Consider the following 57,671-nt stretch of genomic DNA (forward strand, 5'->3'; position numbering starts at 1 on the left):
CATGAAGCGAAGCTTGGCGGCCTGGTTCATCATGCCGTCGAGGCAGACCCCGATGAAGTCCATGTACATGATCTCGACGACGGGCTTCATCCCGGCCATGGCCGACCCGACCGCGGTGCCGATGATTGCTGACTCAGAGATTGGCGTGTCGCGGACCCGTCCGGGGAACTGCTCGAAGAGCTTGCGGAACAGCGCATAGACGTTGCCGCCCTTGCCGACGTCGATCCCCGCCATGAACACCGTCGGGTCGTCGGTCATTTCCCGGACGACCGCGGCCCGGACCGCGTCCATGGTCCGCCACTCGCCCTGGGGTTCGAGCGCCGGCTCGTCGGCGTCGTCCTCCTCGACCATGACGTGGTCGAACAGTGACGCTTCCGACGGGAACGGCAGTTTGCGAGCCTCCACGACGGCTGTTTCCACCTCGGTCCCGACCTCGGCGTCGACGGCAGCAGTCGCCGACTCCGGGACACCCATTGCGTGCAGCCTGCGCCGGGCGATGAGCAGGGGATCGCGCTCCTGTGCCGTCTCGAGCTCACCCTTCTCGCGGTACTTCAGGGGGTCACCCTCGTAGTGACCGTGCCACCGGTAGGTATCGGCCTCCACGAGGACCGGTCCTTCACCAGCCCGAAGCCCCTCGACGAGCGTGCGCATCAGGTCGGCGACCGCAACGACGTCGTTGCCGTCGACCCACGCGTAGCGGATGCCGTAGCCGGCTGCCCGCTCCTTCAGCGTCGCTCGATGCTGATCGGCCTCCGGGGAAAACTCGGAGTAGTGGTTGTTCTCGCAGAAGAAGACGACCGGGAGATCCCACACGGCCGCCAGGTTGATCGACTCGTGGAACATGCCCTGCGCGACCGCACCGTCACCGAAGAACCCGACAGCGACGCGCCCGTCCCCTCGAAGCTGGGCCGCCGTCCCCACGCCCGCGATGATCGGAAGACCTGCGGCGACGATGCCGTTGGCCCCGAAGACCCCCAACTCGGGGTCGGCGATGTGCATGGACCCTCCACGGCCGTGGCACGTTCCGCCCTCGCGGCCCATCAGCTCGGCGAACATCGGCATCGGATGCAGCCCCTTCGCCAAGCAGTGGCCGTGACCGCGATGAGTCGACGTGATGCCGTCGTTGTCACCGAGGTGCCAGCATGCGCCGACCGCGGTCGCCTCCTGACCGATCGAGAGGTGCAGGAAGCCGGGTATCTCCGTGTCCGCGTAGAGCTTCGAGGCCGCCTGCTCGAATAGGCGTATCCGTACCATGCGGCGGTACATCTCGGTTACCTCGTCAGTGCTGACACCCGGTGCTTGCCTGCTCTCGTCGACGGCAGTCATGTCCGTTCCTCCGTCGCAAGGACTCGGAGCGATCGCTTGACGACCTTGCCCGACGCTGTGCGTGGGAGCTCGTCCAGCACCGTCGTGTACTTCGGCGTCTTGAACCCCGCGAGCCGTGCCCGACAGAATTCGTTGATCTCGACCTCGTCCAGCGTGGTCCCGGCGCGCAGGACGATGAACGCGTGCGGCACCTCGCCCCACCGCTCGTCCGGATGACCCACTACGGCAGCCTCGACGACGTCCGGATGCTCGTAGAGAACTCGCTCGACCTCCGGACTCGCGATGTTCTCACCGCCGGACACGATCATGTCCTTCTTGCGGTCCTCGATGTAGAGGTAGCCGTCCTCGTCCATCCGGCCCAGGTCTCCTGTGCGAAACCAGCCGTTCACGAACGCCTCTTGGGTCGCCTTTGCGTCTCTCCAGTAGCCACCGAAGACCTTGGCGCCGCGGATCATCACCTCGCCCACCGTGCCCGGCGGGACGTCGAGACCTTCAGCATCCCCGATGCGCACCTGGTGCTGGATGACGGCGCGTCCGACCGAGCCCAACTTGTCGTGCATGTGGTCCCGCGGCACGAACGTGTCGCTCGAGACAGTCTCGGTCAGACCGTACGCATCGGCGAATCTGACGTGCGGCAGACAGGTGAGGATCTGCTCGAGGCGGGCCTCGGGCATCTTTTCTCCGCCGGAGAGAATCGCCCGGAGCATGCTGAGATCCGCCTCCGCGAGGGCACCCGACTGCAGGACCGCGTTGACCATAGCGGGGGCGAGCCACACCGTGGTTGCCCGGTGCTCGGCCATCAACTCGACCAGGCCGCGAGGTTCGAACTTGTTCTGGATTACTAGCGATCCGCCTGCGTGGAGGGTGGCCAGACCACCCATGTCGAGCGCACCGACGTGATACAGGGGGCCGGCGACTGCCGTCACATCAGCCTCGGTCAGCCCGAATTCAATGATGAGGGCAATGTTCTTCGCCACGACGTTGTCGTGCGAGATACAAACGCCCTTGGGGCGGGATGTGGTGCCCGAGGTGTACATGAGGCGCTGCATCGACTCGCCCTCGATATCAACCGGATGGATCCGGGCACCTCGCTGGGCTTCGACCAACTCCTCGTAGGCGAGCCAACCACTTGCCGGTCCCACCCCAACGACGATCCGCCGACTCGGCCAGGCCGACAACCCCAGCTCGTCGAGGGCTGCGAGATACTCGGGCGCTGCGAAAACGACCGATGCCATGCTGTTGGTGAGGATGTAATCCCACTCGGCCGGAGCCAAGCGTGTGTTGATCGGCAGAAAGATTGCACCGAGGCGGTTGACCGCGTAGATGATCTCAATGAACTCGACGCTGTTGGGCAGGACCATAGCCGCGATGTCGCCCTCTTGAACGCCGAGGTCGGCAAGGGCTGCGGCCAGGGCATTGACCCTCTCGAGCAGTTCGCGATTGGTGCGCGTCGCATTGTCGTCGCGCAGCACGACCTTGTCTGGCCGTCGATCGGCGTGGTGGTCGAGGGTTGAGGCGAAGTTCTCCACGACGGTGTCCTTTGCTCATCGGTGGCTCGTGCCGCCGGGTGGTGGGAGGGTGCAGGCGTCCTGGCTCACCGTGTGGCGGCGAGCACCTCACGTGCGATGACGGTCCGCTGGATCTCGCTAGTCCCCTCGCCGATCTCAAGGATCTTGGCGTCGGCGAAGAATCGCGCGACCGGCGACTCGACCATCCAGCCGTAGCCGCCGTGGATCTGCACCGCGTCGCTGGCAACCCGATTCGCGACCTCCGACGCATGCAGCTTGGCCATCGCCGCCTCCTTGCGGTAGGGCAGTCCCGAGTCGGCCAGCCACGCGGCGCGATATATGAGCCACCGTGCAGTCTCTACTTGCGTCGCCATATCGGCGAGCTTGTGACTGATGGCCTGGAAGGAGGCGATCGGTCGCCCGAACTGGCTGCGCCCGGCGGCATACTCGGTGGCGAGCTCGAGGGCTGCCTGTGCCAGCGACAGGCCCAGGGTCGCGACGCTGATGCGACCAGGGTCGAGTGCGTCCAAGAACTGCGCCAATCCGTTCTCGGAATCGCCGATCAGGTGGTCGTCGGCCACGAAGCAGTCCGAGAAGTAGAGCTCCCGCGTGTCGAGGGCGTGCCACCCGAGCTTGCGCAGCGACTGCCCCATCTCGAATCCCGGAGTGTCCCTCGGGACGAAGAACCCACCATGCTGCCGACGGTCGGCCCGCTCGCCGGTCTGGGCGAGGACCGTCACACCGAGCGTCATGTCGGTTCCGGCATTGGTGATGAACATCTTGGCGCCGTTGATTAGCCACCCGCCGTCGACCTTGGTCGCCTTAGTCGTGATGCCTGCGGCGTCGGATCCGGCGCCGGGCTCGGTCAGCGCGAACGCTGCGAGGTGGGTGCCTGTCGCGAGAGGGCGCAGCCAGCGGTCCTTCTGGTCCTCGGTCCCGAACAGGACCAGCGGCAAAGAGGCGATCGTCGAGTGGGCGTTCCACGCGGCCGCGACCGACTGGTCCGCGCGTCCGATTTCCTCCATCGCGGCGACATAGGCGACGAGGCCCGCATCCATCCCGCCGTACTGCTCGGGGGCCAGCATGCCCATCAGACCTAGGTCGCCCAACTGTTTGAACAGCGAGACCGGGAACTCGTGACGCTCCGACCATCCGGCCGCGTGCGGGACGATCTCTCGCTCCGCGAAGTCGCGGACCATGGCCTTCATGGCGAGGATCTCAGGATCCAGGGAAAAGTCCATCATGACTCCTGTGGGGTGATGAGCACCTTGACGTGCTGGTTGGCCGAGGACAGCTCCTCGAAGGTCGAGACCACGTCGCTGAGCGGCCTGACCGCGGTCACGAATGGATGAGGGTCGATCGCGCCGGAGGCCATTAGACCGAGCACGCGGGGGATGTCGAACTGATAGCCCAGCGAGCCGCGGATCTCGCGCTCGTAGAGGACGATCTGACGCAGATCGACGTCGAATCGGGCGGGCGAGATGCCGGCGATTGCCATACGACCGCCCCGCCGCAGCGACCTCAGCCCGAGCTCGATGGCTTCGGGACGCCCAGTTCCGTCGATGACTGCGTCGGCGCCGACCCGTCCGGAACGCACGTACACCTCGGTGCGAACGTCGTCGGCCGACGGGTCGAAGACCTCGGAGGCCCCGAGCTTCCGCGCCACGGCAGCCCGGGCGGATGCCGGCTCACTGACGAACACGGTGGTCGCGCCGCAGGCACGCGCTCCGACCAGGGCCGCGAGGCCGATTGGGCCGGCGCCGAGGACCAGCACGGTGTCGCCCGGGCCGATACCGGCCCGCTTGGCTGCATGCAGCCCCACCGCTAACGGCTCGGCGAGCGCTGCATGCTCGTCGCTGACGCCGTCCGGGACGGGGTGGAGTTGAATGACAGGTACGCGCACGTAGTCCGCCAGTGCACCATGGTCGGCCAGCCCGAGCGAGCCGCCCCGAGCGCACAAGTGATAATCACCGCGCAGACATGCCGGACAGGTCCCGCAGCGCAGACAGGGATCGGCGACGACCCGGGTGCCGATGCCGATACCCGGCACGACGTCGTCGATCTCGACGACGGTGCCGCTCATCTCGTGCCCCAACGTTATGGGTGGTCGTGTGCCGCTCAGTGGATGCGCGCCGTCTCGGATCATGACCGGCCCGTGGGCGACTTCGTGCAGATCAGTCCCGCACAGTCCACACGCCGCAACCTTTACCACCGCCGTGCCAGGCAGGAGCGTCGGTCGGTCGACCTCCTCCAGCCGAACGTCGCCAGCGCCGTGCCACCGCAGCGCCCTCATCACGAGACGTGTCCTGTCAGTGTCGTTGTGCACGCGACCTCCGCCCGCTTTCGCTAGTTTCGTTGACCGCTCGGTCCATAATAGGATGAGAAACGGTCCCTGGCAAGTCATCGTGCTCACAGCAGGGAGTAGCCGCCGTCGACGGTTATGGTCGTCCCAGTGACGTATGCCGACGCCTCGGAGGCCAGGAACAGGTAGATTCCCGGCAGGTCCATCGGCGTGCCCCAACGTCGGAGCGCTGTATGCCCGACGATGTCGTCATGACGATCCGCGGCACCGTGCCAATGCGCTCCGAGCCCCGTGTCGAACCATCCCAGAGCCACTGAATTCGCCGTGACCCCGCGGGGGCCGAGCTCCTGCGCCAGGGTCTGCACCAGAGCGTTGACGGCAGCCTTCGACGACGCGTAGGCCGCCAGCCCGGTCCGTGGTCGGGTGCCAATAACCGAGCTCGTCACGATGAATCGTCCACCCTCGCTCAACACGCGCGCGGCTGTCTTGGCGGCAAGAAACGTCCCTGTCAGGTTGACGTCAATGACCTTGGACCAGTCCTTCGCCAGCACGTCCACGACGTCTACCGGAGGAGACGAGACCCCTGCGTTGGCGATCCACACGTCGACACCCCCGAATCGGTCGAGCATGCCTTGGGCGACCTCGTCGTTGAAGGCGGCGTCACGGACGTCGCCTGCGGCGACGAGCGGCTCCCGCGCCAGGGTCGCAGCCACCTCGCCGAGAGCGTCGCGCGATCGTGCGACAAGCCCGAGATGGGCCCCCGCCTCGTCGAACGACCGCGCGAGCACCGCGCCCAGCCCGCGCCCGGCGCCGGTGATGACGACTCGCCGTCCTGCGATGTCCATCATGTCCTACCTCTTCCCTTTTGCAGACCGATCGGTACAGTTTTGACAACTACTCTAGAGAGGCCACCGTTGTGAGCGATCGTCAAGGCGTTACCTTCAACCCGCTGCCGACCGATCCCCGGATCGGCGTGCTGCGAATCGACAGACCTCCCGTCAACGCCATGTCGCAGGCGATGTGGGATGGCTTCGCCGATATCGGCCGCGCACTACACGACGACTCGCCTCTACGAGCCGTCGTCATTGCTGGCACCCGGCACTTCGCTGCGGGTGCCGACATCACCGAGATGTCTGGTCTGTCGGCAGCGGACTTCGAGCAACGCAACCGCGTGCTCCAAGGGGCGTTCGCCCTCATCGCGACTGCGCCACAGATCGTCATCGCCGCGATCGACGGATACGCCCTAGGCGGAGGCTGCGAACTAGCCCTCGCCGCCGACATCCGCATCGCTGGACGCCGCGCAGTGCTCGGCTTGCCAGAGATCACGCTGGGGATCATGCCGGGATCTGGTGGCACGCAGCGCCTCGCGCACATCGTCGGGCTCGCGGTGGCGAAGGAGATGATCCTCAACGGTCTACCTCGCGATGCGAATCAAGCCCTTGCCGTCGGCCTGGTCGACGAGGTGGTTGACAATCCATTCGCCCGGGCCGTCGAGCGTGCCTCGACATTCGCCGACGGCCCTTTCGCCCTGCGCTGGGCCAAGCGGGCCGTGCAGGCCTCACTGGACCTTCCCCTCGAGGAGGGTCTCGAATTTGAGGCTCGTGCCGTTGCCGCATGCTTCGACAGCGCCGACGGCCGCCGAGGACTCCAAGCCTTCCGCGAGCACGGCGCCTCGGCGCGACCCGAATTCACCGGGACCTGAGACCTCAACCGTGTCGAGCATTATTCGCGACGTCCAGCAGCCAACACCCATCCTGTAGGCATCTCCCAGGTCTGCAACGACATCCACCCCGCACCGGACCCGCGGGCTCACGTGCTCCACGACCCGGGCCCCCTGGACTGCGCAGCTCGCTGCGAAGTCATCGGCTCGGGCAAAACGGAGCCGCTCTGGCGACGTCGCGGAGACGCACGTGACGTCGGTGCCGCCCTTGTCGGGCACGACTGCCATGTCGGAGCGGAGCATCTCGTGGAGGGCCTCGTCCAGAGCCTGGCCCGTCAGAGCCGGCATGTCCGCAGGGACCACGACCACCGGTTTGCCAGGCCGGTGGGTCGCCGCCCATCGTCGACCGGTCTCGACCGCTAGACGATGGGCGGCCGGCTCCACCAGCGGCCGATCGACCAAGAGCGCAGCGCCCCACGACCGTGCCGCGGCGACGAGCTCGCGCTCCGCAGAGACTATGACCAGCTGCGAGATCATCCCCGACGCGCGGACCGCCTCGACAACGTCGAAGCAGAACGCACGCGCCAACGACTCCCGACGCTCGGCCGGCAACGTCAGCCGCGACTTGGCAAGCGGCCACGGCTTGACGGGGAGGATCGCGGTCACGCTGCTCACGCGGGCATCCTCATGTCGTCACGCGCGCACCAGCCGTGATGAACCCCTCGAAGCCGTTGTCGCTGGCGTGCTCCATGTGCTCCATGTAGCCGGACATGCCACCCATATAGAACATGACCGCGATGGGCTTGCCCGGGATGTTGGAGCCATTGATCCACGAGTCGACCTTGGGGATCAGCGTCCCGCTAGCGATCTCGTCACACATCTCCAACCAGCCGTTCTCAGCTTCCGGCGTCGGCTCGATCGACTCCTGCCCGGTCGTGCGGACGTACTGGATGGCGCTGGCGACCCAGTCGACCTGGTACTCATGCACCGGCGGCTGGTTGGTGAAGGGGCCATTCGGTCCGAAGATCGTGAACATGTTGGGGAACCCCGAGGTCATCAGGCCCAGGTGCGTGCGGGGACGGTCCTTCCAGTGGTCCTGCAGCTCCAAGCCGTCGCGCCCGGTCTGGCGAATTTTGAGGTAGTTGCCGGACACCCCATCGAATCCCGTCGCGAACACGATCACGTCCAGCTCGTACTCACCGTTGGTCGTCTTGACCCCGGTTTCGGTGATCTCGACGATCGGATGCGACTTCACATCGACCAACTCGACGTTCTCGCGGTTGTATGTCTCGTAGTAGCCGTCGCAGCACAGCGGACGGCGCGCGTAGAGCTCCCATGGGGTCAGCTTCTTGGCAAGATCGGGGTCCTTAACGATCTCCTTGATCTTGCCCCTGATGAACTCGCACGCCGAATGGTTCGTCGTCAGGCTCGTAATGACGTCGTTGAGGGCCAGCATGTAGGCAAAGCCGCCGCCGTTGTTCCAGGCCTCCTCGAAGGTTGCCAGTCTCTCGGCCTCGGTGAGGTCCTCGCCGGCGATGTCCGGCTCGGGGATGGCGAACGCCGTGTTGGAGTTTAGGACGCCACGCCAGTAGCCGTCATAGTCCTCCTCAATTGACTTCAGCAGGTCCTGCGAGATCGGCCGGTGCATCGACGGGATGACGTACTGAGGCGTCCGCTGGAAAACAGTGAGATGGTCGACGATCGAACCAATCTCGGAGATGACCTGGACGCCGCTGGACCCGGTCCCGATGACGCCGACCCGCTTGCCTGCCAGGTCGACCTGTTCGTGAGGCCACCGGGACGTGTGGTGGATCTCGCCCTTGAACTTCTCTTGTCCCGGGAACGCCGGGAAGTTCGTCGACGAGAGGAGGCCGACACCCTCGATCAGGAACTGAGCACGGAAACGCTGGCCTTGGTTCGTGACGACCTCCCAACGACTCGACGCGTCGTCCCACGTGGCGCTCTCAATCTGAGTGTCGAACTGGATGCTGCGCCGAAGGTCGTAGCGATCGACGACGTGGTTGAGATAAGCGAGGATCTCCGGTTGCTTGGGGTAACGCTCAGTCCACTTCCAGTCGTGGAAGAGCTGCGGGTCGAACGAGTAGCAGTAGGCATTGACCTCGGTATCAGACCGGGCACCTGGATATCGGTTCCAGTACCAGGTGCCGCCCACGCCGCTGGCGTTGTCGAACGCCTGGACCGAGAGTCCCAGCTCGTTGCGAAGCTTGTGTATCGAGTAGATCCCGGCGAAGCCGGTTCCGATCACGACGGCATCGACCTCGACGACGTCGGATGTGGTGTTGACATTGCTCATGGTGTTTCCTCTCTCGGCCCGACCGTGGCGAGTCGCCGCGGCGCGCATGACGACGCTGGTTCAGCGGTGCGACCGCCATCGTGTGCCGTCAGGAAGGCCTGGGGTTGTCCCAAATCGAGACGCCTCGCGGACTCGGCAGGCAGGCGACAATCAACGCGTCTGAGCTCTTGCCTCGGCATCATTAAGCGCCTAACATGACGTCGATCACACTTGGACCAATCGGTCCACTAAACTCAGTCCTAGATTGGGAGGTCATATGGACGTCGAAAGCGCGCAGCTAGGGGAGTTTGCCGCGTCGATCTCCGCGACGTCGACGCCGACTGCGGTGGTCGCCAAACTCAAGGCGACATTGCTGCACAACCTGGGCATGGTTAGAGCCGGACAGGGCCTTGCTGGTCCCGCCATCGCCGTCGCGAAGACCTACGACGGGCCGGGCTCGAGCAGCCTGCTGCACGACGGACGAAGGACACATCGCGATCGCGCGGTCGTCGCGAACGCAGCTATGATGCACGCTCGTACGCAGGACGACACGCATCTCCCGACGATCACCCACCTCGCTGCGACCTGTTTGCCTGCACTCTTCTCGATCGCCGAGGACGTCGGCGCGACCGGACCGGAGTTGCTGGACGCGATGCTCGCGTCCTACGAGGTTGGAGGAGCCATTGCCGAGGGAGTCGGACCGGTGGCCTCGTCACGCGGATTCCGTCCTTCGAGCTTCATCGGCGGCATGGCCGCGAGTGCAGGGGTCGGGCGGCTGCTCGGCCTCGACGCCCAGGGCATCGCCGCGGCGATCGGGCTCGCTGCCTCATTCGGTGGGGGCACCGGACAGACGTGGGTCGCCGGCACCCAAGAGTGGCAGTACCAAGTCGGCGTCGCAGGACGCAACGGGATGCTTGCAGCGGAGTTGGCGCAGGAGGGCGTCCTGGCCGCACCGGATGCCCTCGAAGGAGCGGCCGGGCTGTACGCGGCCTTCACGGGCGGGCGCGAACCGCACGGACCGTCCTTCGACCTCGGGTTGCGATGGCGAACGCTCGAAGTGACCTACAAGCCGTTCCCGGTATGCGCGATCAACCAGATGCCCGTTACGGTCCTCCTCGCCATGTTCGATGCCCTGGGCCTGAGCGCCGCCGACATCGACGAGATGTCGCTGCGCCTGTCACCGGCGGAGGCAGCCTATCCCGGCACTGAGACCTACGGTCCTTTCGCCGGCGTCGGGGGTGCGCTCATGAGCGCCCCTTACTGCCTGGCCATCGCTGCACGTGAACGCACGGTCACGCGATCGTCAATCGAGGACCTGGCGAACCCAGACGTCCTGGAGCTCGCGAGCCGCATCGCTGTGGTTAGCGACTCCACACTCAGCCCCGGACAGTGCGTGCTCTCTATCGACGGACCCCGCGGCAACTTCAGCAGCACTGAGATCCCCACTCCGGCGACGTTCGACTGGACCTTCGAGGAGGTCCAACGACGCCTCTCGAGTCTCGGCCCCGAGTTGCACATGAGTGCCGAGGCACTCGACGGGCTGGTCGCGGCGTTGCTCGACGTGGAGCGCCTCACTGTGGCGGACGTCATCGAGGCGACGGTGCGTCCTTAGCGTCGACGCCCGGCCTACGACAGACGCCCGGCCCACGACAGAGAGGTACATCACATGTGTCCCACCTTGACACAGTCGACATCGCAGGCCTTTCCCCACGGGCTGCCCCGTGCTCTAATGACGCAATGTACTGAGGAGGCGCAATGGTGACCAGCGTGAAGAGGATCTTCGAGGCACGTGACCTAATGCTCGCCGACGGCCAGTTGCCGGACCACCTCTCGCGCGCGCTGAATCCTACGGTCCTGCAGTCGTGGAAGCGCTCCGTCCTGAGCGGTTTCGATCCAGGAGCACCTAGCCTGCAGTACCACGGCGATGCCCAAGGTCACGCGTCCTTGCGAGTCGCTGCGGACCCCGTGCTGACCGAGCTAGCGGAGCGCCTCTCCGGTCTCGATGTCGGTGTTTGTCTCTCCGACCAGGACTCGGTCATCGTGCGTCGGTGGGTCGCCAGTCGCTCACCCATCCGGCGGCTCCTGGACCAGATCAACTCCGACGTCGGATTCAGCGCGAACGAGCAGATCGTTGGGACCAACGGTGCGGGGAGCGCGATCGAGTTCGGCGCCCCCATGCAGATCTCCGGGCCGGAGCACCTGGCGCCTGCCCTGGCGCCATTTACCTGCGTCGGAGTACCCATCCATCACCCCATCAGCCGTCGCCTCGAGGGCTGCGTCGCGGTATCGTGCCGGGCCAGCAGCGGCAACCCTCTACTCATCCCGCTCATGACGAGCACCGCGCGAGACATCGAGCGACGGATGCTCGATGCCGCCACCGCGACCGAGCGCGCACTGCTCGATGCCTATACGACGGCGATCGGGACGCGAAGGGCACCCATCGCGGCGATCGGTCCCGACATCCTCATCGCCGGTCCCCAAGTCACAGAGCTGCTCGACGGCACCGATCGGGCCCTGCTGTGGGAGTACGTACGCGAGGCGGCCGGACGAGGGCGCGATGTCGACGACCGCTACCCTAGCGGGCGGTTTCGCATCTCACGCTGCCGTCTCGTCGAACACGACGATCGCGTGATCGGCGCGCTGATCGAGTTCGACGTACGCCCGGAGTCCGACAAGTCGGCGCTCGACGTCGCAGGCCGGCCGACCCTGACCCTGCCTGGGGCGAGCGCGGCCCAGGCGCAGACCGTCAGCCATGCGATCCGACTCGCTGCCACTCGCGTGTCGATCCTCATCGAAGGAGAGACCGGAGTCGGCAAGACGGCGTTGGCGCGCGCCATCCTTGAGGCGGCCAAGGTCGACCCCGATCGCACCGTGACCGTCGACTGCTCCACCGTCGGACTCGATGGCGGCTCCACGTTCATCGCGATGCTGCGCCAACACGTCGAGCGGCGACCTCAGGCAATCGTGTTGCGACACCTCGAGTCGCTGTCGGCCGAGTCCGCATCCGCCGCCGCCTCCTTCCTGGAGCGTGCGGCCGAGTCGGACTCCGCCCCTCGCATCATCGCGACGCTGACGACGAGTTCCCAGGAAGGCCCGCCGCCCAACTCGCTACGCCGACTCGTCGACACCGTCGCGTTCGGACGGGTCAACATCATGCCCCTGCGGAACCGTCGCGAGGACATCGCGTCCGCCGCCGTCGCCCTGCTCAAGAAGCATGGTGGAGAGCATCCCTACTTCTTCTCCTCGGCCGCGCTTCGGTGCCTCATCCGTGCGCCGTGGCCGGGCAACCTGCGTCAGCTCGACGCCGTGGTGCGCGCCGTCGTATCGACCACGATCGGCACCGAAATCCGGCCGGACGACCTACCCGCGGAGTTGCAGGCGCAGTCCCGGCGCGACCTCAGCACGATCGAAGAGCTCGAACTAAGTGCGATCTTGGACTCGTTGCGACGGCACGGCGGCAACAAGGTCGCCGCAGCACAGTCGATCGGTATCTCGCGGTCGACGCTCTACCGCAAGCTGCAGTCCTACCGGATAGACCCGGACAAGCAGTACTACTGAGACTTCGGCACGAAGCCAGGCATCAATCGTCCATCGACAGAGACGAAGACCAGTCTCACCGCAGATCCCGGCCCGACCGGGGGTTGCGTACGACCCATGACCAGCGGGCCCTCCTCCGTCTCCACCAGGCACAAGCTGATCGACTCTCCGCCTGCAGCAGCAGCTCCGTGCAGCGTCGTGACGGCGACGCATCGGGCGATGCCCGACGCCTCGATCGCATGATGACGATCCCCCAGGCATGCGGGGCAGCGCTCACGCGGCAGGTACCAGACCGTCGCGCATCGGTCGCACCGAGACATCATCAGCCTTGGCGTGCCATCCGTCCAGTCCCTGTCGCGCATGCTCACGCCGCCGCCTTCCTGCCGAGGACCACGCCAACGTGCGCCGACAGGATCCCTCCGTCTGCGTGCACGTACCCGAGGTCGCATCCGGCGATCTGCGCGGCCCCTCGTTCGCGACGGATCTGGGTTACAACCTCGATGAGGTGGGCCATGCCACCGGCGACACCGCAATGTCCGTAGGACATCAGTCCTCCGTGCGTGTTCATTGGATACTTTCCATCCAGGTCGTACGCTCCTGCCGCTGCGTAGGCTCCGGCCTGGCCGGGAGGCGCCATGCCAAGTTCCTCAAGGATCATCGCAACCGTGATCGAAAAGCTGTCATAGATTCCGAAGACGTCCATGTCTGTCAGCGCGAGGCCGGTGCCGTCGAGCGCCCTCTGACACGCCACGGACGCCCCAGTCGCCCGAGGATCCAACGCTGACAGATGCTGGTGCTCATTGGCCTGACCGATTCCGAGCACCTCGATCGAGCGGTCCGACGAAGGCGTCGAGGAGATTATGAACGCAGCTCCGCCGTCGGAAACCGGGCAGCACTCCAGCAGCTTCAGTGGCTCCGCTACCGGACGCGAGTCAATGACGTCGGCGACCGTGATGGGCGCGCGATAGTGAGCACCATGCTTGCGTGCGGCATGCGCGCGCATCTGGACTGGCAGCGGTGCGAGCGACCGCTCGTCGAGGCCGTGCTGCCACAGGTATCGCGAGGCAAGCAAGGCGTAGTAGCCGGGCACCGTGCCGCCAAGCGCGACCTCGAACCGCTCGTGTCCGACCTGGGCTAGCACTCGTGTCGAGGTCTCCCGAGACTGACCGCTGGCACGGTTTTCTCCAGCGACGATCAGCACGTTCTCGACGACGCCCGACCCGACCAGCGCCGCGGCGTGGGACAGCATTGCCAAACTCGTCGCACCTCCCGCACTCATCCCTGACGCCACTGTCGGTCTCAGTCCGAGCCGCTCGGCAAGAACGTTGGCAGGCATGAGGTGGCTCCCCGTCGTCGAGTAGCCGACCAGGAGTCCATCGATGTCGCCAGGGTCGAGTCGGCAGTCTGCGATCGCGGCCTCGGCCGCCGTAGCCTGCCACCCCCATGTGTCGAGACCCGGCTGGCGACCGAAGGCAGTCAGGCCCACGCCGGACACGAAGGCGGTCACGGAACGATCGCCGTGCGCGCCACCGAGCGCCCTTCGCCGGCGCGCAGGGCCTCTAGCACTTCGTCGAGTGCGTACGTGGTGGCGGACAGCTCGTCGAACGGATGGGCATCGATCCTTCGCGCCAGGAACTCGACAGCCCGGTGCAAGTACCAGGGGTGGTATCGCAGGACTCCGCGAATCGTGAGGCTCCGGCGGGTCACCATGCCCGGTGCAATCTCGACTGTGTTGTCCGCATTGAGGTTGCCGACCGACGCGATCTGGCCACCGACCCGAGCGAGGTCGATCGCCTCGACGAAGGCCTGAGGGTGTCCGGTGACCTCGAGGACGGCATCGGCACCCCGCCCGCCCGTGAGGGCTTGCACCGCGGCCACTCTCTCCGGCACTGTGGAGATCTCCGTCAGGTCGAGGGTCGACGTCGCACCGAAGCGCCGGGCCAGCTCGAGACGGTCGGCGACACCGTCGATCACGATGACGCCGATGCCTCGCTCGTGCGCCACGGCGGACGCGTACAAGCCCAGCCCTCCAGCACCCTGCACGACCAGTGTCTCCCCGGCTCGCAGGTCCAGCTCGTCAAGGGCGAACAACATCTGAGCGAGTCCACAATTGGCTCCTGCCACCGCGGCGTCGTCGACCTCGTCCGGCACCTTGTAGAAGAACTGCCCCGGCTGGACGTAGTAGTGGGTCGCAAATCCCGAGCGGAAATGCGGCGGTTCGGTCGGCGGAACTGCCCAGGAGGCCAGGCCGTTTTGGCACAGGTTGAACTCGCCGCGCAGGCACGCAGCACACCGGTGGCAGGTCAAGTAGTAGACCGCCACAACGCGGTCGCCGACCTCGACGGGCACACCCGCGAAATCGACGTCGACCCCGGCGCCCAAGGCAACCACCTCGCCGACGAACTCGTGACCCAGGCCGGCGTCCCGCAACGCGGCGCTTTCGTAGTGGAACTGGTGGACATCGCTCCCGCACACGTTGGCTCTTCGGATCCGGAGCACGAGCGCGCCGGGCTCAGGCTCGGGAACTTCGTATGACTGGATCTCGATCTGCTCGGGTCCGACCAGTGCTGCGATGCGCCCTTGTGACATGGGAGGAGGTCCTTTCGGTTGATCGTCTCGACCAACTAACCGCGCAAGCTCACTCGGTGCCTGTCCGACTTTGCGACGGTGTCGCAAACTGGGACGCCGTCGCGCCCCTAAGGCACCCCAGAGTCGAGATGTTGACGTACTCCACGTGGAAGGGAACGCGCTATGTCGCTGGGATTTGCCAAGAGGATGTGGGCTCTCGAAAGCCCGACGCTGACCGTCGATGCCGGCACCCTCATGTATGGACTAAGCGGTCAGCTGACGATCCCGATGCCCGTGTTCCTGATTGAGCACGCCAAGGGACTCGTGCTGTTCGACACGGGAATCGATCCTGACGCGATCGAGGACGCCGCGGGCGTCTTCGGCACCGAGCTCGCCGAGCTCCTGGGGATCGGGGGGACGGCCGACATGAGAGTCGACCGGCAGATCGAGTCGCTCGGCTATGCGACCAGCGACGTGACCCACGTCGTCGTGTCCCACATGCATTTCGACCATGCCGGCGGACTTCACCTGTTTCCCGAAGCCAAGTTCTACGTCGGACAGGGGGAGCTCGCCTTCGCGCACCGGCCCACACCGATCCAGGCCCCGTACTTCCCGAGCGCCGCTCAGCTCGAGCACACGCGTGTCTTCGAGTGGCGAGAGGTGCCCGGGATCGACCTCGACCTGTTCGGCGACGGCAGCCTGGTCATCTTGTCGATGCCCGGACACACCCCCGGCGAGCTGAGCCTCAAGGTCCGGCTCGCGTCACGCACGTTCATCCTGACCGGCGACGCCGTGCACCTACGCGCAGCGCTGCAGAACGAGTATCACTTCCCGGTCGACTCCGACACCAAGGCGGCCGTCGACACCCTCCGTCGCCTCAAGCGGATCCAAGAAGCGGAAGAGGCCACGGTCTGGATCAACCACGACCCGGACGACTGGGCCGAACTCAAGCGCGCTCCGTACGCGTACGAGTAGGGCGTCCGATCATGGCAGTTCTGGTCGACTATCGCTGCCCCGCTTGCGGCTCGGACGAGGAGCGGTGGGTGTCCAGCCCGCCGCCCTCGCACTCGGTGTGCGGCGCGTGTGGTGCTGAGTCGCGGCGCGTCTGGTCCCCCGTCGGCTTGTGCCGCTCAGTGGGCCTCTCCACCCCGCCGGCCGCAACCTCAGTGCCGCAGCCTCCCGGTTCGCCGTCTTTGGCCAGCAGGCTTCCGCATGTGCCCGGCCTCTGTCACCTCGATGAGAGCGCGGGGCGGATGCTCGTGGCCAAGATGCGCGGAGACACTCAGTCGGTCGAGAACGAGCACGCCCATCAGGAGAAGGTCGCCGCGCGGCGGCAGCCCACGATGGCGGACTTGGCTGCACACCAGCACACGCCTTCCCCGTCTTAGTCACGCACCCGCTCCAACCACGGGTCCGCAAAACGACCGGGCAGCCAGATGATCAGGCTGCCCGGTCGTTTCGCATCGTTTCAGCCGCGCGACGTCCTGCGGCCGAACATTCGTCGCACCCGGTCCAGGCTCTCGGCTGAGCTGACGAGCGCGAGGAGTGTGAGCCCGCCGGCGAACAGATAGCTGGCGCCGTCGGAGAGGCCGAGCACACTGACCAATGCCTGTGAGATAACAAGGATCAACCCACCGATCGCCGCGCCTACCAGGGTGCCCTGACCGCCGCTGAGCGCAGCACCGCCCAGTACGGGCGCCGCGATCGCCAGAAGCGTAAAGGAGTTGCCCGCGCTGGGATCACCGATGCCCACCTGAGCGGCCAGCAGAACCCCCGCCAACGAAGCGAGACACGCACACACGACGTAGCTGCCGGCGCGTAGCGGCATGATCCGTATCCCGAGTCGGCGGGCGTAGACCGTGTGGAGGCCGACCGCCCGCAGCCTGAGCCCAAACCCCGAGCGGCGCAGGACAACGTCAACGAGCACCAGGACGACCAGGAGTGCCATCAACGACAGCGGGACCGGTCCGACACGGTGCTCGATCAGGGTCGCGAGGTCCGGTGAGACGACTCCGCCGGCCGTCGGACGGAGCATCAGCGACACCCCAGACACAATGCCCAGCGTGGCGATCGTCGCGATCACGGCCGAGAGCCCAATCACCTCGACGAGCACGGCGTTGAGGATGCCCACACCCAGACCCACGGCGAGCACAACCAGGGCAGTCATCATCAATGCCCTGCCCTCACCACCACCCTGCAGCCAGAACGACGTCATGACGACGGCCAAGGTCATCGTGGAGCCGACGGATACGTCGATCCCCCCGATCATCAGCACGAAGTACTGCGCCGAGGCCACCGCTACCAGCGGGAGCGCGGCGAGCATAACGTTAAAGATGCTGATCTCGGTCAGGAAGGTGTCGTTCCTAGACTGAGTGAAGGCGCACAGCACAACGATGAACGACATCAATGCGGTCAGGCGTACCGCGTCGCTCGACGGCGCACGCCTGCGTCGCCGTGGCTTCGGGGCGACGGTGGTGCCGGCGCCTGGCTCGACGACCGTCGCCGGTGCCACGTCGGCGGCGTCAAGCTCGTGCTCGACGGCGAAAGCACCCACGATCGACTCCTCGGTCGCTTCGAGCCCGTCGATCTCCCGGGTCACCTTGCCCCTCGACATGACCAGAACCCGGTCACACAACCCGGCGAGCTCGGACGCGTCCGAGCTCACCACGACGACGGCGCTGCCAGCATCCGCGATCTCGCGCAGAAAGCGATAGATGTCGAGCCGCGAGCGTACGTCCACGCCCTGCGTCGGCTCGTCGATCAGCACGACGCTCGGGCTCATGGCCAGGACCCGGCTCAGCGCCACCTTCTGCTGGTTGCCTCCCGAGAGCTCGTGCGGGCTCTGGCCAGGATGGCTAATCCTGATCCGGTAGCGGTCGACCGCGGTCGACACGTGTCGCCGTTCGCGTCCCGTTCGCATCATTCCCGCGTCGGACAGCTCATGGAGGACGCCGATGCCGAGGTTGTCGGCGATCGACAGATCGCCGAACAAGGATTCGGTTCGGCGGTCCGAGCTGAGATAGACAACTCCCACCTTGACCGCTTGCGCGTACTTCGTGACGCGCTGCCCGCGGACGTCAACTGTGCCGCTGACGTCGTCGCCGTGACAGGCGATGCTTCGCAGCAGGGGGACCTGACCATTGCCGTCCGCGCCCGCGATGCCGACGATCTGTCCGGCGTGCAGCTCGAGGTCGACAGGACCCAGGCCCACACCCGTCAGCCCGCGCGCGGACAGGACGGGGTCGTTCGCCACGCTCCCGGTCCGGTCGGGGAATTCCATGTCCACCTGCGTGCCGGCCATAAGCTCGACGAGCTCGTGTGTCGTGACCGCAGCGGCCGCGTACGTCCCCTGGAATGCCCCGTCACGCAGAACCGTGACGGCGTCGGCGACCCGCATCACCTCCGAGAGGCGGTGGGTGACGAACAGCACGGCCGAACCTGACGCGGCTACCTCGCGCATCAGGTCGAGGACGATGTCGACGCCTCGTGCGTCCAAGGCGGAGGTCGCTTCGTCGAGGATCAGCAACGTCGGTCGTCGCGCGACAGCCCGGAATATCTCGACGAGCTGTCGGTCCCCAGGCGGCAACTGCGAGGCTGGCAGCATCACATCGACGTCGAAGCCGAACCGGCCCAGCAGGTCGCTCGCCCACGCGGTGATCCGGTGATAGGGAGGCCGGTCCTCGGGCGCAGCGCCGAGGTACAGGTTGCGGGCCACCGACAGCTCCCCGATCAGGGAACCGTCCTGGAAGACCGTCACGGCGCCCCTGGCCTGCGCGCCGCGCGGCTCGGCGCGGACAAGCTCGGAGCCGTCGATCACGACAGACCCGGTGTCGGGAGCCACCGTCCCGCTGACGATCCCGACGAACGTCGACTTGCCGGAGCCGTTCTCGCCGACGAGCGCGTGGATCTCACCTTGTATCAGAGCGAGGCTCATGTCGGACAACGCCGTGACGCTGCCGTAACGTTTCGATAGTCCTGACGTAGTGAGCAGGTGGTGCTTGTCCCCGGCCGAGGACTCCACCTCTGGCGGGTCGCTGAAGGCGGTGTCAGACATGTGGGACTCCTTGTCCATAGAAGACGACGGGGAGGGGCTGGCGCACAGCCCCTCCCCTGGGCTAGCCGCGAGGCCAGCCCGTCGTGGGCTTACTTGCCGAGGATCTGCTTGACCAGCGAGTCAGGCACCAGCAGCGTGGGGCCGGGGTAGTCGGTCGGGCGATCCGACGCATAGACGCCCTTAGCCGCCTTGACGAACGGGATCGGCACGCTGATGTTGGGCGTCACCTTGCCGCCGTCCAGTCGCGTCATCACGGCCGTGAGCGACGCCCGGGCCATCCAGTTCAATCCGCTGGTGTAGTAGAGGTCGAAGGCCTTGTCCGTACCCTGTCGCTCGTTCCACGCCTTAAAGAGCCCGTTGTTCGACGTGATCGTGATCAGGTCCGGGGTCTTCTTGCCGGCCTTCTCGTAGGCCGACACGACCTGGGGCAGAGGGTCTGCGTAGTCGTTGAAGATGCCCGCATAGTCCTTGCCGGAGCTGACCAGTGCGGCCGCCGCCTTGTAGGTGCCGGCAGGCGTCCAGTCGGTATCGAGCTTGGTGCCGATCGCGACTGAGGTGCCCTTGATCTTGTCGCCGAGGCACTTGTTCCATGCAGCGCCCTGAGGATTGCCCGGCGTGCCATTGAGAAGCGCGATCTGTCCGTCGATCTTGAAGTCGTCGACCGCGATGTCGGCCATCGAGTCGCCCGCCTGGCACTCGTCGAAGTGGACCTGGTTGGCGACCTGGTCCGGCTTGGCCCCAGGCACTCCGCCGACATACGTGGAGACGAAGGCTCCCTGCTTCTGGACCGCCGTGAACGCCGGGAGGGCGGCATCGCCGAAGTCGTTGTAGCCGACGATGGCCTTCGCCCCTTGTGCCCCGAGGCTGCGCACGTTCTGGAGGTACTTGTTGAGGTCGCCCGCAGCATCGGTCGAAATGATCCTTCCGATCTCTGGGTATGTCAGCGCCTGGAGGATGATCTCCATCTTCGTGAACTTCCGCCATGTGTTTTGGCCAAAGCCGTCCGCAATGCCCAGCGTTACGTCACCGCTTCCGATGTCACACGTCGTCGCCTTCCAGCACTTGTAGGCCGTCGCCAGTTGGTCGTCCGTGAGGTCGAGGGCGGCGTGCCGGAACGCCAGCTGGATCGCAGGGTCCATGTCCGCGACTGGGCCGTCGGAGCCGAGCGCCTGGTTAGCCACAGCCTGCACCGCCGGATCGGTGATCTTCGGCAGGGAGACCTTGTCACCGCTGGTCCCCTTGTCGTCACCCGACGAGCTGTCGGAGCTACAGGCGCTAAGACCCAGAGACAGCGAGAGCACGAGTGCCGACAGCACAGCCCCTCTGGTCGAGCGACGGGCCCCTGGTTTGAGCACTGTGTTTCGCATTGCTTACTCCTGACTTTCCTGATGTTGAGCCGGGCCCTCGGTGGACCCGACGAGGATGTCGCCGCGGTGGAACGGCGTGAGCCATCGGATGTTGCGCCGACTGGTGACCACGGCGGCGAGACCGACAGCGAGCACGCCGCCCTGAACGGCGAGACTGAGCCCCGATGAGAGCCCTCGGACCCTGAATACGAAGTCGAGGACGATGATGAACACGGCGCCGAAGAACGTGCCGGCCACCTTGACCCGTCCACCCGCGATCGACGCACCTCCGAGGACGACAGCCACGATGGACGTCAGCAGGTAGGGGTCGCCGAAGGTGAGATCCGGCGTGTTGACCTGACCGGCCAGAAGCAGGGCTCCGACGGCGACTAGCACGGACCCGGTCATCCAGGCGACGATGCGCTGACGGGTCGCCGCCAGTCCGCTGTAGTCCGCCGCCGCCCTTGCCACGCTGCTCGCCGACACCGTGCGGCCTGTTACGTGGTAGCGCAGCCACGCCGCGGTGAGCACGCAGACGAGTGCGGCGAGGACCAGGATGACACTGACCCCGAGGAGGCTGCCCCGGGCGAAGTCTGACAAGTTGCGCGGGACGGTCGAGACTGACGGCACGGGCCCTCTGTACATCCGGGTCAGGCCTGCGATCAGCTGTCCGGTGGCCAGTGTCACGACCAAGGAGTTCAGGTGCAGGACCTCTACGAGAAATCCGTTGACGAACCCGATCGCCATGCACACGAGCAGACAGGCGACGACAGCCCGAGACAGGTGGGCGTCAGACCCGTCCGACGCCTTGAGCACGACGACGCCGACCAGGGTCATGGTCGCCGGGATGCTCAGGTCAATCCCACCTGTGCCGATCACGAACGCCTGCCCGAGCGAGACGAGGATCATGACGCCGATGACCGGTGTCAGAGTCGACGTGCTGGCCTTCTCGAAGACGTTGACCTGGAGGAGGACGACCGACGCGACCACCAGTGCGACATTCGCCAGGATGATGCCGCGCGCCGGGAGCCGGAGGCGACGCCCCGTCCGGAAGGACGCTCCTGCAGGCGCTTTGGTGGTGGTGGACATGCGGGTCCCTCTCGACGATCTGTGTGACGCGGGCCACTGTGCCCACGCGAAACCTGAAGGTAGCTAGGACGCCGGCCTCGGCACCGTGTCACTTTGAGACATGCCTCACGACACGTCGTCGACCCCGCAGCGACAGCAGGAAACGCCGACCCGAGAGAGCCTCGGATCGGCGCCTGTGCGAGCCCTTAGTCTCGCTATTCCTCGGGTGCCGTCCGCGCCACCACGACGGCATCTGCCACGACCGCCCTCGTCCCGCCGTGGTCGCGAACGAGCAGGACCGGGTTCGCGTCGAGGCTGTCGACCTGACCGTCCCGGTCCGTCATGAGCTCCCCCACCCCGATGACAAGGTCGACCCATGCGGTCACGTCGGTCGGCGGCTCGCCGCGGACACCGTCGAGCAGCGGCGCCATGCGCAGGCTCCGGATCGCAGTCTCCACCTCCTGCCGGCCGAACGGTGGCACGAGCGTCGCGAAGTCGGGCACCGCCTCGATGTACTTGCCCCCGGCGCCCAGCATGACGACCGCCCCGAGGCTCGGATCGCGGTGGGCACCCACCATTACTTCAAAGGCGGCATCCAGCATCGGCTCCACGAGGAGCCCGTCGACCTTTAGGTCGTGATCCTTCATGGCCGCCAGGATGTCCCTCGCCGCCGCTGCGACGTCGTGCCCGGTCTCGCAGCCCAGCCTGACCAATCCGAGGTCGGACTTGTGCGAGACGGCCGTCGTGCAGCCCTTGACGACCACCGGACGCCGCCCGAGAGCATCGAAGGCCTCAACCGCACCAGTGGCGTCGTCGACGAGTACGTGCTCGACGACGTCGCCGCACCTTTCGAGGATTGTGAGGCTGTCGTGCTCGTTGAGCAGAGGAGAGCGCTCGGCCGGACGACGCAGGTCGACTGGTCCTCGGTCGCGTGCCGCCGCTATCGCCCGCCGATGGCGCAGGTAGCCCGATAGCGACCGGAGCGCGTCATCGTCGTCGCCATAGACGGTGAGGCCCTTCGACCGAAAGAGCCCCGCCACCTCTGGCTGCGGGCTCACGACGACGAACGGTCGCCGGATCCGCCGGGCGAAGACTCGGGCCGCGGACGCGAACTCGTCAACGTTGTAGCCGCGGCCTGCGACGGGGAGGCTCAAGAGGAACACATCCGGGCCGGAGTCTTCCGTGAAGCAATCGAGCACGCGGCGCACGAGGGAGCTGTCTTTGAGCAACATCCCGGTGATGTCGATCGGGTTGGCCCACGAGGCGAACGACGGGAGTGCGTCCGCCAGTGCATGCTTGGTCCGGTCGTCCAAGGTGGCTAGCGGCAACCCGTACGTCGACGCGTGGTCCGACGCCAGGACGCAGACGCCCCCCGAGTTGCTGACTATGGCCAGCCGATCGCCCGTTACCTCAGCCCCCGTGTCGTTCAGATAGAGCTGCACGCAGTCGGCGAGCTCAGTCATCGACCGGACCGTCCGAACTCCGAGCTTCTCGAGGAAGGCCTCCACGACGACCTTTTCGCTCGCGAGCGAACCGGTGTGAGACTGCGCTGCACGCGCACCATCGGCGCTGCTGCCTCCCACCAGAGCCACGATGGGCACGCCATGCGCGACAGACGCGCTCGCGGCTCGCTCAAACGCGTTCGCGTCGGCGATGCCCTCGATGTAGAGCAGGATCAGCCGCAGCTCCGGATCTGTGGCGGCGGCCGCGACGAGCTCGCTGGCGCTGGTGTCCGCATCATTGCCCGTGCCGTGCACGTATCTGATTCCGATCCCACGGTGGCGCAGCAGGCCGTAGGCGATGGCCGACATCGCCCCGCTCTGGCTGATCAGCGCGACGGGGCCGTCCATCGGCTCGATCTGCAAGAACATCGTCGAGAACGACAGCACGGCACCGCTGCCGAAGTTCGCGAGCCCGTGCGCGTTGGGGCCCACAAGCCGCATGCCAGAGGCTTTGGCAAGGGCCACCATCTCCTCCTGCATCGCACGACCTTCTGGCTCGTGCGTCTCGGCGAACCCCGACGCGAGGACCACGCATCCCTTGACCCCGGCCGCCGCGCTCTGCCGCACGGCGTCGACAGCCTTCTGCCCCGGCACCGCAATTACCGTGACGTCAGGGACGCTGGGCAGCGAGGCTACGTCCGGATAGGCCGGCAGGCCTTGCACGGTCGCTCGCGCCGGGTTAATGGGGAACACGTCTCCGTCGAATCCGAAAGACTTGAGGAAGTGAATAGGGCGGCCACCCACCTTGTCGACGCTGTCGGAGGCGCCAAAGACCGCCACCGACCGAGGGTGATGCAGTGCATCGAGCTGCGAGTCACTCAAGAGACTCGTCCGATCGACACATACTTGACCTCAAGGAACTCGTCCAGCCCGAGAGCCCCCGCCTCGCGGCCGATCCCGCTCTCCTTCATCCCACCGAACGGTGCCTGGACAGCCGAGATCATCGCGTCGTTGACCCCCACGATGCCAAACTCCAATTGCTCGGAGACCCGGATGGCACGATTCAGGTCGGCTGTGAAGAAGTAGGCAGAGAGCCCGAACGGCGTGTTGTTGGCCTCCGCCACGACCTCTGCCTCGTCGGTGAACGTGATGATCGGGGCGACAGGACCGAACGTCTCCTCCTGCGCCACGAGCATCGTGCTATCGACCCCCGTGAGCAGTGTCGGCTCGTAGAACTGATCGGAGTCCAGGCCCGGCCCTGTCGCTCGCGCACCACCTGTGACGAGGGTGGCTCCCTTGTCTAGGGCGTCACTGACGTGCCGCTCGACCTTCTCGACGCCTGCTTGTGCGACCAGTGGGCCGACCGACGTCCCCTGCTCGAGGCCGTGGCCCAGCGAGAGCCGTTCTATCGCCCGCCTCAGACGCACTGTGAACTCTTCAACGACGCCCTCCTGCACGAAGATTCGGTTGACCGAGATGCAGACCTGACCCATATTGCGAAACTTCGAGGCCATCGTCTCCTCGACCGCGGCATCGAGGTCGGCGTCATCGAACACGATGAGTGGAGCATGTCCGCCGAGCTCGAGGGAAACTCTCTTCATGGTGTCGGCTGCTCCGCGCATCAGGGCTTTCCCGACCGCAGTCGAGCCTGTGAAGGAAATCGCCCGCACACGTTCATCGGCCATCACGGTGTTCGCGAAAACGTGGGGCTCCGGCGAGCACAGCACCGAGAAGACACCCGGCGGCAGGCCCGCGTCCTCGAAGCATCGGGCTACTTCGAGGCAGGACAGCGGGGTGAGCTCGGACGGCTTCGCGATCATCGTGCACCCGGCGGCCAGCGCAGCTCCCAGCTTCCGAATGATCTGGACGTTGGGGAAGTTCCACGGCGTGATGGCAGCCGTCACGCCGATCGGCTGCTTAAGCAGCATGATCCGCTTAGACGAGGCCGTCGGCGGGAGCGTCGACCCGTTGACGCGCCTGCCCTCCTCCGCGAACCACTCAAGGAATCCGACCCCGTACGTGATTTCTCCAACGGCTTGGGCGAGCGGCTTGCCTTGTTCCCTGGTCAGCAGGTTTGCCAGTTCGTCCTTTCGGTTGCTCATAATCGCCGCAGCCCGACGGATGATGTCGGAGCGTTCGAGCGCCGTCATGGCTGCCCATGTGTCCTGCACGGCGGCTGCTGCGTCAATCGCGGCGCTTACGTCCTCGGTTGTCGCGATCGCAACCTCTCCGACCAAGCCCCCCGTCGCGGGGTCGTAGACACCGAAGGTGCCGGCGGACGACGGTTCCTGCCAACGACCCCCTACGTAATTGCTCCAGATCTTGTCGGACATGTGTCCATCCCTTCTGAGGTGGGTTCGCTGATCGAGCGCGCATGAAGCATGGCTCAGCGCGGCCACGACCTTGGACCATCTCACCCCAGCGACGCAGGCCGAGGATGGCCCAGTTTGAGACACCGCCGCGAGCGAAGATCGACCCCGGCGCTACTAGGCGACTTCGCTCAGAGAGCGACTCCGAGTAACGGCTACGCGGTCGGCCCCGCAAATCAGGCCATCCGCTGACTCGAGCTCTGCGAGATACGGCTAGGTTCGGCCATGTTCAAGCGGCGGCGCGACATGTCACTGATTGAGGTGTATGACGCTCGTGAAGGTTCTGGCCAGGTAATCGCAGAGCTTGTCAGACCCGCGAAGTGACAGTGTTCGGGAAACCAGAGCAGCCACAATCGACTCCGCTTACAGTCCGCCCTGCCTGGTAGTACCTGGTTCTGCTGCGAGCGACTCAGCAATCGTCTGATCGCTCCACCCACGAATCGATTCGGCCTGCTCCCGGGTTAGAGGGTCGATGAAAATCTGTCTCAACGACCACAGCTGATCAGTTGTGTACCGTAATTCGGAACGCGGATGATTTGATCTCCCGGTCGATCGGTACCCAAGACGCGGCAAGCCTCAGCGCGACCCACGTAGATGCGGCGTCAACGCTCGTAGGGAGCCCCTACGAGCTGCGCCGGCCCATAGCCCTGCGCCATACGCGGCGTCGTCCAGGCGCAAGGCGATGGCGAAGCGGAGCGGGTCGAGTTCGGGCCTGAGCCGGCGCCACTCGATGACCGTGTCGGCGGCGGCAGCAACGACCAGCGCGCGCCGCAACCGCGGAGAGAACGTCGCGCCGACAGCTGCGGCCGGCCACCAGTGCCGGAGCAGGAGATGCATGAGCTGAGCCAGGGTGGACGAGACGCCGAGCACCGTCAGCTCGCCGGCCGTGCGCAACGGACGATCGCTGCCACGCAGCGACCTCGACAACCGCCAGGCCATCGCACCCGAGAGCAATCCCGTCGCGGGCAACGACCAGCGCCGCTGCGCCAGGACTGCGACCGCGGTCGCCGCGCCGATCGGCGTGAGCACAGCGGGCGCCACCGTGGAACCGTGACGATCGGCCAGTGACGCCGCTCCGGTGCCGTAGAACGCCTTGCGGTGCAGCCAGCTGCGCAGCGAGGTGCGGTGGTCGTGTCTGGCGACGACGTTGGCGTCGTACCGGATTCGCCACCCCTCGGCGTCGAGTCGCCAGACGAGGTCGACGTCCTCCCCCACCGCCATCGATGCGTCGAAGCCGTCGCCGAGCGCGGCGACGCGTGCCATCACCACGGCCGACGGCACCCAGGAGATGGTCGACCGCGGGCGTACGAGTGCCGAGTCGCGACCAAGGTCGAGCGACGAGCGTGCGGCTTCGTAGCGGCCGATCCAGGAGTCGTCGGGGTCGAGGCCAAGGATCCGCGGTGCGGCCATCGCGACCTGCGGATCGTGCAGGTGTCGAAGCAGTCGACCGATGGAGTCGGAATCGACCACGACGTCGGAGTCGACGAAGGCGACGTACGGCGTGGTCACCTCACGCAGGCCCGTGTTGCGGGCGCCGGCCGGACCGAGGTTGCGGCTCAACGGGATGAGTTCGGCGCCGTGACGTGCGGCGACGCGAGCCGTGCGTTCAGGGTGAATGGAGGCGTCGTCCACCACGATCGCCCTCATCGCGCCGCCGAGGCTCATCAGCAGGCGATCCAGTCCCGCCGGGCGATCACGAACCGGGATGACGCAGGTGACCTGGTCGAGGCCGATTGGCGCCAGCAAGGCGGTGACGGGTTCGGCCATCCCGGAGTCCAGAAGCTGATCGGCGAGCCGACCCGTCGTGGTGCCGGTGACGACGAGCGTCCCATCGCGCATGAGGTCCTGGGCATGCGCACTCAGGTGGTTGACCCGGATCGGTGCGCCGCCGATCAAGGTGCGCCCGTGGTCGCGCACGCGTACGCCCGGCGCAAGCCGGACGGCGAAACCGGCTGGGAGCGTCATGAGCCGAATCCACCGTCGGCCGAGACCACGGAACCGTTGAGCGCGGCCCCTTCGATGGAGCAGCACAGCGCGATGGTGGCGGCGATCTCCGATGGCTCGAGCACACGCCGCAGGAGCTGTGACGATGCGAGCTCCTCGGAATCGGCCAGGTCGTAGATGGCGGCGGTGGCGTCGAGCATGCGCGTACGTGTGGAGCCCGGTGAGACCGCGCAGGCGGTCACCCCGGTGCCGACGAGGTCGGCCGCGAGGCCCTTCACGAGTCCGATGACGGCGTGCTTGGCGACGTTGTAGGCGGCCAGGTGGAACAGCCCGTGGCTCCCGGCGGCGGAGGCGATCGCGACGAAGCGGCCACCGGACGGGTCGGGCCCCGCGAGGAGGTGAGGGATCGTCACGGCAGCGGTGTTCCAGACCCCTTTGACGTCGACGTCCCACTGGCTGTCCAGGTGCGAGTCGGGGCTCTCCCACAGCGGCGAGCCGCCGGCGATGACCGCGGCGGCGGCGACCGCGGCGTCGAGCCGGCCGAACGCGTCGACCCCGTCGGCGGCGACCGCCGCCAGGGCATCCCGGTCGCGTACGTCGGCGACTCGGACGAGCACCTGGTCAGGGAACTCCGCGGCCACTGCATCGAGCTCGGCGCGGGTGGCGAGTGCGTACGCGACACCGTCGGGCACGTCGTCGCCGGCGCACGAGTCGACCGCGACGACGCGATAGCCGTCGCGACACAGGGTCCGTACGACCTCCGCACCGATGCCGCGAGCGGCTCCGGTGACCAGGGCGACGCGGCTCATGCGCGTACGCCGATCGATGACCGCAAGAGCATGCCGCGGGCATCCGGAGCACCATCACGTATGCGCTGCAGAGCGTCGGCCGTCATCTCGGCGAGCACCCGCTCACCCATCTCGGCGGACGCCCCGGTGGGATCGCCGAGCACACCATTGGGCGAGACGGCGCCGACGCCACCAGCCATGAGCAACGGCATGATGTCGGCGAGCGGCCTGGTCTCCCCCGGCTCGGCCTGTTCGAGGCGTACGGAATCCGGGCGCAGGTGCAGCATCAGCGACGTCTCCGTGATCCCGGCGTGCAGGTCGACGGACTCGGTCGCGCACGGGACCCAGCCGACCGCGTGCTGCTCGGCGAGCATCTGGAAGACCGCCTTCGAGAGCGCCGCGACGTTGCCGCCATGGGCATTGACGAACACGATCCGGCCTGCCCATGCGCTCATCGACCTCACGAGCTCGATCACCGTGAGCCGCAGCACTTCCGTGCCGACGGAGCTCGTCCCCGCAAAGCCTTGATGCTCACCGCTCGAGCCGTAGCTGAGCGGGGGCGCCACCACGGTCGAGTCCCCAAGCTTGCGGGCAACCGCCTCGGCCACGGCGACCGCGATCGTCGCGTCGGTGTCGAGCGGCAGGTGCGGGCCGTGCTGCTCGATCGAGCCGACCGGCACCAGCACGAGCGGACGTGCGTCCACGTCGGGCCAGGTCAGGTCGGCGAGCTTCATGAGACCGGGCGGCCCAACGTACGGGCGAATCCATCGGCGATGACGAGGTGCTCGGGGGTCAGCTCGTGGATCGAGGACACGCCGAGCCCGAGCAGGGCGGAGTCGATGCCGCTTCGCAGGACGTCGAGGACGTTCTCGACGCCGGGCTGGCCGTTGGCGGCGAGGCCCCACAGGTATGCCCGGCCGATCATCACCGCGCGGGCGCCGAGGGCGACGGCCTTGACGACGTCGCTGCCGCGTCGGATGCCACCGTCGAGCAGGACCTCGATGTCGTCACCAACCGCCTCGGCGATCGCGGGAAGCACGCGGATCGGCGCGGGGGTGCCGTCGAGGTTGTTGCCGCCGTGGTTGGACACCGAGATCGCGGTGACCCCGGCGTCGACTGCTCGGAGCGCGTCGTCGACCCGGCAGACACCCTTGAGCATGAACGGGCCGCCCCATTCCTGGCGCATCCACTCCACGTCCTCCCACGACGGCGGGGTCGTGGTCATCCACTCGTAGTAGGCACCGAAGAAGGTCGGGCCCTTCGCCTCACCGGGGGCGGCCAGGTTGGGTGCCGTGAGGTCGGGGAGGTTGCCGGCAAACGACTTGAGCCAGCGGGGCTTGCGCAGCACCTGCGGCGCGAACTTCAGGGCGGTCTTGAAGTCGACCTTCTCCGGGATCTCGGGACTCCCCCAGTCGCGCCCCATCGAGAACGACCAGTCGAGCGTCGCGATCAGGCCGACAGCGCCGGCGGCTCGGGCCCGGTCCATGCGCTGGATCATGACGTCGCGTTCGCCGGTCCAGTACATCTGGAAGAACGTCGCGGGGTTGGCCGCGACGACCTCCTCCACCGATCGGCTGGCGAAGTTGCTGAGCCCGATGACTGTGCCACGCGCCGCTGCGGCCCGGGCGACGGCGACCTCACCATCCGGGTGCACCGCCTGTACGCCAGTGGGCGACATGATGACCGGCAGCGAGATGTCCTGGCCCATGACCGTGGTGGCCTGATCGCGCTTGGCCTGGTGCCCGGCCACGTGAGGCGCGAAGCCGAGCTCCATGAACGCGGCCTCGTTGTCGGCCATCGACTGACCCCGTTCGGAGCCGGCGACCAGGGCGCCGTAGACCGACGACGGCAGGCGCTTCTTGGCCCGCTGCTGCGCGACGGCGACGGACTCGAACCAGGGGTTCTTGGCCCAAGGATTCTTCGACATGGTTCTCTCTCGGTTCAGAGCCGGAAGCCGGCGAGGGGGTTTTCTGCGCACGCGGAGACCGGTGGTGCCTCGAGGTCCTCACGGCGGGTGAGGGTCAGCATGACCGGCTGGTTACGTCCGGGGGTGGTCCGTGAGTGGTCCTGGCTGGCGGCCGGGATCGTACGATCGCCGGCCAGGGCGCTCTCGCCGTAGCCCTGCACGCACTCCGGGTCGGGCCCGTCGAGCGGAAGCCCGGTGAAGAACTTGGCGGCCATGCAGCCGCCCCGGCACGAGTCGAAGAACTCACAGCTTGTGCAGGCGCCCGACGTCTGCGGTGAGCGGAGCTCCTGGAACAGCTCGGAGGTCTGCCACACCTGCTTGAATCCGCCGTCGGCCAACAGGTTGCCGGCGAGGAAGTTGTCGTGGATCGCGAACGGGCAGGCGTACACGTCGCCGATCGGGTCGATCAGGCACACCACTCGTCCGGCACCACACAGGTTGAGGCCCGGCAGCGACTCACCGAAGGCCGCAAGGTGGAAGAACGAGTCACCGGTCAGCACGTTGTCGCCGTTGGCCATCAGCCAGTCGTAGAGGATGCGCTGCTGCTCCGGCAGCGGGTGCAGCTCGTCCCACACGTCCGCGCCACGGCCCGACGGGCGCAGCCTGGTCAGGCGGAGCGTCGCGCCGTACTGGTCCGCGAGTGCCTTGAACTCGTCGAGCTGGGTCACGTTCTGGCGGGTCACGACGACGGAGATCTTGGCGTCCTTGAAGCCGGCGTCCTGCAGGTTCTGCAGCGCCGCGATCGCGGTGTCGTATGACCCGGGACCGCGCACATAGTCGTTGACCTCGGCGGTCGCACCGTCCAACGAGATCTGCACGTCGACGTAGTCCGTCGACGCTAGGAACGCCGCACGCTCAGGGTTGAGCCGAACGCCGTTCGTGGAGAACTTCACGCCGACGCTGCGGTCCACGGCGTACTGCAGCAGATGCCAGAAGTCCGGCCGGATCGTCGGCTCTCCCCCGCCGATGTTGACGTAGAACACCTGCATGCGCTGCAGCTCGTCGATGACCGCCTCGCACTGCTCGGTCGTGAGCTCGCGCGGGTCGCGCTTGCCCGACGAGGACAGGCAGTGCGCGCATGCCAGGTTGCAGGCATACGTGAGCTCCCACGTCAGGCAGATCGGTGCGTCGAGGCCGAACTCGAACTGGTTCACCAATGGGCCTGTAGTCGGACGGGCGACCGGCGTGCGTACGTCGTCGAGCAGGGTCATGCGGGGTTCCGTTCGAGGATCATGTTGGAGGCAGCGAGACCACGCAGCGCTTTCACGTATGTCGGCCAGTGCGCTGCAGGGATGGCAGCCTGGTTCAGTGCGGCGGCGACGGTCTCCGAGTCGCCAAGCGCTTTGACGACGTCGACGAGCTCCTGCTTCTTGAGGAACGTCAGCTTGCGGTTGCCGAAGTGATAGGCCAGCGCACCGAACGGCTCAGGCCGCAGCGCGACCGAGGCCGAGAGCGTCCAGGCCTCGTCCAGCATCGGATCGGCCATCAACGTAGTCATGGTCAGTAGACGCCGCACATGCCGTCGATCGACACCTCTTCGATGAGGTCCTCGGTCACCAGCTCGGCGTCATCGGTGGCGACGTTCTCGGTCGTGGGGTTCTCTGCCATGGCTCGCTCCTTCGCGTGTGATGTGACGTGGCCGATAGGTTATGGCACTCAGCGCCACAATGGAAGGCCTGTTAGATTCGCACCGTCATGAGCGCCTCTCGCACGCGGTCCCTAGGCCGCCCTTCGGCAACTGATCACGCCGCGATCGAGCGTGCCGCGTTCGCGCTGTTCGAGGCACAGGGGTTCGACGCCACGACGATGGAGCAGATCGCTGATGCCGTAGGAGTTGGCCGACGCACGCTGTTTCGCTACTTCCCATCCAAGAACGACATCCCGTGGGGACAGTTCGACCTGAGCCTCCAGCGCTTCCGTGAGCAGTTGGACGCCCTGCCGGACGACGTCCCGCTGCCAGAAGCGGTTCACGGATGCGTGGTCGCGTTCAACGAGTTCGACGAGGCGGCCCTGCCGCAGCACCGGATGCGGATGCGGCTGATCCTCACGACCCCCGCGCTGCAGGCCCACTCCGCGTTGCGCTACGAGGCATGGCGCGCGGTCATCAGCGAGTACGTCGCCCGCCGACTCGGAGAGTCCGCCGATAGCGCGGTTCCCCGGCTGGTCGGCCACGTGAGCCTCGCGCTTGCCGTGGCATCGTACGAGCGCTGGCTCGCACACCCCGAGCTACGACTCACCACCGTCCTCGCCGAATCCATGGCCGAGCTCAGGGCGTACCTCAACGCGCGCTCCTGATGTCCTTCTGGAACGCCACCGAGTCTGGACTTCCTGAATCGGCCGGCACGCCGGGGCACACGACCGCGGACCCAAACGCCTGAATTTTCGTGGAGCTTCTGACAAGGAGCGAACCCGCGACATCCATGGAGACGGATGATTCAGCGGCCGCGGCGTGCCGACACTCCAATTGCATTCAGACATTTGAACCCGCTGGCTTGCCAGGGCGCACACGGGTAGTCCGTTGATTAGCGTCCACCCATCGATTTGACGCAATCACGTTGCGCTTGGGTTGACGGGTCGCTTCCATGGAAGTATTTTGATGTATACCTAAGCTGGAGACACCGACAAGCCATCGAGGGGTTCGTGGCCCTCACGAATATAGGAGATTTGCCTGATGTCGGTCTCTGCGCAGTTGTCTGGTCGTCGATGTGTGGTGACTGGGGGAGCTCGCGGAATCGGATGGTCTATCTCACGCGAGTTGGCTCGCAGAGGTGCGGCGGCGGTGACCATGGTCGGCACGAACACGCAGCGGGGCCGCGAAGCAGTCGCTGCCATGTCCACCGAAGGCTTCAACGCCTCGTTCGTCGAGTGCGACGTCGCCGATGCAGGCCGCGTGGAGAAGGCTTTAGACGAGGCTGCAGCTCACATGGGTGGGTTGGATGTATTGGTCAACAACGCGGCGGTGATCGACAGCCAACTCAGTGCAGATCTGAGAATCGACCAGATTCCTATCGACGTCTGGGATCGCGTACAAGCCGTCAACGTGCGAGGCACGTGGCTGACCATGAAGCACGCCGTTCCGTACTTGGCCGCTAGTGATTATGGGGTCATCGTTAACTGTGCGTCTGTGTCTGGGGGCCCATTGGCATTTGCGGGCGAAGCCGCTTACGGGGCAACGAAGGCAGCCGTCCTCCAACTCACGCGTCAGGCCGCGCTCGACTTGCGGCAGTTCGGAATCCGCGTGGTGTCGTATTCGCCGGGAACGATTGGGTCCGAGATGGTCGAGCAGCAGTTCCAAGGGGCTGACGATCCGGAGGCCATGCGTCGACAGTTCTCCGCCTATCACTTGACGCCGGAGCCGCGCCTAGGCAGGCCGGAGGAGGTCGCGGCCGTGGTGTGCTTCCTGGCCTCCGACGACGCCTCATTCGTCAACGGTGCCGACCTCAAGGTCGATGCCGGCCTCACCGCGTGGCGCGACAGCCTGACCTGATCGGCGCCACGCGCCCGAGGCCGGATCTATGACGTAGCCCGACGAGCGACCTTGTAGAAACGCACGTCCTGATATTCCTCCAGGCCCTCCGCGCTGCCTTCACGTCCCAACCCGGACTGCTTGACACCACCGAAAGGCGCTGCAACATTCGACGGCGTACCTTGGCTAATTCCAACGAGCCCGGTCTGAAGCCGATCCGCGACATTGAGCGCTCGATCGAGGTCTTGTGTGATCACATACCCTGCGAGGCCGAACTGGGTCTCATTGGCGCGCGCAAGGACCTCTGCCTCCGAAGAGAAGCGCTGGATCGCCGCGATCGGACCGAATATCTCACTCTGTACAACATCCGAGCTTGAGGGAACTTGGTCGATGACCGTGGGTTTGAGAAGTATCCCGGCCCTGCAATTCTGTGGCCTCCGGTCGCGACCGTTGCCCCTCGAGCTGCTGCATCCAGCACGAGGCGCTCCATGGTCGCGACAGCTCGGTCTTCAATGAGTGGGCCGAGCGTGACGTCACCGATGAGCCCATTGCCTGTCACGACCTGACTCATCTTCTCGGTTAGGCCCTCGACGAAAGCGTCGGCGATCCCGTTCTGGACGTAGATCCGGTTTTGCGGCAATGCAGGACTGTCCACCGTTGCGCATCTTGGCGGCAAATGCGCCGTCAACCGCACGCTCCAGCTCACTGTCGTCGAACACGATGAATGGTGCATTCCCTCCGAGCTCCATGGACGAGCGAAGGACGTTGTCGGCAGCAAGCCGCAGTAGCACCTTGCCGACTCCGGTCGAACCGGTGAATGACACCTTTCTTACTCACGGGTCGCGCAGGACTGCCTCGCTGAAGGCGGATGGATCAGACGTGTTGATGACGCGGATCAGACCGTCCGGCACGCCGGCCTGGCGGGCAAGATCGACCGCGAAGTGCGTCGTCAGCGGGGTAAGGGCGGCCGGTTTGATGACGACGGAGCAGCCCGCCGCGAGCGCCGGGGCAATCTTTCGAGTTGCCATCGCCAGAGGGAAGTTCCACGGGGTGATCAGAACCGAGAGTCCGACGGGTGCACGCTTGGTGAGCAGCATGCTGCCCCCGGTCGGGGCGTCACGCGTGTTGCCCCCGGTCGCACTGCCTCCTCGGCATACCATCGGACGAAATCGGCGCCGTACGTTATCTCGCCATAGGACTCGGTCAGAGGCTTGCCCATCTCCAGAGTGATCAGGAGCGCGATCTCGTCTGAATGCTGCACAAGAAGGTCGTACCAGCGGCGTAGCGTGTCAGCTCGGTGGCGAGGAGTCGTAGCCGCCCACCCCAGCCCCGCCGCATGCGCACGTCTACCGCCTCCAGCGCCTCATCGGGTCCTTGGTCGGCGAGACGTGCGACAGTCTCACCGCTGGCGGGATTGCAAACATCAAGACTCTTTGGCCCATCGGGAAGCGCTAAATCAACTACAACCCGCTCCGCTGCAAGCACCCACTCAGGATCACCGACGGCCAGCTGACCGCAGTCAAGCGTCATGCGTTCTCCTCGGCGACCAGGACATGATCGATAGCATCTACGAGCTCGATGAGCTCTTGGTCCTTTGTGATGAAGGGTGGACTGATCTGCAGGGTGTTGCCACGCAGAGGACGCGAGATGTAGCCCAGCTCGATCAGCGAGTCCGCGACCCGCTCCGCTGGGATCTCGTCAACGAGGGTTACTCCGCCGAGGAAACCACCGATACGAACTTCTGCAACGCCGGGTCGTCGGGTCTGCAGCTGCTTCAGCGTGGAGCTGAGCAGCAGCTCCAGCTCGGCCGCACGAGGGACAAGATGGTCCTGCTCGAGCACGTCGAGGTTCGCCATAGCGACCGCGCACGCGGTGGCATGGCCGGCGTAAGTCGCGCCGTGACGAAATATCGGAGTCGAATCGCTGTCGACGTAGAACGGCTCCCAGATTCGAGGGGACACCAGCACGCCGCCCAGAGGTGCGTATCCGGAGGTGACTCCCTTGGCAAAGGTGATCAGATCTGGTTCGAGCTCGTATCGCTCCGCAGCGAACATATGACCAGTTCGTCCGAAGCCCGTGATGACCTCGTCAAGGATGAAAAGTATGTCGTTGTCCCGACACAAACGTTGAACCGCAGCGAGATAGCCGGGCTCAGGAGGATTGACGCCTCCAGTGCCTTGTATCGCCTCGGTCACGAACGCAGCGATGTTGTCAGGCCCGATCATCGAGATCGACTTCGCTAGTGCCTCGACATCGTGCAACGGGACACGCGCCGTCTCGGGCACGAGCGACTCGACCCCATAGCCCTCTCGATTGAACTGTAGACCCGCGATGCTGGTCCCGTACGCGTGGAGTCCGTGGTACGAGTACTCGCGACTAATGATGGTCGTCTTCGTGGTGCGCCCTTCGCGCTGCCAGTGCCGACGTGCCAGCTTGCAAGCGACGTCGATCGCATCGGATCCGCCAGAATTGAGGATTACCTTTGAGCGGTCGATCGGAGACATCGCCGACAACCGCTCGCCTAGCGCCAGCGCCTGATCGTTCGCGAAACGCGCGAAGATGTGGTGGGTCTCGAGCTTCAGCATCTGCGTCCGCGCTGCTTCGGCAAGCACGGGATGGGAATGGCCGATGTTGGCGTGCCACAAACCAGCCGTTGCGTCGAACAGTCGATGCCCTTCCACGGTCTCGAGGTATGCGCCCTGCCCACTCTCGATCACAATCTGACGACCGAGAATGGAGGGCATGTGCGCTTGCGCCGACCACAAAGCAGGGCCGGTGAGAATGGGCGAAGGGTTCATACGTACTTCTTTCCTCTGCATGTCCGAGTGCGCGCGGCTGCCCCACCCCAAAAGCAAGCTGTCCTGTCTGAAGTGGTCAGCGCAGCGCGATCTAGATCGAGGGGTGGGACCCGCTCCGCTCGGGCACATCATCTTTGTTGGCCAAAGGGACCATGCGACCGTCTGTCGCGACCTCGCCGTCGCTCAGCGACTCGATCTCCGTCTTGAAGATGCGGAGCGCCCGTCCAGATCCGCGAGCCAGCTCGGGGAGCTTCTTGCCGCCGAACAACAACAGCACGACCCCGAGAACGATCAAGATCTCGGTTGGTCCTAGTTGACGAAACACGGTGTTTCCTCTCGCTGACGTGGCCTCGATCAGGGTGATTCATGGCACGACTATTTGATAAGCGCTCCAGCATCGACCGGCAGTCCGACGCCGGTGACATAGCGCGCTTCGTCCGAGGCGAGGAACAGGAGCGCATTGCTAATGTCAACGACCTCGACCCACGGGATCGGCAGGACGTTCAGGCTCTGCGAGACGACCGTGAAGTCCTCGACCGTCGGATTCTCCAGCTCCGGACTGAACAGGCGGTAGATGTCCTCGTTCATCAGCATTGGGGTCTTGACCTGGGTGGGGAGGACTGCGTTCACGCGAATCGAGTACTCAGCGAGCTCCTTGGCCATGACTTTCATGAGCCCCATCACTCCGTGCTTGGCGGCCACGTAGTGACCCATGTTCGCGGATCCCTTCACGCCGGCGACCGAGCTGGTGAACACGATCGAGCCTGCCCCGGTCGCCACCAAGTGAGGAACGGCTACCTTCGCCGAGTTCCAGGCACCAGTCAGGTCGATGTCGATCATTTCTTGCCACGTCGCTGCGGACATCTCGTGCAGAAGGACGGGTTTGCCGGTAATGGCGGCGTTGACGCTAACGATGTCAAGACGGCCGAGCTCGGAAACACCTTCGGCCAGGGTGGCGGTGAGCCCGTCAACGTCACGCACGTCAACCTTGCGCGCGACTATCCGCCGATCAAGCGCCTCGACCTGTCGCACAGTCTCGGCCAGATCAGCTTCTGTTGCCCCAGGGCCGGTCATGTCCTTGACTGGCTCGCAGATGTCGATGGCGATGATATCGGCGCCTTCTTCGGCAAGCCTGATCGCGTGACTCCGCCCTTGACCGCGCGCCGCACCGGTGATGAATGCAACCTTGCCGTCGACCCGACCCATAACGAACTCCTTATCGTCATTGAGCGATGTTCAAGAGACGAGTTTGACCCGCTCCGACACCGCTCCCAACTCATATTACTTCCATGGAAGCGATTGTCAAGAAGGGGCGGCGCCATCACATTTCCTGACCATCATGGTGATACCGGCGATGCACCCGCTTTGAGATCCGCGCCAGGACCTCGTAGTTGATCGTTCCGGTGAGCTTTGCAATGTCTTCAAGCGAGATTCGCTCAGCCCCGTCCGTTCCGATCAAGGTCACCGGATCACCGACTGCAACAGTCGGAGTCGTGCGAGATGGTCGAGGGCCGAGGTCGACCGTGAGATTGTCCATGCTGACAAGGCCGACGATGGGGTAGCGCCGGCCGCCGATCAGGACCTCGCCCTCGTTGCTGAGTGCCCGGCTCACACCATCGCCATACCCGATCGGCACAGTGGCGAGCCAACTGTCAGTCGATGCGATGTGACCTCTGCCGTAGCCTGCACTCTGCCCTGTGTCAATGCGCTTTACGGCGGCAACGTACGACCGCAGAGCCAGCGCCGGATCGAGCCCGAATCGTGATGCATTCTCGTTCATCGGGTCTGCTCCGTACAAGGCGATGCCGCAGCGCGCCATGTCGTAGTGACTGGACGGCAATCGGAGAGTCGCTGCGCTGTTGGCGGCATGTGCTGCCACACCTGGCCGCGCCAGAGCCCTCACCAACCGATCGAAGGAACGAAGCTGATGAGATGCGAACGCGAGATCACTGTCGCTGGTCGCGAGGTGTGTCGCGATCCCTGCCAGCTGTAGGTGCGGATCGCCCTGAATCACTGCTGCCACGTCGACCGCCTTGCTCAGGCTCCGTGTACCGAGGCGGCCCATGCCCGTGTCCAGCTTCACGTGAACGCGGACCGGATGCCTTGACTGTCGTGCGATCAAGCGGATGAAGCCTTCGTCCCACGCGACGACTTCCGCCCCAGCGCCCACCGCCTGTGACAGCTCGCCGCTGCTGAGCGCGCCCAGGACGAGGATCCTTACGTCGTTCAGTCCTGCATCACGCAGGCCTGCAGCCTCGTCAGCCGTCGCTACCGCGAGCATGCTCGCGCCGGAATCGAGTGCCGCCGACGCTACCGGCCCCGCCCCGTGGCCGTAGGCGTCCGCCTTGACGACGGCGCACAGGGAAGCGGCGCCCAGCCGAGTTCTCAGATGACTAACATTTCGTTGAATGGCGGCCACATTGATCTCGGCTACCGCTCGAGGCATCGTCGGCAGGACTTTCACGTTGCTGTGAGAACGCGTCCGGCTCGGGCGCCGGTGAGCGTGCCGTCTTCTACGGCGACACTGCCGTTGACGAGGACGTACTGGACGCCCGTCGGGTACCGGCATGGATCCGAGACCGAAGCGACATCATCGAGCCCCTCCAGATCGATTACACAGATGTCAGCGGCATGGCCTTCTGCGATGAGGCCCCGATCATGTAGTCCGAGTCGCCGAGCCGGCAGGGCCGTGAGCTTGTGGACGGCGGTGCCGATGTTCAGCAGCGACTCGTCGTGGACGTAGTGCGTCACCAGCCGGACCGCGGCCGCGAAGTTGCGCGGATGCGCATACGGCAAGGCGTCAGTCGACATGGTCCAGCCGTCGGAACCGAACATGCTCTTCTCGTGCTTGACTGCTTCGCGAACGTCGCTCTCAGACATCGCGTCGATCAACATTGTTGGTTGCAGACCGTCGCGTTCGATCAGCTCCAGCAAGAGGTCGTCAGGTCCTATGTCGAGAGATTCCGCCACGTCGGCCAGCCTCAGACCGGATAGCTCAGGTCGCGAGGCAACATCGCACAGGATGATCGTGTCGAGAGGCTTCTCACCATTCTGCAACATCTCACGCAAGCTGTTGCGCAACATCGGGTCCGCGAGGTGGTCGCGCAACCGAGCCTCGCCGCCCTCCAGCGTGCTGGGAGGCAGCGCGGACGCGAGTGTCGTGCACGCGGTCGTGTACGGATAGACGTCGAACGCAACGTCCAGGCCGGCAGCATTCGCGCGATCGATATGCTCCAGCGCGTCGGAGACTCGTCCCCAGTTCGAGCCCCCGAAGGCCTTCAGGTGCGATATCTGCAGTCGCGTTCCGGAGCGAGAGACAGTATCAATGGCCTCCTCCAAGGAGGCCTCAAGCTGATCACCTTCGTCGCGCAGGTGAGTCGCATACAGTCGTCCCCATTCACCGACCGTGTCGGCAAGGGCAACGAGTTCCTTCACGTCTGCGAAGCCCCCAGGCGCGTACGTGAGTCCCGTCGAAGCGCCAAATGCCCCCATGCCGAGAGCTTCAGCAAGAAGTTCCTGCATTCGCCCGAGTTCGCGTTCGGTCGGGGCTCGCCGTTCATCGCCCAGCACCGCAAGACGGATGGCGCCCAACCCGACGAGCGGGGCGATGTTGATGCCCAACTCCCGCATCTCCATGTCTCGCGCGAACGCCGCAAGGGTCGACCATCGCTCATCGAGGTCCGGCTCGAAGAAGACTCCATGACGGCGGGTGGACTCGTCCGCAGAGAGAAAGGGAAATGGCGAGAATCCGCAGTTTCCGGTGCAGTCGGTCGTCACTCCCTGGCGGAGCTTTGCCTCTGCCTGCGGCCTGAGAGGCAAGGTAAAGTCACTGTGTGTGTGGACGTCCACGAACCCCGGCGAGACGAGGAGACCTGTCGCGTCGATGACACGCCGTGCGGCGCCGAGACCCTGACCGATCTTCGAAATCCGCCCGGACGATATGGCCACATCAGCGGGTGTCGGCTCACCGCCGGCCCCATCAGCGACGAGCCCCCCTCTGATTACCAGGTCATGCATGCCATGCACCTCCCCCACACGTCAGGTCGTGCGCGACAACCTGCTGAGATGCGTGGTTCTGCATTGCTTTCGTACCTTTCGGACATGCCGAATCACCTCGTGAGGGATCGACAACATGGACCCCTCTCCGGACGGAGGGGCAGCGACCTGCGTCGCGACGTTCAGTGACCGGCGCGAGTCAGGCGATTCCGTAGGTCTTGAGGTTGGCAAACTGATCCATGCCCGACCGACCAAGCTCTCGACCGACACCGGATCGCTTGGTGCCGCCGAAGGGGATCTCCACCGGCGCGCCGAGATAGTTGTTGATCCCGACCATGCCAGTGTCGAGCTCGTTCGCGACCCTGCGCGCCTCCGCGAGATCTTCACCGAAGACCGTGCCGCCGAGTCCGTACTGGGAGCTGTTGGCCAGCTCGAGCGCAGCATCAGCGTCGCTCACGCGGTAGATCATTCCGAGAGGCCCGAACGCCTCCTCGGAATGCAGGCGCATGTCCGGCGTGATGCCCGTGACGACGGCGGGTTGGAAGTAGGCCCCAGGGCCGTCGAGCCGGCCACCAGCCACCAGCACCTTCGCACCCTTGCTCAGCGCGTCCTGGAGCTGCTCCTGGAGCGTGTCTGCCGCGACCGCCGACGACATCGGGCCAACCGTGGTTGCGGGATCGAACGGATCGCCCACTTGCTGGTTACCAAAGGTTGCTACGTAGGCGTCGATGAACTCATCAGCGACTGATTCGGTCACGATGACCCGTTTGGGAGAGCAGCACACCTGTCCACCGATGGCCAGACGACAGGAGGCCGCGATGCCGGCAGCTCTCGCGACGTCAGCCGAGTCCAGGACGATGAACGCGTCCGATCCGCCGAGCTCGAGCACGACTGGCTTGATATTCCGGCTTGCCTGCTCTCCCACGGCCGAACCGGCCCGATCTGAGCCAGTCAGCGTAATCGCGCGAACGCGGTCGTCCTCGATCCAGGTCGAGACCTGCGCCGTCGAGATCAGGCCGGTCTGGTAGGCGTGTTCGGGGAAGCCGGCTTCGACGAACAGGCTGTCCAAGAACAGGGTCGACCCTGCCGACACCTCCGAGGGCTTCACGACGATCGTGTTGCCGAGCATGAGGTTGGGCGCTGCCGCACGCGCCGCCTGGAACACGGGACCGTTCCAGGGCTCTATTGCGAGCACGACGCCCACGGGCTCTCGGCGCGTGACCGCCTTCTCGAAGCCCTCGATGTTGCACTCCTCATCGGCGAGCAGTTCCTCGCCATGGTCGGCGTAATAGGTGAACATGCTGGCGGCGGTGCGCACCTCCCACTCCGATTGCGCGAGCGGTTTGCCCATCTCCAAAGTGATCAGACGCGCGAGCTCATCCACATTGGTCTCCATCAGCTCGACGAGCCGCTCGAACAACTGCACTCGCTCGGCCACGGAAGTCCGACGCCACGTGAGGTAGGCACCGTGCGCCCTGGCCAAGATCTGCTCCGACTCGTGATCGTCGGCTCGCTCGAAACGCTGCAGCACCTCGCCGGTGGCGGGGTTCACAGTCTGGTACTCACGGGTCGACGGGTCGACCAACGACGTCGTGCTCATCGGCTCGCCTCCGCCTTCAGCCCAGGCGTGCTCCCGTCGAGCCCCGCCAGGCGTGGGGCGACCTCACGTCCGAGCAGTTCGAAGCTGCGTCGGTAAGGCTCGGGGTCGTCCGAATAGTCGTAGCTGAGCGACAGAAGCGTGCCGAACCCACCCGTCTCGTCGTACAGAGCGGTGATCTTCTCGCCGACCGTGTCCGGCGAGCCGATGAGCCAGAAATTCTCCGCGAGATACTCGATCGTGAGCTTGTCCTCCGAGATCGGAGCAAGCAGCTTCGCTGCACCCATCGCCCTGAAGCTGTTGAGGGTGTGCTCGCGCCACGCGGCCCCCATCGCGCCATCGAGGACAAGCCTCATGGCTTCGTCGTCGGTCTCGGCGACGAAGATGTCGCGGATCACACGCCAGTCCTTGCGGTCCGCCCCTTCACCCGATCCTGCCGCACCGTTGCTGTATGTCTCCCAGTGCTGACGGAGAACCTCAGAGGACACCTGCTGACTGATGGGCAGCAGTCCACGCACGCCCGCCTCTGCCAGCGAGGGCGATGTCGGCTGCATCCCGACGATCGCCATCGGCGGGTGCGGCTTCTGCAACGGCTTGAGGTGCGGCCCCGCCCACTTGTCAGAGAACGCCGGCATGTCGACCGTCCAGTGCTTGCCCTCGATCCGAAAGGGCCCCTCGCGCGTCCAAATCGCGAGGATGATCTCGAGTGCTTCACTCATCATCTCCGCGTTTGCATTCCCTGTTCCAAAAAGTTGCGCGTCCGTCGGGAAGGCTCCTGGAGCGACGCCGCAGATGTAGCGCCCGCCGGTCATGTGGTCCAACCACATCAGGCGATACGCCAGGTTGATCGGGTTGTGATAGGGCAGCAGGTGAGCTGCGGCACCGAGACGGATGTTGGTAGTGATCTGCGAGGCTGCGGCGATCATCAGATCCGGCGCAGGGCTGGGCTCGACGCCGATCGTGTAGTGCTCGGCGAAAAACACTTCCGCCCACCCGTACTCGTCCGCCCAACGAGCCAGTTGCAGATCCCAGGCGATGACCTCCTCTGCGGTTTTGAGACCTGCGACGTAGTCCAAGCTGTAGGGAACGTTGAAGAGTCCGAACTTCATGTGTTGGCCTGCCATCCTTATCGATCGAACAAGTTCAGGTTGAGAGGGAATGAAACGTCACCGCCTCACCGCGATCTCTCAAGATTACTTCCATGGAAGCGATCGGTCAAGAGACGGTTGCCGTCCTCACACTGCCCAGATCTCCCATGCTGGATGGTCACCCGGGCTGGTCACGACGTGGCTCCGCGAGGCGGCTGGCGAGCGGTCGATACTCGCCATTTCCCTCAGCTTGCTGGCGTGAAAGATCATCGGCGCGACTTCGGGATACGGCTGCAATGAACGAACCCGCAGCACGACGATGTCGTGATCGCCTGCGCGTATTTCATCGTCCACGTCGCAGTTCAGCCATAGTGTCGCGCCGTGCACGAATACTGCCCCGTCGGTGTCCGACTCCCACATCACGTCCGCGAATCGATCACCCGACTTGGCTGACAAAGATCGAACGATGTCGCCGTGCTCGGCCGCAAGCACGCTGATGCCTAGCCGGTTGGCCGTCTTCAGAACTGGCCACGTGGTCGATGTGTGAGCGATGCAGAGCGATACCAGTGCGGGCTCAAGAGAGACCGACGTGAACGAGCTTGCGGCGAGCCCGGTCGGCTCGCCGCCCACGATGGCGCACACGGCAGTCACGCCGCTGGGGAACATGCCGTATGCGTGACGCAGGATGTCCGAAGTTGGTTCACCGGATAGCAGCGTCTTCATTGCGCCTGCTCCAGGTGTGGGAGGTCAGCGAGTAGCTGGATTGTGTACGGGTGACGGGGATTGTCCAGCACTTCGTCGACGCTTCCGCTCTCGACGACTGTCCCTCCCGAGAGCACGACGACCTCTTGCGCGATACTGCGGACCACGGCCAGGTTGTGGGTGATGAAGACCATCGAGACTCCCCGGTCCTGCTGCAGGCTCCGTAGTTGTTCGACGAGGAGCGCCTGAACCGAGACGTCAAGAGCAGAGGTCACTTCGTCACACACCAGCAGGTTCGGGTCAACCGTGAGGGCCCGACCTACCGCAACACGCTGGCGCTCTCCACCGGATAGCTGGTCGGGCATGCGGTTGATGAACTCCGAACTCAGGGCCACGGCGTCGAGCGCATCGAGCACCTTCGCTCGCCTGTCCCGACGAGTGAGCGACGTGAAGTGCCGAAGAGGCTCTTGCATGTTCTCCCCTACGGACATCCGTGGGTTGAGAGATGCGAACGGGTTCTGGAAGACGTATTGCAGATCCCTTCGTTGGTCTTTCGTCCGTCGCTGCGGCGAAGTCGCGAGTTGCTCGCCGCCGTAACGAACCTCACCCGTCCACGACTTGTGCAGCCCGACGATGCAACGAGCCATCGTGGTCTTACCGGACCCCGATTCGCCCACGATCGCCGTGCACCTACCAGGTGCGACGTCAAGATCCACCCCGTGCAGGACCTCCTTCGTACCGTAATGAGCTACCAACCCGCGGACCTGGAGTCCAGTCCCTGCTTGAGCACGCACCGTAGGCACGTCGGCGTTTACTGTCGTCGCCGTACGTGGTTCGAGCGGGTGCAGGCAACGCGCGGAGTGGCCCTGCCCGATTGTGATGAGCGCCGGCAGTGTCGTATGGCAGTCATCTTGAGCGGCCGGGCAGCGACCTGCGAAGGCGCACCCGGCCGGCCAGCCGCCCGGCCGTGGCGGCCGTCCTTCGATGCCGACCAGGACAGTGCTGCGGCGAGCTGACGGCGCTGCGCGGATCAGCCCAGCCGTGTAGTGATGACGAGGCGAGTTGAAGATGTCGGCGCTCGGACCTGATTCGATGAGTCGTCCGGCGTACATGACGGCCGTGTGATCTGCGATCTGCGCAACCACGGCGAGGTCATGGCTCACGTAGACGGACGTGACATGGTGACGCACGGTCAACTCCCGCACAGTGTCCAGCACCCGACGCTGGGTGCTGACGTCGAGCCCGGTTGTCGGCTCATCCAGAACAATCAGTCGAGGCCTGCACGCGAATGCCATCGCGATCGTGAGGCGCTGCTGCTGTCCACCTGACAGCTGATGCGGATAGCTATCGAGCAGCCGCGGTGTGCTCGGCAGTCCTACTTCGTCGAGCACCTCGCCAATCCGATCGGAGATCGTCTGCCCCGCTGCGAGCGCATCCGGGTGAATCATGAGAGTTTCGCGCAACTGATACCCCACCCGAAGCCCTGGATTTAGTCCACTTGCTGGGTCTTGTGGCACGTAGCTCACCAGGCGACCGCGCGTTCGGCGGAGATCGTCAGGCGCCATGGCGAGGATGTCTTGCCCCCCGACCACCACCTGTCCACCGGCGATCTGCAGGCCGCGCCGCGCGTGCCCGAGAAGGGCGACGCTCACGGTGCTCTTGCCCGAACCGGACTCACCGACGAGCCCCATCACTGTCCCGGGTGGGATATCGAACGCCACATCCTCGACGATGGGTGTCTGCCGACTCTTGGTGACTACCGTGAGCCCTCGAACGGTCACGCCTGTCACGGCGGCTTGTACGTCTGAAGTGACCGTCATCCGATCTTTCCTCCGTCGATGGGGGCACCTGTCGAGGCAGCAACGACGTCGTTCGCGCGATCCTCGCCGAATGCTGCACGTGCAAATGCGTCTGCGAACATGTTGGTTCCCACTGCCAGCACGGCGAGGATGATCGCCGGCGCGACCACGCCCCATACGTTGCTGGAGAGCCCGAGCCTGTTCTCGTTCACCATCACGCCCCACGAGGGATTCGGCGGCTGCGCTCCGAATCCAAGGAAGTTGATGCCCGAGATGATGATGATCGAGAAGCTAAGCCGGAGACCTGCCTCGACTGCGAGCGGCGTTGCCAGGTTGGGAAGCACCTGCCGTGCGATCACCTTGCGTGGGGGAACACCCCACAGAGCCACCGCCCGGACGAAGTCCCGCTCGCAGATGTCTTGCGCTGCCGCGTAGATCACCCGGCACACTCCTGGGGCCTGCACCACGGTCACGGCGCCGATCAGCAACCACGAGTTGGCACCCAGCACGCTGACCACGAGCAGGACGAACACGATCTGGGGAAAGGCCAGCAAGATGTCGACGGCTCTCATGATCAGGCCACCGACGATCCCTTGGCGGTATGCGGCCACCACGCCGGCCACGGCCCCGATGGAGACGGCGAGCACAGTGGCGGCCACTGCCACAAGTAGGAGGGATCGTCCCCCGTCGAGCAGTCTCGTCACGACATCTCGACCAAGGGCGTCTGCTCCCAGAAAGCCTGCGTCTCCAGAGCCGGGCGTCGCATACGGGGTACTGACGAATGCAGTCGGAGACTTCGAGCTGATGAGGGGGCCGACGAACGCGATCGCGCAGACGACAGCCGTCATCGTCAAGCCGACGCGCCCGCGGGCAGTCGCTGCCGCCGTCTTCACAGCGTTGAAGGTGGTGCCGCCGCCTCCGCGTCGCCGCGGTGATGATTCAACACGTCTTCTCATGTCAGCCTCATTTCGGGAGCCGACGACGCGGTGTGAGCAAGAGTACGACCACGTCCGTCAGGATGTTGAGCACTACGTAGAAGGTCGACAGCACCAGGACGATGAACTGCAAGGTCGGGATGTCGCGAGCGTTGACCGAGTCCACCAGCGCGAGGCCGATGCCCGGGAACTGGAAAACCGTCTCTACCAGCACGATGCCGCCTGCGAGGTACAGCAGGTTGAGCCCGATCACCTGAACGGTGGGCGCCAACGCGTTCGGCAGCGCGTGTCGAAACAGCAACCTCGAACGTGTCGCGCCCTTCAGCCGTGCGACTTCGGCGTAGTCACTGTCGAGCGACTCGATAATCGAAGCGCGCGTCATGCGAAAGATGTAGGGGGTCACGACGATGACGAGCGTCATCACCGGCAGCACGAGAGCGTTCGGGTGCTGCCAGATCGTGTCTCCCGGAGGGAGGATCGAGATGGCCGGGAAGAGTTGCAGCTTGATGGCCATCACGAGGACGACGAAGATGCCGACAACGAACTCAGGGAGGGCATTGGCGACGAGCGCCACAGTAGACATCAGATGATCGCTGAGCTTGTCTCGCCGACTCGCGGCGAGCGCCCCCAGACCGACGCCTAGCAGGCTCGAGACCAAGGCGGTGATGATGACCAGCGCTGACGAGTTCAAGATCCGCGGCGCAACCAGAGAGCCGACAGACTGCTGATTGACCAAGGACGTGCCGAAATCGCCAGTCAGCACTCCACCGATCCACTGCGTGAAGCCGGACCACGGCGACTGATCGAGGTGCAGCTGCTCTCGAAGCAAGGCGAGACGTTCCGGAGTCGCTGATTTGCCGAGAATCGCTTGAGCGGCGTCGCCCGGCAGCACCAGCGTCGCCAGGTAGACGATGACGGCGACGACGACAATCGACACGACACCGAATCCCGACCGTCGCAGCACCATCGATCGGACTGGATGCGGAGCTCGCTTTCGGGCCGCGCCGTTGGCGGCCATCGGGCCTGGCCTCGCCTCCGGCCCGTCAGGTGTCAGGTACGTCGAGTCGCGGTGGAGAGCACCTGTGGAATCAGGCGGGTGGCTGTTGCCGGATGCGGGGGGACGAGGCTGCGGATTGGACACCTTCACAGTGAACAGGTCTTTCGGCTCATGAGATCCAGAAATTCTGGAAGTCGGCGTTGCCGGGACTGACGCCCGTGATCGACTTCTCATATCCGCCGACCTTGGTCGAGTAGCCGTCGACGACGGGCGAGAACACCGGCACGATGTACGCACCTCGCTCGTAGTCGATGCGCGCCATGTCCTGGATGTATTGCGTGCGCTTGGACGCATCCGGCGTCGCGACAGCATTGGCATACGCGGCGTTGTACTCGGCGTCGTCGAAGTGGTTCGCGTTGTAGAAGGACTTCTTGCCATTCATGAGGAATCCGGCGTTGGGCAGGTACAGCGAGGTGGTTCCGTAGTCCATCCCGAAGGCGACCTTCTGGTACGACTTGCCGAAGTAGTCACCGACCGACTGCTGCTCCAACGCGACTTTGACCCCGGCCGCCTTCGCCTGGGTTGCGAGCACCTCGGCGGACTCGATCATGCCGCCGGTCCCTGCGCACGTGAAAAGCTTCAGGCTGAGATCGGAATAGCCCGCTGCCTTCAGCAAGGATTTGGCCTTCGGGATGTCTTGGACTCGTTGTGGCAGATCGGTGGGGAATGACGGATCATTCGGACTGAATACGTCGTTGCCGATGGCACCATACCCAGCGAAAACTTGCTCGTTCATCTGCGGGCGATCCACGATCAGCCGCATCGCCTGGCGCACGCGGACATCGGAGAATGGCTGGACGGAGCAGTTCTGGACGAACGGAATCCAGCTGCCGGACTTGTTGACCACCGCAACAACACCGCTGCCCCTAAGCGTCGCGATCGAACTGGCCGACAGAGACGAGATGACGTCGAACTGTCCGGACTGAAGCCCGTTGACCTGCGCCGTCTCGTCCTTGACATCGGTCGTGATGATCTTGTCCAGGTAGGGCTTCCCCGCTTGCCAGTAGTTGGGGTTTCGAACGAAGGTGCTCTCTACCCCTGGGGTGTAGCTCTTGAACATGAAGGGGCCGGTCCCATCGGGCTTTTTGAGATCGAACCCACGGGGCACCATGAAGTTCAGGTCGAGGCTGAGGCCTTCAATGAGAGCGCCAAAAGGCTTGCTGTACTTGAGCAGGAGGGTTGTGGGATCTACAACCTTGGAGCTTTTGAGATCGATCGGTCCCAGACCATTCGCCCCCGGGAATTTGTTGTCGACTATCCGTCGCAGGCTGAAGAGCACGTCGTCAGCGGTAAATGGTTGTCCACTGTGCGTCGTGACGCCTTTGATGATCTTGACCGTCCACTCTGTGCCATCAGAATTGGGGGTGATCGACTCGGCGAGCATCAGCATCGGCTTCCCGGTGTTGTCGATCTTCACCAGTGGATCAAAGAGCTGTTTGACACGGAGCCCGTCGGGCGACGTAGCCCAGTTCTGTGGATCGAGGGTGTCGGTCGAACCGCCACCGCTAGCACCGATACGTAACGTGCCGCCTCGAACAGGCTTGCCGTTAGCTCCGTTTTGACTGCTCGCCGTGGTCGACCCGCCAGAGCAGGCTGCCAGCAGCCCTCCTACACCGATGACGCCTGCGCCCACGGCGCTCACCTGCAAGAACCGACGTCTGCTCAGATCAACAGACTCGAATCGGCGATCTCTGTCACTAGTCATAGCTTGGTGCCTCATTCCCTGGTCGTTTTGGTTGCCACGATGTCCCATTCGCCGGCTCCCAGGTGGATGAACTCAAGTGCTGTCGAGCGCTACCCCGTGGCGCCCTTGTCGGGGTAGATTACTTCCGTGGAAGTGAAATCGTCAAGGAAATTCCCGCCAGCACCTACGGAGGCCGACAAGTGACGCACGACATCGAAGGGTGGGTCGCGCCAGGATGGGGCCTGGTCGCGGACGCGTTCCAGAAGAACTTTGCGAGTGCAGGCGAAACCGGCGCAAACGTCTCCGTTTACCACCACGGTCGACCGGTGATCGACCTCTGGTCGGGCGTCAAGGATGAGACAACCGGCGCCCTCTGGACTGAGAACACTCTGACGACCTACTTCAGTTGCACCAAGGGCATGACCGCAACGCTCGCGCACCTCCTGATCGAGCGTGGAGCCTTGGATCCGGACCAACCTGTGGCGCGGTACTGGCCGGAGTTCGCATCCCACGGCAAGGACGAGATAACCGTTGGAATGGTGCTCTCGCACAGAGCCGGACTCATCGACATCCCGGGGACGTTCACGCTTGCCGAGGTACTGTCAACCAGGCCGGTTGTCGAGGCTCTCGCCGCAATGACGCCCCACTGGACTCCTGGATCCCAGCACGGCTACCACATTCGAAGCTTCGGGTGGCTGATCGGCGAACTCATCCGTCGACAGAGCGGACTGACCCCGGGGGCCATGTGGCGACGCGAGATTGCGGACCCGCTAGGACTCGACGCATGGATCGGACTCCCCCCAGCCGAGCATTCACGGTGCGCACGACTCTCGCCCCCGCCCATGACCGATCCAACGCCCGAGGATCGATTCGGCCCCGATTCTCTCGCCGCTCGCGCATTTGTCGGGCCGTCCAACCTGTTCCACTACGATGACATGTGGCAACGCAATGACGTGCTGTCGGCCGAGATCCCGTCGTCCGGCGGAGTCGGGAGCGCTAGTGCCCTTGCCCGAATGTACGCCGCCTGCATCGGGACTGTTGACGGCATCAGACTGCTCAACGACGAGACGATCGCCGCGGCAGCGGTACCGCGGTCTGTCGGACAGGACGCCGTGTTCGGCGACGACGCGAGCTTCGGACTTGGCTACATGGTCGGTGCATCCTTGCCCCCGCAGTGTGGAGCGCAGGCGTTCGGGCACCCTGGAGCCGGCGGGTCCATGGCATTCGCCGATCCCGCCAGCGAGATCGGCTTCGGCTTCGTCACGAACCGGATGCTGTCAGACGGGGATCCGCGCGCCAACAACCTCGCTGCCGCCGCATTCAAGGCCGGAGCCGCCGCCATCTAGCGCGGACCTCGCGGTCTCCGTCCTCGGGATCGCCGTCCGAAGTCCCACGTGGATACATTCATTTCCATGTAAACCATGACCACTTCCGAGGAAGGGAGTTGTCAGCCTCCTCAGATCGGTATAGTTTCACCCCCATGGCTGCCCCCCTCCTCGGCGATCGCACTGATCATCTCGACGTGATAGTGGCCCAATGGGCTCGGACCAGTCCGCAGCTAGACACGGATGCGCTTGCCGTCGTGGGTCGCGTCTTGCGGATCGCCGGTCACTTCGAGCGAGAGATCGACCGAGTACTCAGCGAGTACGGTCTCGGGCTCAGCGAGTTCAACCTGCTCGCCGCCTTGCGGCGTTCGACCCCGCCACGCGTCTCACCTGCGGGGCTCAGCCGACTGCTCATCATCTCGTCAGGCGGTGTCGTCAAGCAGATCGACCGACTAGAGCGTGAAGGGTTCGTTAAGCGGGTGCCTCATCCCACAGACGGAAGAGGGTTGCTGATCGAGCTGACACTTCCAGGCCAAAGGCTATTTGACGAGGCTATGGTTGCGCATCTGGAGAACGAGCGACGCCTGCTGGACCAGATCGGAAAGTCTGATCGGGAGCACCTTTCCGCGACCCTGAGGGATCTCCTCATCTCGATCGAAGGCGAAGCACATGACGACTGAGCTGGCGGCGTCATTCAATCGAAGCGCTGGATCCAAGGTTCGCGAGATCGAGATTTATTTGATTCATCGCGCCCACGATGTCGTCGGTACTTTCTTGGACCCCGAGCGTTCTGAAGCGGGTGCTCATTCCGAGCGCTTGGAGTTCGCTGCGTTCAGTCTCCGTCGCTGGGCGCGAGAGCAAGTACTCGACGAACATTTGCCGCCGATCTGACGAACTCTGGTACACGCTCTCCGCGTCCCATCCAATGACGCGTAGCGACGTGCCGTTCTCACCCGCGATGTGGCTCACCATCTTCCGACTCTATGTCCATCTCTTAAATTGGGGCAGTGTTTCGCGCACCCAGTTGCAGAATCTCAGCGCTGCACCAGGTGTTGTCGCGCGCAACGACGTAGATCGATCTCAAGGGCGAGGTCCACGATCGGCGGCGCAGCATCGTGCCAGATGATTCCCTGCTGCGGCACGACTCCCAGCTCCTCCAAGACCGTTCGAGCCATGGCGAAGACGACATCGTGGGCCGTGTAGAGATGCACGTCAACTGATGGATCCCATGGCACCCCCAGATGCTCGGCATATGTTTCGATCAGCCGCACTACCATCCGCAACTTGTCGAGCATCGCGTCGGGCGAGGTCTCCCGAAGTCGCACGATCTGCTCCGGATATACAGCTTCTGGCAGGATCTCGGGAGCGCCAGCCAACAGGAAGGTCGGCATGGGACAACTTCTTTCAGCTGTGAAGGAAAAGCCTGCGATAGACGGCCCCAACAGCGAGTTCGACGTCGGAGCGACGTTCGTGCGCGCGAACGGCGAATCACCGCTGATGAGCAGGTCCCATGCGTCGAGGTGCTCGAGATAGCTGTCGTTGAGCTCGTCGAATTCGTCCAGTTCGAGCGCTTTAGGCATTCTGAGCTCGATCCCGCAGATGGACGCCAACGGGCGTCCCCACGATTCGAGCAAGATCCGAACCTTCTCGAATCCCTCGTCCCAGGGAATAGGCGCGGAGAACACCGCACGTTCGATGGAGAAGCCATCGGTCGCTCGCACGGCGTGCGCAGCGAACTGCGAGCCGGGAACAAAACTGTACTCCCCGTTCGGATGGATCTTCATAACTGTTCGTGTCGTCCTCAGCAGGTGATCGCGCGGGCGACCGAGTCTGCAAAAGCCGTCGTCCGTCGGAACAGGTGAAGGTCGTCGGACTCTGGCCAATGGCTATGCCGAGCCATCACGACGCGGCGCTTCCGATCGATGAATATGGACTGGCCGTGTACACCGACCGCCTGCAATATCTCTGAGCCATCGCGTGAGCTGAACCAGCAACTCCTGTACACCGATCCCGGTGGGAACCACTCTGTATCGTCGCCAGCAGCCCACAGACCTGGATCACCGCCTGTAAAAAGGTCCTCTACGAACCACTGTGGAACCACCCCGCGACCACCATCAACGATCAACTGCCCGACGCGTGCTATGTCACGAGTAGTCGCTGACAAGCCGCCGGCTGAGCGTGCAGCGCCCCGGCGATCCAACGTGATGTCCGCGTCCGACTCGGCGCCCATGGGACTCCATAGATGGGTGGACAGGACATTCGCGAACGGCGCACCGCCAACGCGCTCGCAGACCCAGCCAAGCATGTCTGTGTTCGGCGAAACGTACCGGTATGCCTTACCGTGCGGGCTGCGCCTACCCAACGAACACAGAAAATTATGCAACCCATCACCCTCACCACCAGGCGCCCATCCGGTCGCTGCCCTGTAACGATTCATATCTTCGTTGGGCCCCGAGTGGTCCTCGACGAAAGCGAGGTCAGTGCTCATGTCGAGCAGGTGACGGACGCTCGCGTCATCGAATCCAGACCCTTTGGTCTCTGGCACGTATGCGGAGACTGCGGCGTCGAGGTCGAGCCGGCCTTCGCCGGCGAGCGCCCCGGCGAGCAGGCCTGTCACGGACTTTGTGACACTGAAGTTGAGGTGGAGGTCCTGCGGGCCCGTTCCTTCTCGATACCACTCGAGTGCGATTCGACCACCATGGAGCACCACGAAGGAGTCTGCATGCGTGTCGTGAAGATGCTGGTGCAGAGTTGACTCGGTTCTGTCATTCTCGGCAAATGGGACGTCGAAGAGGTCCGACCAAGGTGCCTTCTCTAGCGCAGATGGGGTCGAGGTGGCCACCTTGGCGGTCGGAATGATCTCGCGCATGTGCCCGAATGCCCATGCGTTGCCGGGCGGAGAGGTCCAGTTCTGGAGTGTCGGTCGCGTCATCGCTACTCCGTTCTTAAAGCTCGTCGACTGATGCGCCGACCATCGTTCGGCTGAAGGAAGGATCTTCGAGCATCGCCTTGATTGCGCCCAGGTAGCGCGCTGCGTCCGCTCCGTCGACTAGCCGATGGTCGTAGGTCAGCGCGAAGTGCACCATCGATCGCACAGAGATGGTGTCCCCGTAGGACGGCTTCGTCAGGACGACTGGCCGTTTCACGACCGCGCCCGTGCCAAGGATGGCGACCTGCGGCTGGTTGATGATGGGCGTGTCAAAGAGAGTCCCACGACTGCCCGTGTTGGTCAGCGTGAAGGTGCCGCCGTTGAGCTCGTCGACGGTGACAGAACCGCTGCGAGTGCGATCGGCCATGTCAACGATGCTGCGTGCCAAGGCGTCGAGCGTGAGGTCGTCAGCATTCCTGACGACGGGCGCCAGCAGCCCGCGTTCCGTGTCGACTGCAATCCCCAGATGCACTCGCTGGTGGTACGTCGCAGTCGATAGGTCCTCGCTGATCGACGCGTTGAGCACGGGATGACTGGCCAATGCTCGCACCGCGGCGGCTGCGAAGAACGGCGTGAAGCTCAGCTTGACTCCGTTGCGGGCCATGAACTTCTCTCCGTGCTGACGACGTGCCTCGTCGACCGGAGTCACGTCGATCTCGACTACCGATGTCAGCTGTGCTGAGGTCTGAAGCGACTGGGTCATGCGCCGAGCAATCGTCGCCCGGAGCCGGCTGAGCTTGCGTGTCTCGACGTCGGGCCCGTTCGGGGATATGCGCTCCTCGCCGTCAGGTTCGTCTGACACCGCCGCGGAGTCGGGTGCATCTAGCGCCGGAAGGGGGTGGAGGACCGGAGCCACAAACACGTACGGAGAACGCGTGAGGGACTCGAGCGTCGGAGTCGCAGAGCTGACGTCGGTCAGCCGGATCCGTCCGGCGAGGCCGGACCCTGCCAGACCGCTGAGGTCTACTCCACGCGCTTCGGCCTGGGATTTCGCCAGGACGCTGAGTGGTGCTGGGCCCTCAACATTGACGTCGAAGGTCTTGACCTCTAGGTCGGGCCGCGAGACGGCTTCGTCGTCGGACGGCCCCGCTTGCGCGGGTGTCTCGCCAGACACCGTTGCAAGCAGAGCACCCACCACGACGTTCTCGTCCACACCGACATCGATCGACGTCACCGTGCCCGTCACCGGAGAGGGCAGCTCGCTGTCCACCTTGTCGGTCGACACTTCGAGAAGGGCCTCCCCCTCTTTGACGAAGTCGCCGACATCCTTGAACCATGCCGTGACAGTCGCCTCTGTGACACTTTCGCCAAGCTCGGGCAGCAAGATCTGGACGGTCACTGAGCATCGCCCGTCACCGCGGAGTGGCGAGCGGCGTCCTGTGCCACCAGCTTGCGAGCTGCGTCGACGATGTCAGCAGATGTCGGAAGCAGGACGGACTGGAGCGACGGGGCAGACGGCATGCGGATGTCTGGCGTGCCGATCCGAACGACTGACGACGCCAGCTGGTCGAAGTGCCGTTCTGTCACGCGCGCTGCGACCTCCGCGCCGAAGCCACCGCTGGTGGTGGCTTCGTGCACGACGATGACCCGACCGCTCGTCGCCGCGACGACTTCTGCGATGCTTTCCTCATCCAGCGGCCTCAGCCATCGAAGGTCGAGGACTGACGAGTCGATGCCCTCCGCGGCAAGCCTGTCCGCTGCCTCGAGCGCCTGATCCAGCATCGAACCCCACGTCAGGATCGCGACGTCCGATCCGGTCCGATGGCGACGCGCGCCGCTGACCTGCTGGATCTCCCCGCCTAGGCTGACGTCCTCTGCGACCTGATACATCGCGCGGTGCTCGATCAGAATGGTCGGGTCCGGATCCACGATGGCTGCCCTTGTCATGTCGTACGCATCCTGTGGCGTTGCAGGAAGCCCAACCTTGATTCCGGGGATGTGCGCCAGGATGGCTTCAATCGACTGTGAGTGCTGTGCGCAAGATCCTGGCGTGACACCCTGTTGCATGCGAATGGTCAGCGGAGCGGTGAGCTTGGAACGACTCACGTATCGAACGTTGGACGCCTGATTGATGATCTGGTCCAGTGCGACGAACACGAAGTCAGCCCACATGACCTCGACGACGGGGCGCATCCCCTCCATCGCGGCGCCCACAGCCGAGCCGAGGATCGCCGCTTCGGCGATGGGCGTGTCGAACACCCGGTCCGCGCCGTACGTCTTCTGCAACCCGCGCGTGACACCGAAGATCCCGCCTGCGTACGCGACATCCTCGCCGTAGACGAGCACCTCGGGACGTTCGTCCAGCGCCTCCTTCAGAGCAGCGTTGATCGCCCACAGGTAGGTCATCTCCTTCGAGGGCTCCGCCGATCGCCCGGCTCGATCCGTCTGTCCGGACGGCGCGTAGAGATGCTCCATGACATCCACGGGGTCGGGCGCCGGCATCTCCCTGACATCGGCGGCAACTCGTGCGATCTGCGCGAACACCTCCTCGTCGATCTGGTCGACGTCAGCCTGGGGCAGCCGCTCAGCCTGGATGAAGCGAAGCAACGGGTCTGCCAGACGAGCGGCTTCTGAATCTGCCTCTGTCCGATAGTGCTGGATGTCCTTGTTGTAGTGGCCGGACAGGCGGGCAACCTTGCACTCGAGAAGGACCGGGCCCTCACCGCGGCGGCACAGCTCGGCGGCTTCGCGCACGGCGGCCTCCACGGCAAACGCGTCTCCACCGTCGACGATCCGCGACTCGATGCCCAGACCTTGTCCGCGTTGAGCCAGGTGTTCGTGCACCGTCGTGGTCGACACGGGCGTCATCTCTGCCCAACCGTTGTTCTCGCAGATGAAGATGACAGGCAGCTTGCGGGCCACGGCGAAGATCATGCCTTCGGTCGTCGCCCCTTGGTTCATAGCTCCGTCACCGATCGACGTCACCACGACACGGTCCGTGCCCTGCGCCTTCGACGCCAGTCCCACGCCAGCTGCGATGGGAACCCCCGCGCCGACGATCGAGTTCTCGCCAAGGAATCCCACGTCCGGATCACTCAGCAGGGGCGACCCCCCTCGCCCGCCGTTGACCCCGTGCTGTCGCTGCGCGATCTCGGCCATCAGAGCGAGTGGGTCCGACCCGGCCGCAAGCGCCCACCCGTGACCGCGGTAGGTGGAGAGGACGCGATCCTGCGGCTGCAGCGCGGCAACCGTCCCGACGGGAATGGCTTCCTGTCCGAGGCACAGGTGGACGGACCCAACGATGTGGCCCTCGCGTCCGAGGTCGAGGCACTGCTCCTCGAACCGACGGATCAGCGCCATGCGGCGGTAGGCGTCGGTTGCGGTGAGCTGTCCGGTGAGCATGAAGATGGTCTCTTTCTGGTGAGGGTGTGGAACGGTGAACGTGCGGCTGGTCGCTGGGACTAAGTAGTGAAGAAGGACCGCCGGGGATCGGCGTGCGGGTGGGCATCCAAGAGGGCACGGGTGTATTCGTGCTGGGGACGCCCGAAGATCTGCTGCGCGGTCCCGAGCTCGACGACCTGACCGAGATGCATCACGGCGATGCGGTCCGCGACTGCGGACAGCACGGCGAGCTGATGACCCACAAAGATGATCGAGATGCCGACCTCCTCGCGCAGGTCTACGAACAGCTGGAGGAGCTGAGCCTGTACCGAGACGTCCAGTGCGCTCACCGCCTCATCAGCGATGAGCACCTCAGGACCCACCGCGAGCGCACGCGCGATCGCCACTCGCTGTCGCTGTCCGCCTGAGAGGTCCTTCGGACGTCGGTCAGCCAAGGCCTTCACGAGGTGGACCTTGGCGAGCAGTCCGTGGACGAACGCATCAGCGTCTTCCGCTCCTGGGCGGTCGTGAACGCGTCCGGCCTCGAGAATCGTCTGACCTACCGTCATGCGGGGATTCAGCGATGAGTAGGGATCCTGAAACACCATCTGGATCCGTCGCCGGATGTGCCGAAGCTCTCGACCACGGGCGGCCAGGACGTCGTCGCCACAGAGCAGCACCCGCCCGGCGTCGGGCTCGACCAGCCGAATGATGCAACGCGCGAGTGTCGTCTTGCCACTGCCGGAGCCGCCAGCAAGACCGAGGATCTCACCGCGAGCCAGCTCGAACGAGACGTTGTCGAC

47 protein-coding genes and 3 pseudogenes (1 of these 50 running past the window's edge) are annotated in these 57,671 nt (G+C 64.9%); 9 read left to right on the forward strand and 41 right to left on the reverse strand.

The window, feature by feature from the left end:
• The 5 genes from AC1DVU_RS00005 to AC1DVU_RS00025 all read right to left on the reverse strand — a co-directional run.
• A partial coding sequence (locus AC1DVU_RS00005) for a thiamine pyrophosphate-dependent dehydrogenase E1 component subunit alpha (protein ID WP_476920369.1) occupies positions 1–1,326 on the reverse strand: 1,326 nt, incomplete at its 3' end.
• The gene (locus AC1DVU_RS00010) at positions 1,323–2,855 is read right to left on the reverse strand and encodes an acyl-CoA synthetase (RefSeq protein ID WP_476920370.1); all 1,533 of its coding nucleotides are present in this window, start codon (positions 2,853–2,855) and stop codon (positions 1,323–1,325) included. The genes AC1DVU_RS00005 and AC1DVU_RS00010, both read right to left, overlap by 4 nt.
• Before the next feature lie 65 nt (positions 2,856–2,920).
• A complete protein-coding gene (locus tag AC1DVU_RS00015) occupies positions 2,921–4,078 on the reverse strand; it encodes an acyl-CoA dehydrogenase family protein (RefSeq protein WP_476920371.1) in 1,158 nt (385 codons plus the stop codon).
• A complete protein-coding gene (locus AC1DVU_RS00020) occupies positions 4,075–5,238 on the reverse strand; it encodes a 2,3-butanediol dehydrogenase (protein WP_476921585.1) in 1,164 nt (387 codons plus the stop codon). The genes AC1DVU_RS00015 and AC1DVU_RS00020 overlap by 4 nt, the downstream gene beginning before the upstream one ends.
• A 5-nt stretch (positions 5,239–5,243) precedes the next feature.
• Entirely contained in the window at positions 5,244–5,984 is a 741-nt protein-coding gene (locus tag AC1DVU_RS00025) for an SDR family NAD(P)-dependent oxidoreductase (protein ID WP_476920372.1), read from the reverse strand.
• Positions 5,985–6,052: 68 nt separating this feature from the next.
• On the opposite strand from AC1DVU_RS00025, the gene AC1DVU_RS00030 reads away from it, so the two are divergent.
• Positions 6,053–6,838, forward strand: coding sequence for an enoyl-CoA hydratase/isomerase family protein (locus tag AC1DVU_RS00030; protein WP_476920373.1), 786 nt, complete (start codon positions 6,053–6,055; stop codon positions 6,836–6,838).
• 48 nt (positions 6,839–6,886) lie between these two features.
• Here AC1DVU_RS00030 and AC1DVU_RS00035 read toward each other — a convergent pair.
• Both AC1DVU_RS00035 and AC1DVU_RS00040 read right to left on the reverse strand, forming a co-directional pair.
• A pseudogene (locus tag AC1DVU_RS00035) lies at positions 6,887–7,471 on the reverse strand (CofC family guanylyltransferase); the annotation flags it as partial.
• A gap of 10 nt (positions 7,472–7,481) precedes the next feature.
• Entirely contained in the window at positions 7,482–9,110 is a 1,629-nt protein-coding gene (locus AC1DVU_RS00040; protein ID WP_476920374.1) for a flavin-containing monooxygenase, read from the reverse strand.
• Positions 9,111–9,366: 256 nt separating this feature from the next.
• Here AC1DVU_RS00040 and AC1DVU_RS00045 point away from each other — a divergent pair, with 256 nt between their 5' ends.
• Together AC1DVU_RS00045 and AC1DVU_RS00050 are read left to right on the forward strand one after the other, a co-directional pair.
• The gene (locus AC1DVU_RS00045) at positions 9,367–10,701 is read left to right on the forward strand and encodes an MmgE/PrpD family protein (protein WP_476920375.1); all 1,335 of its coding nucleotides are present in this window, start codon (positions 9,367–9,369) and stop codon (positions 10,699–10,701) included.
• 143 nt (positions 10,702–10,844) lie between these two features.
• Entirely contained in the window at positions 10,845–12,647 is a 1,803-nt protein-coding gene (locus AC1DVU_RS00050; RefSeq protein WP_476920376.1) for a sigma-54-dependent Fis family transcriptional regulator, read from the forward strand.
• Here the strand turns inward: AC1DVU_RS00050 and AC1DVU_RS00055 are convergent.
• The 3 genes from AC1DVU_RS00055 to AC1DVU_RS00065 all read right to left on the reverse strand — a co-directional run bounded on the left by AC1DVU_RS00055 (position 12,641) and on the right by AC1DVU_RS00065 (position 15,215).
• Positions 12,641–13,075, reverse strand: a complete 435-nt coding sequence (locus tag AC1DVU_RS00055) for a Zn-ribbon domain-containing OB-fold protein (protein WP_476920377.1) — start codon at positions 13,073–13,075, stop codon at positions 12,641–12,643. The two genes, AC1DVU_RS00050 and AC1DVU_RS00055, sit on opposite strands and share 7 nt — an antisense overlap.
• On the reverse strand, positions 12,991–13,875 hold the full coding sequence (locus AC1DVU_RS00060) for a thiolase family protein (RefSeq protein WP_476920378.1): 885 nt from the start codon (positions 13,873–13,875) through the stop codon (positions 12,991–12,993). The genes AC1DVU_RS00055 and AC1DVU_RS00060 overlap by 85 nt, the downstream gene beginning before the upstream one ends.
• Positions 13,876–14,129: 254 nt before the next feature.
• The gene (locus AC1DVU_RS00065; RefSeq protein ID WP_476920379.1) at positions 14,130–15,215 is read right to left on the reverse strand and encodes a zinc-binding dehydrogenase; all 1,086 of its coding nucleotides are present in this window, start codon (positions 15,213–15,215) and stop codon (positions 14,130–14,132) included.
• Between the two features lie 186 nt (positions 15,216–15,401).
• Between AC1DVU_RS00065 and AC1DVU_RS00070 the strand changes: the two genes are divergently transcribed.
• The gene (locus AC1DVU_RS00070; RefSeq protein WP_476920380.1) at positions 15,402–16,169 is read left to right on the forward strand and encodes an N-acyl homoserine lactonase family protein; all 768 of its coding nucleotides are present in this window, start codon (positions 15,402–15,404) and stop codon (positions 16,167–16,169) included.
• Between the two features lie 493 nt (positions 16,170–16,662).
• On the opposite strand, the gene AC1DVU_RS00075 is transcribed toward AC1DVU_RS00070, so the two are convergent.
• The 12 genes from AC1DVU_RS00075 to mftA form a co-directional block, all read right to left on the reverse strand.
• Entirely contained in the window at positions 16,663–19,248 is a 2,586-nt protein-coding gene (locus AC1DVU_RS00075) for an ATP-binding cassette domain-containing protein (RefSeq protein ID WP_476920381.1), read from the reverse strand.
• 89 nt (positions 19,249–19,337) lie between these two features.
• Positions 19,338–20,615 carry a substrate-binding domain-containing protein gene (locus tag AC1DVU_RS00080; RefSeq protein ID WP_476920382.1) on the reverse strand — a complete coding sequence of 426 codons (1,278 nt, stop codon included), beginning with the start codon at positions 20,613–20,615 and terminating at the stop codon, positions 19,338–19,340.
• A 3-nt stretch (positions 20,616–20,618) separates the two neighbouring features.
• Complete coding sequence (locus AC1DVU_RS00085; RefSeq protein WP_476920383.1) at positions 20,619–21,683, reverse strand: ABC transporter permease; 1,065 nt, start codon at positions 21,681–21,683, stop codon at positions 20,619–20,621.
• A gap of 194 nt (positions 21,684–21,877) precedes the next feature.
• Positions 21,878–23,944, reverse strand: coding sequence for an acetate--CoA ligase family protein (locus tag AC1DVU_RS00090; protein WP_476920384.1), 2,067 nt, complete (start codon positions 23,942–23,944; stop codon positions 21,878–21,880).
• Positions 23,945–23,982: 38 nt separating this feature from the next.
• Positions 23,983–25,503: an NAD-dependent succinate-semialdehyde dehydrogenase gene (locus tag AC1DVU_RS00095; protein WP_476920385.1), complete on the reverse strand. Its 1,521-nt coding sequence runs from the start codon at positions 25,501–25,503 to the stop codon at positions 23,983–23,985.
• Positions 25,504–26,049: 546 nt separating this feature from the next.
• Positions 26,050–27,438, reverse strand: a complete 1,389-nt coding sequence (gene mftF, locus AC1DVU_RS00100; protein WP_476920386.1) for a mycofactocin biosynthesis glycosyltransferase MftF — start codon at positions 27,436–27,438, stop codon at positions 26,050–26,052.
• Positions 27,435–28,226 (reverse strand): mycofactocin-coupled SDR family oxidoreductase, encoded by a 792-nt coding sequence (locus AC1DVU_RS00105; protein WP_476920387.1) that lies wholly within the window; start codon positions 28,224–28,226, stop codon positions 27,435–27,437. Before AC1DVU_RS00105 ends, mftF begins: the two co-directional genes overlap by 4 nt.
• Positions 28,223–28,939: a mycofactocin biosynthesis peptidyl-dipeptidase MftE gene (mftE, locus tag AC1DVU_RS00110; protein ID WP_476920388.1), complete on the reverse strand. Its 717-nt coding sequence runs from the start codon at positions 28,937–28,939 to the stop codon at positions 28,223–28,225. The genes AC1DVU_RS00105 and mftE overlap by 4 nt, the downstream gene beginning before the upstream one ends.
• Positions 28,936–30,132 carry a pre-mycofactocin synthase MftD gene (mftD, locus tag AC1DVU_RS00115; protein WP_476920389.1) on the reverse strand — a complete coding sequence of 399 codons (1,197 nt, stop codon included), beginning with the start codon at positions 30,130–30,132 and terminating at the stop codon, positions 28,936–28,938. Before mftD ends, mftE begins: the two co-directional genes overlap by 4 nt.
• A gap of 14 nt (positions 30,133–30,146) precedes the next feature.
• Positions 30,147–31,382 carry a mycofactocin radical SAM maturase gene (mftC, locus tag AC1DVU_RS00120; RefSeq protein ID WP_476920390.1) on the reverse strand — a complete coding sequence of 412 codons (1,236 nt, stop codon included), beginning with the start codon at positions 31,380–31,382 and terminating at the stop codon, positions 30,147–30,149.
• A complete protein-coding gene (gene mftB / locus AC1DVU_RS00125; RefSeq protein WP_476920391.1) occupies positions 31,379–31,669 on the reverse strand; it encodes a mycofactocin biosynthesis chaperone MftB in 291 nt (96 codons plus the stop codon). The genes mftC and mftB overlap by 4 nt, the downstream gene beginning before the upstream one ends.
• A gap of 2 nt (positions 31,670–31,671) precedes the next feature.
• On the reverse strand, positions 31,672–31,779 hold the full coding sequence (mftA, locus tag AC1DVU_RS00130; protein ID WP_476920392.1) for a mycofactocin precursor MftA: 108 nt from the start codon (positions 31,777–31,779) through the stop codon (positions 31,672–31,674).
• An 87-nt stretch (positions 31,780–31,866) separates the two neighbouring features.
• Here mftA and mftR point away from each other — a divergent pair, with 87 nt between their 5' ends.
• Both mftR and AC1DVU_RS00140 read left to right on the forward strand, forming a co-directional pair.
• Positions 31,867–32,466 (forward strand): mycofactocin system transcriptional regulator, encoded by a 600-nt coding sequence (gene mftR / locus AC1DVU_RS00135; RefSeq protein ID WP_476920393.1) that lies wholly within the window; start codon positions 31,867–31,869, stop codon positions 32,464–32,466.
• 376 nt (positions 32,467–32,842) lie between these two features.
• Positions 32,843–33,658, forward strand: a complete 816-nt coding sequence (locus tag AC1DVU_RS00140) for an SDR family NAD(P)-dependent oxidoreductase (protein ID WP_476920394.1) — start codon at positions 32,843–32,845, stop codon at positions 33,656–33,658.
• Positions 33,659–33,684: 26 nt separating this feature from the next.
• Here the strand turns inward: AC1DVU_RS00140 and AC1DVU_RS00145 are convergent.
• The 14 genes and pseudogenes from AC1DVU_RS00145 to AC1DVU_RS00210 all read right to left on the reverse strand — a co-directional run bounded on the left by AC1DVU_RS00145 (position 33,685) and on the right by AC1DVU_RS00210 (position 49,242).
• Positions 33,685–34,208: pseudogene (locus tag AC1DVU_RS00145) on the reverse strand (aldehyde dehydrogenase family protein).
• Positions 34,171–34,964, reverse strand: a pseudogene (locus AC1DVU_RS00150) (aldehyde dehydrogenase family protein). The pseudogenes AC1DVU_RS00145 and AC1DVU_RS00150 overlap by 38 nt, the downstream one beginning before the upstream one ends.
• 199 nt (positions 34,965–35,163) lie before the next feature.
• Positions 35,164–36,435 (reverse strand): aminotransferase family protein, encoded by a 1,272-nt coding sequence (locus AC1DVU_RS00155; protein ID WP_476920395.1) that lies wholly within the window; start codon positions 36,433–36,435, stop codon positions 35,164–35,166.
• Positions 36,436–36,526: 91 nt separating this feature from the next.
• On the reverse strand, positions 36,527–36,760 hold the full coding sequence (gene tatA / locus AC1DVU_RS00160; RefSeq protein ID WP_476920396.1) for a twin-arginine translocase TatA/TatE family subunit: 234 nt from the start codon (positions 36,758–36,760) through the stop codon (positions 36,527–36,529).
• Between the two features lie 50 nt (positions 36,761–36,810).
• Entirely contained in the window at positions 36,811–37,641 is an 831-nt protein-coding gene (locus AC1DVU_RS00165) for a mycofactocin-coupled SDR family oxidoreductase (RefSeq protein WP_476920397.1), read from the reverse strand.
• Positions 37,642–37,756: 115 nt separating this feature from the next.
• Entirely contained in the window at positions 37,757–38,899 is a 1,143-nt protein-coding gene (alr, locus tag AC1DVU_RS00170; protein WP_476920398.1) for an alanine racemase, read from the reverse strand.
• A complete protein-coding gene (locus AC1DVU_RS00175; RefSeq protein ID WP_476920399.1) occupies positions 38,896–40,452 on the reverse strand; it encodes an N-acyl-D-amino-acid deacylase family protein in 1,557 nt (518 codons plus the stop codon). The genes alr and AC1DVU_RS00175 overlap by 4 nt, the downstream gene beginning before the upstream one ends.
• Positions 40,453–40,630: 178 nt before the next feature.
• The gene (locus AC1DVU_RS00180; RefSeq protein WP_476920400.1) at positions 40,631–42,031 is read right to left on the reverse strand and encodes an aldehyde dehydrogenase family protein; all 1,401 of its coding nucleotides are present in this window, start codon (positions 42,029–42,031) and stop codon (positions 40,631–40,633) included.
• Positions 42,028–43,104: an LLM class flavin-dependent oxidoreductase gene (locus AC1DVU_RS00185; protein ID WP_476920401.1), complete on the reverse strand. Its 1,077-nt coding sequence runs from the start codon at positions 43,102–43,104 to the stop codon at positions 42,028–42,030. The genes AC1DVU_RS00180 and AC1DVU_RS00185 overlap by 4 nt, the downstream gene beginning before the upstream one ends.
• Positions 43,105–43,263: 159 nt before the next feature.
• Positions 43,264–43,839 carry a flavin reductase family protein gene (locus tag AC1DVU_RS00190; protein ID WP_476920402.1) on the reverse strand — a complete coding sequence of 192 codons (576 nt, stop codon included), beginning with the start codon at positions 43,837–43,839 and terminating at the stop codon, positions 43,264–43,266.
• Positions 43,836–45,638 carry an ABC transporter ATP-binding protein gene (locus AC1DVU_RS00195; protein ID WP_476920403.1) on the reverse strand — a complete coding sequence of 601 codons (1,803 nt, stop codon included), beginning with the start codon at positions 45,636–45,638 and terminating at the stop codon, positions 43,836–43,838. Before AC1DVU_RS00195 ends, AC1DVU_RS00190 begins: the two co-directional genes overlap by 4 nt.
• Complete coding sequence (locus AC1DVU_RS00200) at positions 45,635–46,276, reverse strand: ABC transporter permease (protein ID WP_476920404.1); 642 nt, start codon at positions 46,274–46,276, stop codon at positions 45,635–45,637. The genes AC1DVU_RS00195 and AC1DVU_RS00200 overlap by 4 nt, the downstream gene beginning before the upstream one ends.
• 304 nt (positions 46,277–46,580) lie before the next feature.
• Complete coding sequence (locus AC1DVU_RS00205; RefSeq protein ID WP_476920405.1) at positions 46,581–47,570, reverse strand: ABC transporter permease; 990 nt, start codon at positions 47,568–47,570, stop codon at positions 46,581–46,583.
• A 148-nt stretch (positions 47,571–47,718) separates the two neighbouring features.
• Positions 47,719–49,242, reverse strand: coding sequence for an ABC transporter substrate-binding protein (locus AC1DVU_RS00210; protein WP_476920406.1), 1,524 nt, complete (start codon positions 49,240–49,242; stop codon positions 47,719–47,721).
• 134 nt (positions 49,243–49,376) lie between these two features.
• On the opposite strand from AC1DVU_RS00210, the gene AC1DVU_RS00215 reads away from it, so the two are divergent.
• From AC1DVU_RS00215 to AC1DVU_RS00225, 3 genes are all read left to right on the forward strand, one after another.
• Positions 49,377–50,639, forward strand: coding sequence for a serine hydrolase domain-containing protein (locus AC1DVU_RS00215; protein WP_476920407.1), 1,263 nt, complete (start codon positions 49,377–49,379; stop codon positions 50,637–50,639).
• A gap of 134 nt (positions 50,640–50,773) precedes the next feature.
• On the forward strand, positions 50,774–51,298 hold the full coding sequence (locus AC1DVU_RS00220; RefSeq protein ID WP_476920408.1) for a MarR family winged helix-turn-helix transcriptional regulator: 525 nt from the start codon (positions 50,774–50,776) through the stop codon (positions 51,296–51,298).
• Complete coding sequence (locus AC1DVU_RS00225; protein WP_476920409.1) at positions 51,288–51,509, forward strand: hypothetical protein; 222 nt, start codon at positions 51,288–51,290, stop codon at positions 51,507–51,509. Before AC1DVU_RS00220 ends, AC1DVU_RS00225 begins: the two co-directional genes overlap by 11 nt.
• Positions 51,510–51,652: 143 nt before the next feature.
• Here AC1DVU_RS00225 and cnbZ read toward each other — a convergent pair whose 3' ends face one another.
• The 5 genes in view from cnbZ to AC1DVU_RS00250 are tightly spaced (at most 59 nt apart) and all read right to left on the reverse strand, a layout consistent with a single transcriptional unit that may run on beyond the window.
• The gene (cnbZ, locus tag AC1DVU_RS00230) at positions 51,653–52,402 is read right to left on the reverse strand and encodes a 2-amino-5-chloromuconate deaminase CnbZ (RefSeq protein WP_476920410.1); all 750 of its coding nucleotides are present in this window, start codon (positions 52,400–52,402) and stop codon (positions 51,653–51,655) included.
• 17 nt (positions 52,403–52,419) lie between these two features.
• A complete protein-coding gene (locus AC1DVU_RS00235; protein ID WP_476920411.1) occupies positions 52,420–53,550 on the reverse strand; it encodes a serine hydrolase domain-containing protein in 1,131 nt (376 codons plus the stop codon).
• Positions 53,551–53,563: 13 nt separating this feature from the next.
• The gene (locus tag AC1DVU_RS00240; protein ID WP_476920412.1) at positions 53,564–54,886 is read right to left on the reverse strand and encodes a 2-oxo acid dehydrogenase subunit E2; all 1,323 of its coding nucleotides are present in this window, start codon (positions 54,884–54,886) and stop codon (positions 53,564–53,566) included.
• Positions 54,883–56,889, reverse strand: a complete 2,007-nt coding sequence (locus AC1DVU_RS00245) for an alpha-ketoacid dehydrogenase subunit alpha/beta (RefSeq protein ID WP_476920413.1) — start codon at positions 56,887–56,889, stop codon at positions 54,883–54,885. The genes AC1DVU_RS00240 and AC1DVU_RS00245 overlap by 4 nt, the downstream gene beginning before the upstream one ends.
• 59 nt (positions 56,890–56,948) lie before the next feature.
• On the reverse strand, positions 56,949–57,671 hold the 3' portion of the coding sequence (locus AC1DVU_RS00250; protein WP_476920414.1) for an ATP-binding cassette domain-containing protein. It continues 117 nt past the right edge of the window; the window shows 723 of its 840 coding nt (coding positions 118–840); the start codon falls outside the window, past its right edge; it ends in the stop codon at positions 56,949–56,951.

Source organism: Aeromicrobium sp. P2_G6, assembly GCF_056403535.1.

What these genes read in the sequence shown, in the direction of transcription:
- AC1DVU_RS00195 (WP_476920403.1), bottom strand. Translation starts at nt 45,638, where the DNA reads ATGACGGTCACTTCAGACGTACAAGCCGCCGTGACAGGCGTGACCGTT.
- mftF (WP_476920386.1), bottom strand. Translation starts at nt 27,438, where the DNA reads ATGACGCTCCCAGCCGGTTTCGCCGTCCGGCTTGCGCCGGGCGTACGC.
- AC1DVU_RS00050 (WP_476920376.1), top strand. Translation starts at nt 10,845, where the DNA reads ATGGTGACCAGCGTGAAGAGGATCTTCGAGGCACGTGACCTAATGCTC.
- AC1DVU_RS00155 (WP_476920395.1), bottom strand. Translation starts at nt 36,435, where the DNA reads ATGAACCCTTCGCCCATTCTCACCGGCCCTGCTTTGTGGTCGGCGCAA.
- AC1DVU_RS00165 (WP_476920397.1), bottom strand. Translation starts at nt 37,641, where the DNA reads ATGGGTCGGGTCGACGGCAAGGTTGCATTCATCACCGGTGCGGCGCGC.
- mftB (WP_476920391.1), bottom strand. Translation starts at nt 31,669, where the DNA reads ATGACTACGTTGATGGCCGATCCGATGCTGGACGAGGCCTGGACGCTC.
- AC1DVU_RS00140 (WP_476920394.1), top strand. Translation starts at nt 32,843, where the DNA reads ATGTCGGTCTCTGCGCAGTTGTCTGGTCGTCGATGTGTGGTGACTGGG.
- mftR (WP_476920393.1), top strand. Translation starts at nt 31,867, where the DNA reads ATGAGCGCCTCTCGCACGCGGTCCCTAGGCCGCCCTTCGGCAACTGAT.
- AC1DVU_RS00055 (WP_476920377.1), bottom strand. Translation starts at nt 13,075, where the DNA reads ATGCGACCTCGGGTACGTGCACGCAGACGGAGGGATCCTGTCGGCGCA.
- AC1DVU_RS00225 (WP_476920409.1), top strand. Translation starts at nt 51,288, where the DNA reads ATGACGACTGAGCTGGCGGCGTCATTCAATCGAAGCGCTGGATCCAAG.
- AC1DVU_RS00045 (WP_476920375.1), top strand. Translation starts at nt 9,367, where the DNA reads ATGGACGTCGAAAGCGCGCAGCTAGGGGAGTTTGCCGCGTCGATCTCC.
- AC1DVU_RS00070 (WP_476920380.1), top strand. Translation starts at nt 15,402, where the DNA reads ATGTGGGCTCTCGAAAGCCCGACGCTGACCGTCGATGCCGGCACCCTC.
- AC1DVU_RS00040 (WP_476920374.1), bottom strand. Translation starts at nt 9,110, where the DNA reads ATGAGCAATGTCAACACCACATCCGACGTCGTCGAGGTCGATGCCGTC.
- AC1DVU_RS00175 (WP_476920399.1), bottom strand. Translation starts at nt 40,452, where the DNA reads ATGCATGACCTGGTAATCAGAGGGGGGCTCGTCGCTGATGGGGCCGGC.
- AC1DVU_RS00085 (WP_476920383.1), bottom strand. Translation starts at nt 21,683, where the DNA reads ATGTCCACCACCACCAAAGCGCCTGCAGGAGCGTCCTTCCGGACGGGG.
- AC1DVU_RS00015 (WP_476920371.1), bottom strand. Translation starts at nt 4,078, where the DNA reads ATGATGGACTTTTCCCTGGATCCTGAGATCCTCGCCATGAAGGCCATG.
- AC1DVU_RS00025 (WP_476920372.1), bottom strand. Translation starts at nt 5,984, where the DNA reads ATGATGGACATCGCAGGACGGCGAGTCGTCATCACCGGCGCCGGGCGC.
- mftC (WP_476920390.1), bottom strand. Translation starts at nt 31,382, where the DNA reads ATGACCCTGCTCGACGACGTACGCACGCCGGTCGCCCGTCCGACTACA.
- AC1DVU_RS00190 (WP_476920402.1), bottom strand. Translation starts at nt 43,839, where the DNA reads ATGAAGACGCTGCTATCCGGTGAACCAACTTCGGACATCCTGCGTCAC.
- AC1DVU_RS00245 (WP_476920413.1), bottom strand. Translation starts at nt 56,889, where the DNA reads ATGCTCACCGGACAGCTCACCGCAACCGACGCCTACCGCCGCATGGCG.
- mftA (WP_476920392.1), bottom strand. Translation starts at nt 31,779, where the DNA reads ATGGCAGAGAACCCCACGACCGAGAACGTCGCCACCGATGACGCCGAG.
- mftD (WP_476920389.1), bottom strand. Translation starts at nt 30,132, where the DNA reads ATGTCGAAGAATCCTTGGGCCAAGAACCCCTGGTTCGAGTCCGTCGCC.
- cnbZ (WP_476920410.1), bottom strand. Translation starts at nt 52,402, where the DNA reads ATGAAGATCCATCCGAACGGGGAGTACAGTTTTGTTCCCGGCTCGCAG.
- AC1DVU_RS00075 (WP_476920381.1), bottom strand. Translation starts at nt 19,248, where the DNA reads ATGTCTGACACCGCCTTCAGCGACCCGCCAGAGGTGGAGTCCTCGGCC.
- AC1DVU_RS00020 (WP_476921585.1), bottom strand. Translation starts at nt 5,238, where the DNA reads ATGACTTGCCAGGGACCGTTTCTCATCCTATTATGGACCGAGCGGTCA.
- AC1DVU_RS00065 (WP_476920379.1), bottom strand. Translation starts at nt 15,215, where the DNA reads ATGTCACAAGGGCGCATCGCAGCACTGGTCGGACCCGAGCAGATCGAG.
- AC1DVU_RS00220 (WP_476920408.1), top strand. Translation starts at nt 50,774, where the DNA reads ATGGCTGCCCCCCTCCTCGGCGATCGCACTGATCATCTCGACGTGATA.
- AC1DVU_RS00180 (WP_476920400.1), bottom strand. Translation starts at nt 42,031, where the DNA reads ATGAGCACGACGTCGTTGGTCGACCCGTCGACCCGTGAGTACCAGACT.
- AC1DVU_RS00235 (WP_476920411.1), bottom strand. Translation starts at nt 53,550, where the DNA reads ATGACGCGACCGACACTCCAGAACTGGACCTCTCCGCCCGGCAACGCA.
- AC1DVU_RS00080 (WP_476920382.1), bottom strand. Translation starts at nt 20,615, where the DNA reads ATGCGAAACACAGTGCTCAAACCAGGGGCCCGTCGCTCGACCAGAGGG.
- AC1DVU_RS00060 (WP_476920378.1), bottom strand. Translation starts at nt 13,875, where the DNA reads ATGCTGTCCCACGCCGCGGCGCTGGTCGGGTCGGGCGTCGTCGAGAAC.
- mftE (WP_476920388.1), bottom strand. Translation starts at nt 28,939, where the DNA reads ATGAAGCTCGCCGACCTGACCTGGCCCGACGTGGACGCACGTCCGCTC.
- AC1DVU_RS00205 (WP_476920405.1), bottom strand. Translation starts at nt 47,570, where the DNA reads ATGGCCGCCAACGGCGCGGCCCGAAAGCGAGCTCCGCATCCAGTCCGA.
- AC1DVU_RS00105 (WP_476920387.1), bottom strand. Translation starts at nt 28,226, where the DNA reads ATGAGCCGCGTCGCCCTGGTCACCGGAGCCGCTCGCGGCATCGGTGCG.